Annotated in this window: 54 protein-coding genes (1 of these 54 running past the window's edge); 31 read left to right on the top strand and 23 right to left on the bottom strand. The window is 71.2% G+C overall.

Features of this window, described 5'->3' with window-relative positions; translation table 11 throughout:
- Together ASF41_RS10815 and ASF41_RS10810 are read right to left on the bottom strand one after the other, a co-directional pair.
- Positions 1-447: the 5' end (the start) of a PepSY domain-containing protein gene (locus ASF41_RS10815; protein ID WP_244479620.1), read on the bottom strand. 804 nt of this gene lie to the left of the window's left edge; 447 of the gene's 1251 nt are visible here — the first part of the coding sequence; the start codon lies at positions 445-447; its stop codon lies off the left edge, out of view.
- A complete protein-coding gene (locus tag ASF41_RS10810) occupies positions 444-2624 on the bottom strand; it encodes a TonB-dependent siderophore receptor (protein ID WP_056493120.1) in 2181 nt (726 codons plus the stop codon). Before ASF41_RS10810 ends, ASF41_RS10815 begins: the two co-directional genes overlap by 4 nt.
- 229 nt (positions 2625-2853) lie before the next feature.
- Here ASF41_RS10810 and ASF41_RS10805 point away from each other — a divergent pair, with 229 nt between their 5' ends.
- The gene (locus tag ASF41_RS10805) at positions 2854-4119 is read left to right on the top strand and encodes an adenosylmethionine--8-amino-7-oxononanoate transaminase (RefSeq protein ID WP_056493117.1); all 1266 of its coding nucleotides are present in this window, start codon (positions 2854-2856) and stop codon (positions 4117-4119) included.
- Positions 4120-4297: 178 nt separating this feature from the next.
- On the top strand, positions 4298-4684 hold the full coding sequence (locus ASF41_RS10800; protein WP_244472675.1) for a response regulator: 387 nt from the start codon (positions 4298-4300) through the stop codon (positions 4682-4684).
- 12 nt (positions 4685-4696) lie between these two features.
- Here ASF41_RS10800 and ASF41_RS10795 read toward each other — a convergent pair whose 3' ends face one another.
- Genes ASF41_RS10795 through rfbF form a run of 5 tightly spaced genes read right to left on the bottom strand, consistent with a single transcriptional unit; the run spans position 4697 to position 9283 of the window.
- Entirely contained in the window at positions 4697-5602 is a 906-nt protein-coding gene (locus ASF41_RS10795; RefSeq protein WP_056493115.1) for an NAD(P)-dependent oxidoreductase, read from the bottom strand.
- Entirely contained in the window at positions 5599-6129 is a 531-nt protein-coding gene (locus ASF41_RS10790) for a dTDP-4-dehydrorhamnose 3,5-epimerase family protein (protein WP_056218335.1), read from the bottom strand. The genes ASF41_RS10795 and ASF41_RS10790 overlap by 4 nt, the downstream gene beginning before the upstream one ends.
- 4 nt (positions 6130-6133) lie before the next feature.
- Positions 6134-7381 carry a class I SAM-dependent methyltransferase gene (locus ASF41_RS10785; protein WP_056493112.1) on the bottom strand — a complete coding sequence of 416 codons (1248 nt, stop codon included), beginning with the start codon at positions 7379-7381 and terminating at the stop codon, positions 6134-6136.
- Positions 7378-8484 carry a CDP-glucose 4,6-dehydratase gene (rfbG, locus tag ASF41_RS10780; protein ID WP_244472674.1) on the bottom strand — a complete coding sequence of 369 codons (1107 nt, stop codon included), beginning with the start codon at positions 8482-8484 and terminating at the stop codon, positions 7378-7380. Before rfbG ends, ASF41_RS10785 begins: the two co-directional genes overlap by 4 nt.
- A 31-nt stretch (positions 8485-8515) precedes the next feature.
- Positions 8516-9283, bottom strand: coding sequence for a glucose-1-phosphate cytidylyltransferase (rfbF, locus tag ASF41_RS10775; protein ID WP_056218330.1), 768 nt, complete (start codon positions 9281-9283; stop codon positions 8516-8518).
- 300 nt (positions 9284-9583) lie between these two features.
- Here rfbF and ASF41_RS10770 point away from each other — a divergent pair, with 300 nt between their 5' ends.
- Positions 9584-10228, top strand: a complete 645-nt coding sequence (locus tag ASF41_RS10770; protein WP_407067273.1) for a MarR family winged helix-turn-helix transcriptional regulator — start codon at positions 9584-9586, stop codon at positions 10226-10228.
- A gap of 41 nt (positions 10229-10269) precedes the next feature.
- On the opposite strand, the gene ASF41_RS10765 is transcribed toward ASF41_RS10770, so the two are convergent.
- Positions 10270-10539, bottom strand: coding sequence for a hypothetical protein (locus tag ASF41_RS10765; protein WP_056218327.1), 270 nt, complete (start codon positions 10537-10539; stop codon positions 10270-10272).
- Positions 10540-10866: 327 nt separating this feature from the next.
- Between ASF41_RS10765 and ASF41_RS10760 the strand changes: the two genes are divergently transcribed.
- Positions 10867-11763, top strand: a complete 897-nt coding sequence (locus ASF41_RS10760) for a DMT family transporter (RefSeq protein ID WP_082504271.1) — start codon at positions 10867-10869, stop codon at positions 11761-11763.
- Here the strand turns inward: ASF41_RS10760 and ASF41_RS10755 are convergent.
- Positions 11754-12020, bottom strand: coding sequence for a hypothetical protein (locus ASF41_RS10755; RefSeq protein WP_056493109.1), 267 nt, complete (start codon positions 12018-12020; stop codon positions 11754-11756). The two genes, ASF41_RS10760 and ASF41_RS10755, sit on opposite strands and share 10 nt — an antisense overlap.
- Positions 12021-12425: 405 nt before the next feature.
- On the opposite strand from ASF41_RS10755, the gene ileS reads away from it, so the two are divergent.
- From ileS to bioD, 9 genes are all read left to right on the top strand, one after another.
- Entirely contained in the window at positions 12426-15407 is a 2982-nt protein-coding gene (ileS, locus tag ASF41_RS10750) for an isoleucine--tRNA ligase (protein ID WP_056493106.1), read from the top strand.
- Between the two features lie 87 nt (positions 15408-15494).
- Positions 15495-15983 (top strand): signal peptidase II, encoded by a 489-nt coding sequence (lspA, locus tag ASF41_RS10745; protein WP_056218313.1) that lies wholly within the window; start codon positions 15495-15497, stop codon positions 15981-15983.
- 208 nt (positions 15984-16191) lie between these two features.
- Entirely contained in the window at positions 16192-16827 is a 636-nt protein-coding gene (locus ASF41_RS10740; protein ID WP_056218309.1) for a hypothetical protein, read from the top strand.
- 154 nt (positions 16828-16981) lie between these two features.
- Positions 16982-18361, top strand: coding sequence for a pitrilysin family protein (locus tag ASF41_RS10735; RefSeq protein ID WP_056493103.1), 1380 nt, complete (start codon positions 16982-16984; stop codon positions 18359-18361).
- A gap of 86 nt (positions 18362-18447) precedes the next feature.
- On the top strand, positions 18448-19746 hold the full coding sequence (locus ASF41_RS10730; protein WP_056276504.1) for a pitrilysin family protein: 1299 nt from the start codon (positions 18448-18450) through the stop codon (positions 19744-19746).
- 162 nt (positions 19747-19908) lie between these two features.
- Complete coding sequence (locus tag ASF41_RS10725) at positions 19909-20514, top strand: HupE/UreJ family protein (protein ID WP_056493101.1); 606 nt, start codon at positions 19909-19911, stop codon at positions 20512-20514.
- 103 nt (positions 20515-20617) lie between these two features.
- On the top strand, positions 20618-21553 hold the full coding sequence (locus ASF41_RS10720; RefSeq protein WP_056381758.1) for a ring-cleaving dioxygenase: 936 nt from the start codon (positions 20618-20620) through the stop codon (positions 21551-21553).
- Positions 21554-21699: 146 nt separating this feature from the next.
- Positions 21700-22473, top strand: coding sequence for a ferredoxin--NADP reductase (locus ASF41_RS10715; protein ID WP_056176712.1), 774 nt, complete (start codon positions 21700-21702; stop codon positions 22471-22473).
- Positions 22470-23168 carry a dethiobiotin synthase gene (bioD, locus tag ASF41_RS10710; RefSeq protein ID WP_056493099.1) on the top strand — a complete coding sequence of 233 codons (699 nt, stop codon included), beginning with the start codon at positions 22470-22472 and terminating at the stop codon, positions 23166-23168. Before ASF41_RS10715 ends, bioD begins: the two co-directional genes overlap by 4 nt.
- A gap of 27 nt (positions 23169-23195) precedes the next feature.
- Here the strand turns inward: bioD and ASF41_RS10705 are convergent, their stop codons facing one another.
- The 5 genes from ASF41_RS10705 to ASF41_RS10685 all read right to left on the bottom strand — a co-directional run bounded on the left by ASF41_RS10705 (position 23196) and on the right by ASF41_RS10685 (position 30426).
- Positions 23196-24050, bottom strand: coding sequence for a hypothetical protein (locus tag ASF41_RS10705; protein WP_056276515.1), 855 nt, complete (start codon positions 24048-24050; stop codon positions 23196-23198).
- Positions 24047-26101 carry a glycosyltransferase gene (locus ASF41_RS10700; protein ID WP_056493097.1) on the bottom strand — a complete coding sequence of 685 codons (2055 nt, stop codon included), beginning with the start codon at positions 26099-26101 and terminating at the stop codon, positions 24047-24049. The genes ASF41_RS10705 and ASF41_RS10700 overlap by 4 nt, the downstream gene beginning before the upstream one ends.
- Complete coding sequence (locus ASF41_RS10695) at positions 26098-28002, bottom strand: glycosyltransferase (protein WP_056493095.1); 1905 nt, start codon at positions 28000-28002, stop codon at positions 26098-26100. Before ASF41_RS10695 ends, ASF41_RS10700 begins: the two co-directional genes overlap by 4 nt.
- Complete coding sequence (locus ASF41_RS10690; protein WP_056218286.1) at positions 27999-28706, bottom strand: hypothetical protein; 708 nt, start codon at positions 28704-28706, stop codon at positions 27999-28001. The genes ASF41_RS10695 and ASF41_RS10690 overlap by 4 nt, the downstream gene beginning before the upstream one ends.
- A 325-nt stretch (positions 28707-29031) precedes the next feature.
- The gene (locus ASF41_RS10685; RefSeq protein ID WP_056276526.1) at positions 29032-30426 is read right to left on the bottom strand and encodes a M20/M25/M40 family metallo-hydrolase; all 1395 of its coding nucleotides are present in this window, start codon (positions 30424-30426) and stop codon (positions 29032-29034) included.
- A 326-nt stretch (positions 30427-30752) separates the two neighbouring features.
- Here ASF41_RS10685 and ASF41_RS10680 point away from each other — a divergent pair, with 326 nt between their 5' ends.
- The 3 genes from ASF41_RS10680 to ASF41_RS10670 are packed head-to-tail and all read left to right on the top strand — an operon-like array spanning position 30753 to position 34532.
- Positions 30753-31259 carry a (2Fe-2S)-binding protein gene (locus tag ASF41_RS10680; RefSeq protein WP_056218281.1) on the top strand — a complete coding sequence of 169 codons (507 nt, stop codon included), beginning with the start codon at positions 30753-30755 and terminating at the stop codon, positions 31257-31259.
- A complete protein-coding gene (locus ASF41_RS10675) occupies positions 31256-32269 on the top strand; it encodes a xanthine dehydrogenase family protein subunit M (protein ID WP_056493093.1) in 1014 nt (337 codons plus the stop codon). The genes ASF41_RS10680 and ASF41_RS10675 overlap by 4 nt, the downstream gene beginning before the upstream one ends.
- Positions 32270-32279: 10 nt before the next feature.
- Positions 32280-34532: a xanthine dehydrogenase family protein molybdopterin-binding subunit gene (locus tag ASF41_RS10670; protein WP_056276529.1), complete on the top strand. Its 2253-nt coding sequence runs from the start codon at positions 32280-32282 to the stop codon at positions 34530-34532.
- Positions 34533-34592: 60 nt separating this feature from the next.
- On the opposite strand, the gene ASF41_RS10665 is transcribed toward ASF41_RS10670, so the two are convergent.
- Positions 34593-35690 carry a DUF2778 domain-containing protein gene (locus ASF41_RS10665; RefSeq protein WP_056493134.1) on the bottom strand — a complete coding sequence of 366 codons (1098 nt, stop codon included), beginning with the start codon at positions 35688-35690 and terminating at the stop codon, positions 34593-34595.
- 402 nt (positions 35691-36092) lie between these two features.
- Here ASF41_RS10665 and crcB point away from each other — a divergent pair, with 402 nt between their 5' ends.
- The 9 genes from crcB to ASF41_RS10625 all read left to right on the top strand — a co-directional run bounded on the left by crcB (position 36093) and on the right by ASF41_RS10625 (position 41194).
- Positions 36093-36461 (top strand): fluoride efflux transporter CrcB, encoded by a 369-nt coding sequence (gene crcB, locus ASF41_RS10660; protein ID WP_056218272.1) that lies wholly within the window; start codon positions 36093-36095, stop codon positions 36459-36461.
- Between the two features lie 22 nt (positions 36462-36483).
- Positions 36484-36921, top strand: a complete 438-nt coding sequence (locus ASF41_RS10655) for an EamA family transporter (RefSeq protein ID WP_056219378.1) — start codon at positions 36484-36486, stop codon at positions 36919-36921.
- Positions 36922-37131: 210 nt separating this feature from the next.
- Positions 37132-37326 carry a hypothetical protein gene (locus ASF41_RS10650; protein ID WP_056218269.1) on the top strand — a complete coding sequence of 65 codons (195 nt, stop codon included), beginning with the start codon at positions 37132-37134 and terminating at the stop codon, positions 37324-37326.
- Positions 37323-37670: a hypothetical protein gene (locus ASF41_RS10645; RefSeq protein ID WP_082514032.1), complete on the top strand. Its 348-nt coding sequence runs from the start codon at positions 37323-37325 to the stop codon at positions 37668-37670. Before ASF41_RS10650 ends, ASF41_RS10645 begins: the two co-directional genes overlap by 4 nt.
- A gap of 217 nt (positions 37671-37887) precedes the next feature.
- On the top strand, positions 37888-38046 hold the full coding sequence (locus ASF41_RS25595; protein WP_200917574.1) for a hypothetical protein: 159 nt from the start codon (positions 37888-37890) through the stop codon (positions 38044-38046).
- Positions 38047-38223: 177 nt separating this feature from the next.
- Positions 38224-38508 (top strand): hypothetical protein, encoded by a 285-nt coding sequence (locus ASF41_RS10640; protein WP_244472726.1) that lies wholly within the window; start codon positions 38224-38226, stop codon positions 38506-38508.
- A 213-nt stretch (positions 38509-38721) separates the two neighbouring features.
- A complete protein-coding gene (locus ASF41_RS10635) occupies positions 38722-39252 on the top strand; it encodes a hypothetical protein (RefSeq protein WP_156653262.1) in 531 nt (176 codons plus the stop codon).
- Between the two features lie 100 nt (positions 39253-39352).
- The gene (locus ASF41_RS10630; RefSeq protein ID WP_056276536.1) at positions 39353-40249 is read left to right on the top strand and encodes a diguanylate cyclase domain-containing protein; all 897 of its coding nucleotides are present in this window, start codon (positions 39353-39355) and stop codon (positions 40247-40249) included.
- Between the two features lie 261 nt (positions 40250-40510).
- A complete protein-coding gene (locus ASF41_RS10625; RefSeq protein WP_056493089.1) occupies positions 40511-41194 on the top strand; it encodes a response regulator transcription factor in 684 nt (227 codons plus the stop codon).
- 58 nt (positions 41195-41252) lie between these two features.
- On the opposite strand, the gene ASF41_RS10620 is transcribed toward ASF41_RS10625, so the two are convergent.
- From ASF41_RS10620 to ASF41_RS10610, 3 genes are all read right to left on the bottom strand, one after another.
- Entirely contained in the window at positions 41253-42662 is a 1410-nt protein-coding gene (locus ASF41_RS10620; protein ID WP_056493086.1) for a cytochrome ubiquinol oxidase subunit I, read from the bottom strand.
- Positions 42663-42793: 131 nt separating this feature from the next.
- Positions 42794-43801 carry an SDR family oxidoreductase gene (locus ASF41_RS10615; RefSeq protein ID WP_056493084.1) on the bottom strand — a complete coding sequence of 336 codons (1008 nt, stop codon included), beginning with the start codon at positions 43799-43801 and terminating at the stop codon, positions 42794-42796.
- 285 nt (positions 43802-44086) lie between these two features.
- Complete coding sequence (locus ASF41_RS10610) at positions 44087-45253, bottom strand: DNA topoisomerase IB (protein WP_056493082.1); 1167 nt, start codon at positions 45251-45253, stop codon at positions 44087-44089.
- A 135-nt stretch (positions 45254-45388) separates the two neighbouring features.
- Between ASF41_RS10610 and ASF41_RS10605 the strand changes: the two genes are divergently transcribed.
- Both ASF41_RS10605 and ASF41_RS10600 read left to right on the top strand, forming a co-directional pair.
- On the top strand, positions 45389-45991 hold the full coding sequence (locus ASF41_RS10605; RefSeq protein ID WP_056276544.1) for a hypothetical protein: 603 nt from the start codon (positions 45389-45391) through the stop codon (positions 45989-45991).
- Between the two features lie 37 nt (positions 45992-46028).
- Positions 46029-46688: a methyltransferase gene (locus ASF41_RS10600; protein WP_056493080.1), complete on the top strand. Its 660-nt coding sequence runs from the start codon at positions 46029-46031 to the stop codon at positions 46686-46688.
- Between the two features lie 7 nt (positions 46689-46695).
- Here the strand turns inward: ASF41_RS10600 and ASF41_RS10595 are convergent, their stop codons facing one another.
- Both ASF41_RS10595 and ASF41_RS10590 read right to left on the bottom strand, forming a co-directional pair.
- Entirely contained in the window at positions 46696-47103 is a 408-nt protein-coding gene (locus tag ASF41_RS10595; RefSeq protein ID WP_056218242.1) for a DoxX family protein, read from the bottom strand.
- Positions 47104-47238: 135 nt separating this feature from the next.
- Positions 47239-47541, bottom strand: coding sequence for a DUF3572 domain-containing protein (locus ASF41_RS10590; protein WP_056493078.1), 303 nt, complete (start codon positions 47539-47541; stop codon positions 47239-47241).
- A 75-nt stretch (positions 47542-47616) separates the two neighbouring features.
- Between ASF41_RS10590 and ASF41_RS10585 the strand changes: the two genes are divergently transcribed.
- Entirely contained in the window at positions 47617-47997 is a 381-nt protein-coding gene (locus tag ASF41_RS10585; RefSeq protein ID WP_055946254.1) for a response regulator, read from the top strand.
- A gap of 60 nt (positions 47998-48057) precedes the next feature.
- Entirely contained in the window at positions 48058-49431 is a 1374-nt protein-coding gene (locus tag ASF41_RS10580) for a PleD family two-component system response regulator (RefSeq protein WP_056218237.1), read from the top strand.
- 36 nt (positions 49432-49467) lie between these two features.
- Here the strand turns inward: ASF41_RS10580 and ASF41_RS10575 are convergent, their stop codons facing one another.
- The 3 genes from ASF41_RS10575 to ASF41_RS10565 all read right to left on the bottom strand — a co-directional run bounded on the left by ASF41_RS10575 (position 49468) and on the right by ASF41_RS10565 (position 51523).
- Positions 49468-50058 carry a DUF2059 domain-containing protein gene (locus ASF41_RS10575; protein WP_056218234.1) on the bottom strand — a complete coding sequence of 197 codons (591 nt, stop codon included), beginning with the start codon at positions 50056-50058 and terminating at the stop codon, positions 49468-49470.
- A 68-nt stretch (positions 50059-50126) separates the two neighbouring features.
- Complete coding sequence (rpiA, locus tag ASF41_RS10570; protein ID WP_056493071.1) at positions 50127-50834, bottom strand: ribose-5-phosphate isomerase RpiA; 708 nt, start codon at positions 50832-50834, stop codon at positions 50127-50129.
- A gap of 188 nt (positions 50835-51022) precedes the next feature.
- Positions 51023-51523 carry a hypothetical protein gene (locus tag ASF41_RS10565; RefSeq protein WP_407067272.1) on the bottom strand — a complete coding sequence of 167 codons (501 nt, stop codon included), beginning with the start codon at positions 51521-51523 and terminating at the stop codon, positions 51023-51025.
- A 237-nt stretch (positions 51524-51760) separates the two neighbouring features.
- Between ASF41_RS10565 and ASF41_RS10560 the strand changes: the two genes are divergently transcribed.
- Positions 51761-54550 carry a [protein-PII] uridylyltransferase gene (locus ASF41_RS10560; RefSeq protein ID WP_056219367.1) on the top strand — a complete coding sequence of 930 codons (2790 nt, stop codon included), beginning with the start codon at positions 51761-51763 and terminating at the stop codon, positions 54548-54550.
- 92 nt (positions 54551-54642) lie between these two features.
- Complete coding sequence (grpE, locus tag ASF41_RS10555; RefSeq protein ID WP_056493069.1) at positions 54643-55260, top strand: nucleotide exchange factor GrpE; 618 nt, start codon at positions 54643-54645, stop codon at positions 55258-55260.
- Positions 55261-55286 lie beyond the last annotated feature (26 nt).

The raw sequence follows: 55286 nt of genomic DNA, 5'->3' as shown, positions 1-55286 counted from the left end.
GCCGGTCAGGGTCCGGCCCCAGCCCTTGCCGTCGCCGGGCAGGAGCAGCCAGCGATGCAGGCGCCGGATGGTCGCGAAGGCCTCCTCCGTCCGCGCCGCGCCGCGCACCGTGCCGTCATAGGGGTCGAGATAGAGGGAGGGCGGCCGCAGGCCGGTGGCGGGATCGCGCCCGAGCCGAACCATCGCGGCGGTGGCAGCCTCGGCCGAGAACGTCAGGTTCGCCACCGTGTCGGACCGCTTGGCATGGAAGCGGGCCAGGAGGGCATCCGGGGCGAGCGGATCCTCCGCCCGGCGGGCGACCCGGATCAGGTCCGCGTCGAAGGCCTCGCCGATGGCGTCCTCGTAGCTGAGGAGCGCACCGGTGAAGCCCGCCACGGTCAGGATCAGCCCGGCCCCCAGCCCCAGCAGCCAGTGCAGCTGGAACAGGACGGCGCGCAGGTGCCTCACCACGCCACCCGCGCGGTGACGAGGGCCTGGAAGGGCTCGCCCACCGCCACCAGCAGGTTGCTGCCCCCCGACGAGGGATAATAGGTGCGGTCGAACAGGTTCTTGAGGTTGAGCTGGAGCGTGGTCGCCAAGCCGTTCACCTCGGTGCTGTAGGCGAGGAACGCGTCGCAGACGACGTAGTCGGGCAGGGCGAAGCTGTTGGCGGCGTCCCCCGGCCGGGCGCCGACGTAGCGCGCCCCGAAACCGGCTTCCAGGAAGCCGGCGCCCAGCCGCGTCGCGCCGAACTCCTTGGCCTCGGCGATGGCACCGAACTGATGCGTGAGGAAGGCCGAGGCAGTGACCCGCGGGGTGTTGAGGAGCTGCTTGCCCACCAGCACCGGGTCCTGGGTCACCTCCGCCTGGGTGAAACCGTAGCTGGCGATCACCGCCCAGTCGGGCAGGATCTGGCCGGCGACGTCGAGCTCGAACCCGCGCGAGCGCACCTTGCCGGCGGTGGTCGCCACGGTGAGGCCCTGGCCGTTGACCTGCGTCACCAGCACGTTCGCCTTGTCGATGTCGAACATCGCCCCCGTCACGGTCAGCCCGGCGGCGAGGTCCGCCTTCACCCCGACTTCGATGGAGTCTCCCTCCTCGGGCGGCAGGGCGCCGACGATGTTGGCCAGCGAGGTGTTGGGTTTGAAGGACTGCGAATAGCTCCCGTAGAGCGAGAGGGTGGGGGCGAGCTTGTAGACGAGGCCGACCCGCGGCAGGACGCGCACCCCGTCGATGTCGGTGTAGGCCACCGCCGGCGTCCCCTTGGCGCCGAACTGGTCGAAGATCTGCGTGCTGACCCCGGCGACCAGAATCCACTGGTCGCTGAGGTGCAGGGAGTCCTGCAAATACACGCTGGTATTCACTAAGCGTTCGCGCAGGTTGCTGTCGGCGGGCGAGATCACCGGCACCGCCGCGAGGGTGCCGTAGACCGGCCGGAACGGGTCGAACCCCGCCCGGTTCGGACCCCGGATGATGTCGGGCCGGCCGTAATCGATGTTCTCGTAAGTGACGCCGGCCAGGAGGTCGTGGCGCAGACCGGCGGTGTCGAAGCTGCCGGTCAGGTCGAGGCGGGCGACATGCGCATTGAAGTCCGCGTTGCGGGTGCCGTCGGCCCGGCGGGTGAGGAGGCCTCTGGCCGGAAGATAGGTGACCGGCCGGATCTGGTCCTCGTCGTAGCCGAGATGGGAGTAGGTGTAGCCGAAATGCAACGTCCAGGCGTTGTCGAAGCGGTGGTCGACATCGAGGGTGGCGAGATGGCTGGTGGCCTCGTGCTGGCTCGAGCGCTCGTCGAAGCGCCGGTCGCGCGGCACCCGCAGGGGCCGCCCGGTGGTGGGATCGAAGATCGTGCCGCGGTCGTAGGGCACGCGGTAGTGCCCGAATTCATACCCCACCGTCACGGTGGTGTCGTCGCCCTTCCAGGTGAGGGAGGGGGCCACGACCTGGCGGCTGAGATGGCCGAAGTTGCGCCAGTAGGCGTAGCTCTGGATGTCGGCCACCATCCGGTAGGCGAGGTTGGTGCCCGCGATGGGGCCGGTGAGGTCGCCCTGGACCAAGCCGCCGTCGAAGCTCGTCCCCGTGAGGTTGAGGGAGCCGTGCTGCGTGAAGTCCGGCCGCTTCGAGACGAGGTTGATCAGCCCGCCCGGGTCGGTGATGCCGTAGAGGAGCGAGGCCGGGCCCTTGAGCACCTCCACCCGCTCGATGGCGTAGCTGAAGTTCTGCTGCAGCACGGTGCGCCGGCCATCCCGCAGGATCGAGTCGTCGCGGAAGGTGCCGAAGCCGCGCCGGACCACGGCCTCCTGCGTGCCGCCGACGCTGTTGGTCTGGGCGATGCCGCTGACGTTGCGCAGGGCCTCGTCGAGGGAGATCACGCGCTGGTCGCGCAGCACCGCGGCGGAGACCACGGCGATGTTGGCCGGCGTGTCGAGGAGGGCGGTGTCGGACCCCGCCCCGAAGGTCGAGCGTTTGGGCTGGTAGCCGACGGTCGCGAGTCCGTTGCCGAGGCCGGCGACGCTGAGTTCCTCGAGGGTGGCGGTGGATGGCGCCTCCTGCGCCGAACTCGCACCGGCGGACAGCAGCCAGAGGGCGCCCCCGGCCAACCGGCGGTGCCGGGACGGATGGCGGGAGGTTCGGGCGGCGCGCGGCATATCGGATCTCGGACGAAGCAGAAGCTTCGCCGTAGTGCGCTGCAACATCATTTGCAAGATGTCGTTTAAAGATTAGAACCTCTAAAAGGAATGCATATGCATAGCTTAGAAAGTATATACGTGGTCGATCATAAGAAGAAGGTTCATGTGTTCAGTCTCGTCGCGGGGGCGATCGGCAGCGAAGGGCCTGCTTGACCCGGCGGTCCCGCGCTCACATCCCTGTCCGATCATGACGAGCCCGCGCGAATCCCCCGGACGGCATCATCTCTGGCGCCCCTACACGCAGATGCGGGGGGCGGCCCCGCCGCTGGAAGCCGTGCGCACGCACGGGTCGCGCATCGTCCTCGCCGACGGGCGCGAGCTGATCGACGGCATCGCCTCCTGGTGGACGGCGGCCCATGGCTACAACCATCCCCACATCCGGGCGGCCGTGGCCGCGCAGCTCGAGACGATGCCGCACGTGATGTTCGGGGGGCTCACCCACGCCCCGGCGGAGCGGCTGGCGGCGCGCCTCGCGGCCCTGCTGCCCGGCGACCTCGACCACGTCTTCTTCACCGATTCCGGCTCGGTGGCCGTGGAGGTCGCCCTGAAGATGGCGGTGCAGATGTGGATCAACCGGGGGGTGGTCGGGCGCACACGCATCCTGGCCTTCCGCGAGGGCTATCACGGCGACACCCTCGGGGCGATGTCGGTCTGCGACCCCGACGAGGGCATGCACCGGCGCTTCGGCGCCTACCTGCCGACCCAGGTCTTCTGCGACCTGCCCCGGACGGCGGCGCAGGTCGCCGCCCTCGACGCGACCCTGGCGGCCGCGCGCGAGACCCTGGCGGCGGTGATCGTCGAGCCCCTGGTCCAGGGGGCCGGCGGCATGCGCATGCACCCCCCCGAGGTGCTGGCGACCGTCGCGCGGCTCGCGCGGCGCCACGGGCTGCCGCTCATCGCCGACGAGATCTTCACCGGGTTCGGGCGCACCGGCACCCTGTTCGCCTGCACGCAGGCCGGCATCGTGCCGGACATCCTGTGCCTGTCGAAGGCCCTCACCGGGGGCACGATGGCGCTGGCCGCCACGGTGGCCACGGGGGCCGTGTTCGAGAGCTTCCTCGCCGACGATCCCGCCGCCGCCCTCATGCACGGGCCGACCTTCATGGCCAACCCGCTCGCCTGCGCGGCGGCCAATGCCAGCCTCGACCTGTTCGACCGCGAACCGCGCCTCGATCAGGTCGCGGCGCTCGCGGGGGCCCTGACGGACGGGCTCGAACCCCTTCGCGGGCTGCCGCACGTCGCCGACATCCGGGTCTTGGGGGCGATCGGGGTGGTGCAGTTCCGCCGGCCCCCCGATCTGGCCGATTTGAAGCGCCGCTTCCTGGCGCGGGGCACCTGGGTCCGCCCCTTCGGCGACATCGTCTACCTGACGCCGGCCCTCACCGTCCCGCCGCAGGATCTGGCCGAGCTTCTCGACGCCATGCGGACGGTGGTGCCGGCGGTCGCCCCCTGACGGCGAGGACCCTGCGTCCGGTGCAACCCACGCCCCCGTCGCTCGTTGGGATGACGTTGCGCTGGCCCCATGTCCAGGATCTCCGGTGTCCCGGATCGCGCCGTGCGGGCCCCCGGGCTTCACGCGAGGATCCCGGTCCCGGGCGGGGCCCGCGGCCAGACAGGCTGGAGGGTGCATCGTGGTGGACGAGGCGAAGGCGAACGACGACCGGCCGGTGATCCTGCTGGTGGAGGACGAGGCCCTGACGATCATGGACCTCGGCGACGTTCTCGAGAATGGCGGCTACGAGACCGTGCAATGCGCCTCGGCCGAACGGGCGCTCGGCATCATCCAGGACCGCCCCGACATCAGCGGCCTGATCACGGACGTCGAATTGTCCGGCAAGACCAACGGCTTCGAGCTTGCCACCGCGGTGTCCGAGGCCCGGCCGCAATTGCCCATCGTCATCGTCTCGGGGCGCGCGGCCCCCGATCCCGAACGGATGCCGAAAGGCGCCAAGTTCATCGCCCGGCCCTGCACCGGCGAGGACATCCTGTCCCAGCTCAAGGGCCTGCTGCCCTGCTGAAGGTCTGAGCGGTCAGCCCGGAGCCTTCCCCCGGGCCCGCCACCACGCGACGGTGTCGTCGAGCCCCCGCGCTACGTCGAAGCGCGGCCGGAACCCCACGGTCTCCGTCAGGATGCGGGTCCCGGCCTCGATGACCTGCGGCTCCGTCGGGCTCAAGGGACGGGCCCCGAAATCCAGGTGCTCGGCGCCCCCGATCCGGGCGGCGAGCCCTTCGAGGAGCGCGCGCACCGGGATCGCCGCCCCGGAGCCGATGTTCACCGGCCCGGGTACGTCCCCCGCCACCAGGGCGGCCAGGGCCGCGGCGGCATCCGCGACGTGCAGGAAGTCGCGGCGCTGGTGCCCGTGCGAGGTCGGGAACGCCGTGCCGGCCGTTAGGGCCCGGATCGCGTCCGACACGAGCCGCCCGCGGCGCTCGCCGGGGCCGTAGAGATAGAACAGCCGCCCCCAGGCGACGCTGAGCGTCTGCGTGGCGGCATAGGCCTCCAGGATGCGCCGCGTGCCGTCCTTGGCGGCGCCGTAGAGCGTCGCGGGCCGGCAGGGCGTCGTCGCCTCCTCGAAGCGGGCCGCGCCCCATTCGTACTCGGCGCAGGTGCCGGCCCCGACGAACCGGCGGCCCCCCGCCGCCGCGAAGGCCTGGGCGAGATCCAGGGTGGCCGCGACCCAGTCGAGGTTGCGCGCCGAGGTCCAGTAGCGGCCGGGCTCCGCATCCCAGGCGAGGTGGAGGCAATGGCTCGGCCGGATCTTCGCGATCAGCGCGTGCCGTTCCGCGGGCACGAGCAGGTCGGCCGCGTGCCAGGTCGCCTCCGCCGAGGGGCTGCGACCGACGCCGTGAACCTCGAATCCGCGCGCCCGCAGGGCCGGCACGGCGTGGCGGCCGACGAAGCCGGCCGCCCCCGTGACGAGGACGCGCTCCCTCACCGCACCCAGTCGGGGTAGGCGAGATCGCGCGCGGCGATCACCGTGACGGGCTCCGGCCAGGCGACGTCGAGGCTCGGATCGTTCCAGCGCAGGCCCCGGGCGCTGCCGGCCACGTAGGGGCGGTCGATCATGTAGAGCACTTCCGCGTCGTCGCTGAGCGCCTGGAAGCCGTGGCCGAAGCCCACGGGAATGTAGAGGGCGTGGCGGTTCCCGGCGCTGAGTTCGGTCCCGTAGGCCTGGAGGTAGGTGGCCGAATCCGGCCGCAGGTCGACGAGGACGTCGTGGATCGCGCCGGCCGTGCAGCGCACGAGCTTGGTTTCCGCGTGGGGCTCGGCGGCGAAGTGCAGGCCCCGCACGGTGCCGCGCCGGGCATTGTAGGAGATGCTGGACTGCGCGAAGGCGCCGATGAGGCCCCGCGCGGCGAAGTCCTCCGCGCAGGCGGTGCGGGCGAAGAAGCCGCGCGCATCGGCCTGGGGGTCCGGGACGACCCGGTACGCGCCGGCGAGCGGCAGGGCCTCGAAGCGCATGGGCTCAGAACACCGAGAGCCGTGGGATCGCCGTGACGAAGCGCCCGCCCCAGTCCCGGATGGCGGCCATCTCGCCGGCGATCTCGTCCTTCAGGTTCCAGGGCAGGATCAGGACGTAGTCCGGCCGCTGTGCCAGCAGGGCCTCCGGGGAGACCACCGGGATGCGGCTGCCTGGCAGGAGGGTGCCCTGCTTGTGCGGCGAGCGGTCCGCCACGACCCGCACCAGCTCGGGGCCGATGCCGCAGTAATTGAGGAAGGTGTTGCCCTTGGCCGCCGCCCCGTAGGCGCAGACGGTTTTTCCCGTCAGCCGCAGGTCCGCCAGGAAGGCGAGGGTGGCGCACTTGATGCGCACCACGTCCTCCGCGAAGGCGGCGTAGCCGCTCGCGTCGAACAGGCCGCCGGCGCGCTCCTCCGTGCGCACCCGGTCCACGGCGGGACCCTGCCGGTGCGCGGCCGCCGCGTGGCAGGCGAAGACCCGGAGGGAGCCGCCATGGGTCGGCCATGCCTCCACGTCGAAGACCCGCAGGCCGTGCGCCTCCAGGATCCCCGAGACGACCCCGAGGGAGAGGTAGGAGAAGTGTTCGTGGTAGATGGTGTCGAACTGGCGCTCCGCGATCATCCGCAGGAGGTGCGGGAACTCGAAGGTGGCGACGCCCTCGGGCTTCAGGAGAATTCGGAAGCCCTCCACGAAGTCGTGGATGTCGGGCACGTGGGCCAGCACGTTGTTGGCCGCCATCAGGTCGGCGGCGTGGCCCTCCGCCCGCAGGCGCCGGGCGGTCTCCGCCCCGAAGAACGCCACCTCGGTGGGGATGCCGCGCTCGCGCGCCACCGCGGCCACGTTGGCGGCCGGTTCGATCCCGAGGGCCGGGATGCCGCGGGCCACGACGGCGCGCAGCAGGTAGCCGTCGTTGCTCGCCACCTCCACGACCCGGCTGTCCGGCCCGAGACCGAAGCGGGCCTGCATGGCCGCGACGTAGGCCTCCGCATGGGCGAGCCAGCCGGCGGAGAAGCCGGAGAAATAGGCGTAGTCCGAGAAGATCGCCTCCGGCGTCTCGAAGGCCTCGAGCTGCACCAGCCAGCAGGCCTCGCAGACGAAGGCGTGGAGGGGATGGACCATCTCCCCCCGACCGGCGCGCTCGACCGGCACGTAGGCGTTGGCCAGGGGCGACAGGCCGAGATCGGCCACGCTCCGGTGCAGGGGCGCCCCGCAGGCGCGGCAGCTTCGGGTCGGAGTCGTTGTCGGAGTCGTCATGCGGCGAGCGCCTCGTAGGCGCCGATCTGCGCCAGGGTCAGGTCGCGGGCGCACGCCCCGCCGGCCTGCGCCCGGTGCCAGGCCGCGGTCCAGGCGAGCGCCGCGTCGAGGCGCAGGCGCCGGTCCCAGCCGAGATGGGCGCGGGCCTTGGCCGAATCGACCTTGAGGAAGGTCGCCTCGTGCGGATGGATCGCCGCCGAGAGGTGCCACAGGGCCTCGGAGCCCCAGGCCTGGGCGAGTTCGTCGACGAGATGGGCCACCGGCCGGCAATCCTCGTCGGCCGGGCCGAAGTTCCAGGCCTCGGCGTAGCGCGGCCCGTCCGCCCCCGACAGGCATTCGGCGAGGCGGAGATAGCCGCTCAGGGGCTCGAGCACGTGCTGCCAGGGCCGCGTCGCGTGGGGCGCGCGGATCTCCACCGACTCGCCCCGCGCGAAGGCGCGGACGATATCGGGCACGAGGCGGTCCTCCGACCAGTCGCCACCGCCGATGACGTTGCCCGCCCGGGCGGTGGCGACCCGGCAATCCCGTTCCCTGAGGAACGAGGCCCGGTAGGCCGCCGCCACCAGCTCGGTGCAGCCCTTGGAGCTGCTGTAGGGGTCGTGGCCGCCCAGCGCCTCCGTCTCGCGGTAGCCCCAGGCCCATTCACGGTTCGCGTAGGCCTTGTCGCTCGTCACCACCACCACGGCCCGGACGGAGGGCGTCGCCCGCACCGCCTCCAGCACGTGGGCGGTGCCCATCACGTTGGTGGCGTAGGTGGCCAGCGGATCGCGGTAGGCGGCGCGCACCAGGGCCTGGGCGGCCATGTGGATGACGATCTCGGGGGCGGTGGCGGCCAGGCACGCCCGGACTGCCGCCGCGTCGCGGATGTCGGCGAGGTGCGAGTCGAGGCCGCGGCCGATGCCGGCCGTGGCGAACAGGCTCGGGGTGGTCTCGGGGGCCAGCGCCAGCCCGCTCACCCGGGCGCCCAGGCGTTCCAGCCACAGGCAGAGCCAGCCGCCCTTGAAGCCGGTATGGCCCGTAACGAGCACCCGTCGCCCGGCCCAGAAGGCGGGATCGGGATTCGGGTCGCGCGTGCGCGGCAGGGGGAAGGGCGAGGGCTGCACGCTCTGAAACGATCTCCGGTGGGGCGCCAGACTACCAGCACTTCCAGGGCGGCGCGTCCCCCGCCCACAGGGCTTCGAGGTGGTTCTTGTCGCGCAGGGTGTCCATGGCCTGCCAGAAGCCCGCATGGACGTAGGCCGCGAGCTGCCCGTCGGCGGCGAGGCCCTCCAGGGGCTCCGCCTCCCAGACGGTGGCGTCGCCCGCGATCCGGTCGAGCACCCGCGGCGAGAGCACGAAGAAGCCGCCGTTGATCGTCGCTCCGTCCCCGGCGGGCTTCTCCCGGAAGCGCCGCACCGTGCCGTCCTCCAGCTCCAGCGCCCCGAAGCGGCCCGGCGGCGTCACCGCCGTGAGGGTGGCGAGCTTGCCGTGGGCCCGGTGGAAGGCCGCCAGGGCCGTCAGGTCCACGTCGGCGACGCCGTCGCCGTAGGTCATGAAGAAGTCGTCGTCGCCCAGATAGTCCCGCACCCGCTTCAGGCGCCCGCCCGTCATCGTGGTCTCGCCGGTCTCGATCAGCGAGACGCGCCAGTCCTCGGCGGTGCTGCGGTGGAAGTCCACGTGGCCGCGCCCGATGTCCACGGTCACGTCGGACAGGTGCAGCCGGTAGTTCAGGAAGAACTCCTTGATGACGTAGCCCTTGTAGCCGAGGCAGATCACGAATTCGCGCACCCCGTGGGCGGCGAAGATCTGCATGATGTGCCAGAGGATCGGCCGGCCGCCGATCTCCAGCATGGGCTTGGGGCGGATCACCGTCTCCTCCGAGAGGCGCGTGCCGAGACCGCCTGCGAGGATGACTGCCTTCATGGATTCCTGAGCGGTCTTCGGAAGGTCCTGGTGCGGGAACGGCCGCGCTGCGGGTGCGTGCGCCCCGTCGCGCAACGCTTAATCGAGGGGTCGCCCTTCGTCCAGGCGCGGGGACGGATGGGCCGTTTAGCCGACTTTTCCCGCTCGCTCGGGCTCCCGGGCGGGGCGCTGTCATCGCAGCTTCATACGGCCCGGTCATGCCCCGGGACGGAGGGACGTTCCCGGTTGGCGGTGGATGTGCCCGGATTGACCAGCGCGGGCCCATCGTTCGCGGGGTATGAGAGCTGAAGGGCGCGAGCGATGCGGGCGGCTGACGAGCGCGGGAGGGTCGAACCCCACGGGGACCTGACCCGCGCGGTGATGGCGTCGCTCCCCGGGGCGAGCGGTGACAGGGATGGCGAGCGGAGCATGAGCAAGTCCGACAAGCGCCTGCGGCCCCCGGGCGCGAAGAGCGTGGGCTGGGCCCTGGTCCAGGCCGCGCGCCTGCACCGCTCCCGCGTGGGCGACCGGCTAACCAGCCTCGACCTCTTCGCCGGACAGGAGCAGGTCGTCCAGGCGCTCGCCGCGGCCGGAACCATGACGATGGGCGACCTCGCCGCGACCCTGCGGGTGCGTCCGCCGACCGCCTCCAAGACCATTTCGCGGCTGGCGGCCCTCGGCTTCGTCGAGCGCCGCGCCGAGGCCGGCGACGGCCGCATCGTCCGCGTGCGCCTCACCGAGACGGGCCTCGCCAAGGCCGCCGCCATCGAGCGCCTGTGGGACGAGGTCGAGGCCGAGCTCCTCGACGGGTTCGACGGCAAGGAGAAGCGCCGCCTGCGCAAGCTCCTGCGCAAGGCCGCCCGCAACCTCGCGGAGGTCTCGGGCGTCACCGGCCACGAGGTCGAGGGCGATTCCGAGATGGACGAGGACGAGGCGGACGGCCTGGCCGTCCCGGGCGCGCTGTAGCGCCGGCAGCCTCCGGATCCGGCGTCCCCCGCATCGATCTCCTAGAGCGGTCCGGCCTTCGGGGCCTTCGCCTTGCGCATCATGCCGGAGCCCGCATGCACGGCCCGCCGACGCCGGAACAGGCGCTCGCCGGTCCGCTCCAGGACGAGGGCCAGGCGGGTGGCGGCCCGGTCGAACAGCCAGACCGCCGCGCAGATCACGATGGTGATCGCGCAGCCGAGGCCGATCATGAGGCCCAGGATTCCCGGAGCGGGGAGAACCATCAGGCAGACCAGCCCAAATGTGGCCAGCAACGGTATGGTCCGCGTCATGGATGGCCCTCCGCCAAAGACGTTCGGCCGCGAGGATGGACGGACATCGATAAGAATTCGTGCAGGCGACGCGACTCGCCGGCGCGGCCGCAACCGACGGTCGCCATCCGGTTCCGAACCGGGCGGTGCCGCGTCGGCCAGCGATGCTTCAACGCCGTGGCGAACCCGATCCCCACGCAGGTGTGCTCTGCCCCCCACCTGCATTAAGGCTTGCCCGTCGCGCCGTTCATACCAGGCGAAACGCCGTCGCGGATCGGGATCACGTCGTTGAGGTCACCACCAGAGGGCGGCGCGCCCACGAACCGGCGCCTGGCCGGCATCGCACTGATGTGCGGCACGCTGGCGTTCTTCGCCTGCCTCGACGCCTCGGCCAAGACCCTGGCGGGCCTGGGCGTCGATCCACTGCTCTCGACCTTCATGCGCTACGCGGTGAACGTCGCGCTGGTGCTGGTGGTCCTCAATCCGGTCCGGACGCCCGGGGTGGCGCGGACGAACCGGCTCGCGCTCCAGGTCCTGCGCTCGCTGCTGCTGTTCGGGTCGACGGCCCTCAACTTCCTGGCCCTGCGCCAGCTCCAGCTCGCCGAGACCCTGTCGATCCAGTTCGCGACGCCCCTGATGGTGGCGCTGCTCGCGGGGCCGGTGCTGGGCGAATGGTCGTCGCCGCGCCGCCTGGTGGCGGTGGCGATCGGCTTCCTCGGCGTCCTCGTCATCGTGCGTCCGGGCGTCGGCGCCTTCCAGCCCGCCGTGCTCCTGAGCATCGGCAACATGCTGTGCTACGCGTTCTACGTGCTGACCACTCGCAAGCTCGCGAGCGTCGATTCGACGGCCACGACGGTGTTCTATTCGGGACTGGCCGGACTCGCGCTGATGAGCCCGCTCCTGCCCTGGATCTGGACCACGCCGACGGCGTGGAGCACCTGGGCGCTGCTGATCGGGGTCGGGCTGTTCGGCACCCTCGGGCATTGGCTGCTGGTCCTGGCCCATGCCCGGGCGCCGGCCAACGTGCTGGCCCCCTTCATCTACACCCAGCTGCTCTGGTCGTTGATGCTGGGCTACCTGATCTTCGGCGACGTGCCGAACCGATGGACGCTGATCGGCGCGTCCATCGTGATCGGGTCCGGGCTCTATCTCCTGGCCCAGGAGTCCAAGGCCTTGGAATCCCGGGGGCGGCGCCGGCCGGACGGCGCGTGCGCCCCGCGGGATCCCGCATCGCCTCAGCGGTGACGGCGGTGATGGGAGTGGCGGCGGGACTTCATGCGGGTGCGGTAGGCGCGACGGCCCGGATCGATGCCGAGCGCCCCGTTCACGGTTCCCACCGCGCCGCCGACGGCGCCGCCGACGATGCCGCCCACCGGACCGGCGACCCGGTCGCCCTCGGCTGCGCCACGGCGGATGCCGCCCGGCAGGCCCTGCGCTTCGGCCGCGCTCGACAGGGCGAAGGCGGACAGGACGAGGCTGGCGGCGAGCAGAGCTTTTCTCATGGTCGTGTCTCCCAATGACGCCGCGTCTCGGTCACCCCTCGGATCTGGTCCCCGGCCGAAGCCGGACGGCGCCCGAACGCGTGAGGGACAACGGCCGAGCTTGAAAGAAGGTCCCCACGAAAGTTGGTCCGGCATGCCGGCGTCGGAAAGCTCGCTGGTCTCGCGCCTGTACCGCTGCTAGAAGCCGCCGAATGTGCGTTGATGGTGATCCACGCGGGCGGCGCGGCGTGCCGAGCGCCCCCCGGCCTCGAATTATGAGCCCGGCCTGCGCCTGAGGGCCGCTGCGGCGGTCCGATGCGAAGGCCGGGAGGGCGACGCCTCGCCTCCAGTCCGCCGGCCCCGGGGGCAGTTCTGCCCACCGACCGCCTCAACGCCGATCCGCGCCGAAGACCTCACAGACAGCCCATGAGCGACCAGACCTCTCCCGCTGCGGCCCCCGCCCGCGACTACTCGAAGACCCTGTTCCTGCCCCAGACCGACTTCCCGATGCGGGCCGGCCTGCCGGTGCGCGAGCCCCTGCTGCTGGAGCGCTGGGCCGCCACCGACCTCTACGGGCAGATCCGCGCGCAGGCGGCCGGCCGGCCGAAATTCGTGCTGCATGACGGCCCCCCCTACGCCAACGGCAACATCCACATCGGCACGGCGCTGAACAAGATCCTGAAGGACGTCATCGTCCGCGCGCAGGGCACCCTCGGCTACGACGCCAACTACGTGCCGGGCTGGGACTGCCACGGCCTGCCCATCGAGTGGAAGATCGAGGAGCAGTACCGCGCCAAGGGCCGCAACAAGGACGACGTGCCGGTCATCGAGTTCCGCCAGGAATGCCGGACCTTCGCCGCCCATTGGCTCGACGTGCAGCGCGGGGAGTTCAAGCGCCTCGGCGTCACCGGCGACTGGGACCACCCCTACGTCACCATGTCGTTCCCGGCCGAGGCCGCGATCGCCCGCGAGCTCATGACCTTCGCCATGACGGGCCAGCTCTATCGCGGCTCGAAGCCGGTGATGTGGTCGGTGGTGGAGAAGACCGCCCTGGCCGAGGCCGAGGTCGAGTACGAGGACCACGTCAGCGACACGATCTTCGCCGCGTTCCGGCCCATTGCGGGCGCGGGCCCGGATCTCGCCGAGGCCCGGGTGGTGATCTGGACCACGACGCCCTGGACCATGCCGGGCAACCGCGCCGTCGCCTATTCGCGCAAGGTCGCCTACGGTCTCTACCGGGTCACGGCGGCGGCCGACGACAACTGGGCGAAGGTCGGCGATCGCTACGTCCTCGCCGATGCCCTGACCGCCTCGGTCTTCGCCAGCGCCAGGGTCGAGGCCTTCGAGCGCCTGCGCGACGTCGCCCCGGACGAACTCGCCGCCCTGACCCTGAGCCATCCGCTGGCCGGCCACATGCCCGGCTACGACTTCGCCGTCCCGCTCCTCGAGGGCGAGCACGTCACCGACGAGGCGGGCACCGGCTTCGTCCACACGGCGCCGGGCCATGGCCGCGAGGATTTCGAGGTCTGGATGGCCAACGGCCGGGCGCTCGCCCAGCGCGGCATCGAGACCCGCATCCCCTACACGGTGGACGCCGACGGGGCGCTCACCGAGGAGGCCCCCGGTTTCACGGGAAAACTCGTTCTTAACCACAAGGGCGAGAAGGGCGACGCCAACAAGGCGGTCATCGCCGCCCTGCTGGAGGCCGGCACCCTGGTGGCGCGCGGCACGCTCAAGCACAGCTACCCGCATTCCTGGCGCTCGAAGAAACCGGTCATCTTCCGCAATACGCCGCAATGGTTCATCGCGATGGACAAGCCGGTCGGGTCCTTGGACGGCCGCACCCTGCGCGATGTCGCCCTGCGATCCATCGAAGAGACCCAGTGGGTACCGCCACAGGGCAAGAACCGGATCAACGGCATGGTCGGCAGCCGGCCCGACTGGGTGGTGTCACGCCAGCGCGCCTGGGGCGTCCCGATCACGGTTTTCGCCAAGCGCGGCACCCACGAGGTGCTTCGCGACGCGGCGGTGAATGCCCGCATCGCGGCGGCCTTCCAGGCGGAGGGCGCGGATGCCTGGTTCACCGATGCGGACGGCGCCCGCTTCCTCGCCCCCGACCACGATCCGGCGGACTACGAAAAGGTCACGGACGTGCTCGACGTCTGGTTCGATTCCGGCTCGACCCACGCCTTCGTGCTCGACGATCCCGAGCAGTTCCCGGGCCTGTCCGGCGTCAAGCGCAAGCGCGACGGCGGCGCCGACACGGTGATGTACCTGGAAGGATCGGACCAGCATCGCGGCTGGTTCCAGTCGTCCCTGCTCGAATCCGCCGGCACGCGCGGTCGCGCCCCCTACGACATCGTCCTGACCCACGGGTTCGTCCTCGACCCGAAGGGCCTGAAGATGTCGAAGTCGAAGGGCAACGTCGTCGCGCCGCAGAACGTCATCAAGGATTCCGGCGCCGACATCCTGCGCCTGTGGGTGGCGGCCTCCGATTACGCGGACGACCTGCGCATCGGCCCGGAGATCATCAAGACCTTCGCGGAGACCTACCGCAAGCTGCGCAACTCGGTCCGCTGGATGCTCGGGTCGCTAGCGCATTTCGAGCCCGGCACCGAGATCGCCCACGCCGAACTGCCCGAGCTCGAGCGCCTGATCCGGCACCGGCTGTCCGAGCTCGACGGTGAGATCCGCGAGGCCTACGCCGCCTTCGACACCAAGCGGGTCGTGGCGCTCCTCAACGGCTTCATGACCGGCGACCTCTCGGCCTTCTACTTCGACGTGCGCAAGGACGTGCTCTACTGCGACCCGGCCTCCTCGCCCGTGCGCCGCGCCGCCCTCCAGGTCATCGACGAGACCTTTCGCCGGGTCACGATCTGGCTCGCGCCGGTGCTGGCCTTCACGGCGGAGGAAGCCTGGCTCGACCGCTACCCGTCGGAGGCCGGCTCCGTCCACCTGCAGACGCTGCCGGAGACGCCGGCCGCCTGGCGGGACGAAGCCCTCGCGGCCCGTTGGCAGGCGATCCGCCGGGTGCGCCGGGTCGTCACCGGCGCCCTGGAGATCGAGCGGACGGCCAAGCGCATCGGGGCGAGCCTGGAGGCGGCCCCCACCGTCCATATCGCGGATGCGGAGCTGCGGACGGTGGTGGAGGGCGTCGACTTCGCCGATGTCTGCATCACCTCCGCCCTCCGCATCGCGGCGGGCGAAGGCCCGGCCGAGGCGTTCCGCCTCGACGACGTTCGGGGCGTCGCCGTGGTGCCGGCCCTGGCCGAGGGCCGCAAATGCGCCCGCTCCTGGCGGGTCGCGCCCGAGGTCGGCAGCGACCCGGACTATCCCGACGTGACGCCCCGCGACGCCCGCGCCCTGCGCGAGTGGGATGCGGCGCATGCCGGCACGAACGCCGCGTGACGCGGATGCCGCCCCTCGCCGTCCCCCATCCCGGGGGGAGGCCCCGTCTTCCCGCGTGACGTCCTCCCCGATGACCCCCTCTCCCCCATGACCCCCTTCCGCCTGGGCCTCGTCGCGCTGCTCGTCACCCTGGTCGTCGACCAGGCCTCGAAGCTCTGGCTCTATCTCGGTACCGACCTGGTGCTGACGCAGCCCTGGCGGATCGCGCCCTTCGCCGAGTTCCTCGTGGTGTGGAACCGGGGCGTCTCCTACGGGATGTTCCAGCAGGAGGGCGGCCTCGGCCGCTGGGTGCTGGTGGGCGTGTCCTGCCTCGCGGCGCTGGGCCTGTCGCTCTGGATGCGGCGGGCGGAATCGCGCCTGCTGGCGGTGGCCCTCGGGCTCGTCGCGGGCGGCGCCCTCGGCAACGCCATCGACCGCGCGGCCTACGGCGCGGTGTTCGACTTCGTGCACCTGCACTGGCGCAGCTGGTCCTGGTACGTCTTCAACATCGCCGATGCGGCCATCGTCGCCGGCGTCGTCGGCCTCATCCTCGACAGCCTGCGGCCGGCCCCCCGGAGCACCGGGTCCGAGCTCTGAGGCTCCGCCGTCATTTCCGCCCGACCTGTGATCCGTAAACCACAGCCGGGATCGTTGTGCCGGCGAGGCTGGTGCACTGCGGTCAAGGCGCCATACGATCGCCTGAAACCGGGATCAGGCCGAGAAGGTCGGATCAGGATCGTGGCACAAGGCGATCATCCGGGCTCGGGGAACCGGGACCCACAACCGGGCGGAGAGCGGGGATAGCATGATCGGACATCGGGCTTTGCTGGTGGTGGCGGGCATTCTGACCGCCGGGAGCGCGCAGGCGCAGCAGGGCGTGTTCATGCGCGACACGCTCAGCAGCATCGGCCTGATCGAGCCCGAGAAGCCCGCGATCACCTACCGCGAGCGGGCCCCCCTGGTGATGCCGCCCAAGCTCGACGGCAAGTCCCTGCCGCCGCCGCGCCAGCCGGAAGCCTCGGCCCAGTGGCCGAAGGATCCCGAGGTCGTCCAGCGCGAGCGCGAGCGCGAGGAGGCCCGGAAGCCGATCGTCCGCGGCGCCCAGGGCCGGATGAACGACAACAACATGACGCTCTCCATCGACGAGATGCGCGGCGGACGCCGTGCGGGCGCCCAGGCGCGCACCGAGCCGGGCCGGCCCGAGGGCGAGAACGACGATCGCAACTCCTTCTGGTCGAACCCCTTCGGCCTGCGCTCCGCCGAGGTCGCGGAGCCTTCGCAGGTCGAGCCGGACCGCGACGTCCTCACCGATCCGCCCACCGGCTACCGCAAGCCGCCCCGCAAGGTCGCCAAGACCAACGGCGACCCCGTGAACAACCCGTATCGCGAGCGTGAGGAGTCCGATCCGGGCGCCTACGTGCGCGCGCGCTCCGCGAACTGAACCCCGGGTCCGGCCCGGTGCCGCAGGCGCGGCGGGTCACCGCACGAGGACCCGTTTCCTGCCCCTCCGACGCACCCCCGTGGCGCGGAGTCGGCGCAACGCCAACATGACGGATGGCCCTCGCAAGCGGCCGACCGCGGAAGGAAGAGCTTCGATGCACCTGTTCAGGAAGGACATGCCCCTCTTCGGACCCTCGCGCGGCCATGCCAGCGCGGGCCGGGCCGAAGCCGCGCCCTTCGGGCGCTCCGAGGCGGGCGGCCCCGAGGTCAGTGCCTTCGCCCTCGACAACGGCCTCGACGTCGTGGTCGTGCCCGATCACCGCGCCCCGGTCGTCACCCACATGGTGTGGTACCGCAACGGCTCGGCCGATGATCCGCTCGGCCAGTCGGGCATCGCCCACTTCCTCGAGCACCTGATGTTCAAGGGCACGGAGCGGCACCCGATCGGCGCCTTCTCGAAGGCCGTCTCGGGCCTCGGCGGCCAGGAGAACGCCTTCACCTCCTACGACTACACCGCCTATTTCCAGCGCGTCGCCCGCGATCACCTCCAGACCATGATGGAGTTCGAGGCCGACCGCATGACCGGCCTCGTCCTCGACGACGCCGTGGTGGCGCCCGAGCGCGACGTGGTGCTGGAAGAGCGCCGCATGCGGGTCGAGACCGACCCCTCGGCACAGCTCTCCGAGGCGATGGCCGCCTCCCTGTTCGTGCATCACCCCTACGGCACGCCGATCATTGGCTGGATGCACGAGATCGAGGAGCTGAACCGCACCCACGCCCTCGACTACTACAAGCGCTTCTACACGCCGGAGAACGCCATCCTGGTGGTGGCGGGCGACGTGACCCCGGACGACGTCCGCCGCATGGCCGACGACACCTACGGCCGCGTCACCCCGCAGGGCGCCCGGCCCGTGCGCATCCGCGCCAAGGAGCCGGAGCCCCGGGCGCTCCGCCGCCTCGCCGTGGCCGACCCCAAGGTCGAGCAGCCGACCCTGCAGCGGCTCTACCTCGCTCCCTCCTGCATCACCGCGCGGGACGGCGAGTGCCACGCCCTCGAACTGCTGGCCGAAGTCATGGGCGGCGGCTCCACCTCCTACCTCTACCGCAAGCTGGTGATGGAGCTTGGTGTCGCCGTGAATGCCGGCGCCTGGTACATGGGCTCGGCCATCGACGACACCCGCTTCTCCGTCTACGCGATCCCCGCCGAGGGCGTCAGTCTGGAGAAGCTGGAGGAGGAGGTCGACCGCGTCCTGCGCCGCGTCCCCTCCGAGGCCCTGGAGCCCGAGGCGATCGAGCGGGCCAAGACCCGCCTCGTGGCCGAGACGGTCTATTCCTCCGACAGCCAGTCTTCCCTCGCCCGCATCTACGGCTCGGCGCTGGCCATCGGCGAGAGCATCGAGGAGGTCCGTCGCTGGCCCTCCGACATCGAGGGGGTGACGAAGGCGCGGCTCGTGGCCGTGGCCGAGCGCTACCTGACCCCCTCCCGCTCCGTCACCGGCTACCTGACCAAGGCCCGCGAGGCCGACGCGGCCTGACGGCCGATCCCGGCCCCCGGCCGGGCCACACCATTCGGGAGGCCGCGGCGCCCGCCGCCGCGCCCCGCACACAGCATGAGGTTCCCATGAACGTGGCCACCACCGACCTGCTCGACTCCGCCACCCGCTCCGCGACCTCGCCGACCCAGGCGGTTCCTGTCGCGGCGGCCCCCGGAATCGAGGCGTGGCACGTCGAATCCCCGGTGGTGCCGCTGATCGCCCTCGCCTTCACCTTCGAGGGCGGCGCGGCGCAGGATCCCGAGGGCAAGGCCGGCGTGGCCCAGATGCTCGCCCGCCTCCTCGACGAGGGGGCCGGCGACCTTTCCTCCGACGCGTTCCAGGAGCGCCTCGCGGCCCGGGCCATCGAGCTCTCCTTCCATGCCGGCTCCGACGCGCTGGGCGGCTCCCTCAAGATGCTGGTCAAGCACGCCGACGAGGCGATCGACCTCCTGGCCCTGGCCCTGGCCAAGCCCCGCCTCGATCCCGACGCCATCGAGCGGGTCCGGGCCCAGACCCTGGCCGGCCTGCGCTATCAGCAGAACGATCCGGGCGTGATGGCCTCGCGCCGCTTCTTCGCCGAGGCCTATGCCGGGCATCCCTATGCCCGTCCGTCCTCCGGCACGCCCGAGAGCATCGCGGCGATCACCCGCGACGATCTCGTGACGATGCATCGCCAGATCATCGGCCGCGGGGCCGTCAAGGTCGCCGCGGTGGGCGCCATCGACGCCGCGCGCCTGGCGGAGAGCCTTGACCGGGCGTTCGGCCGGCTCGAGATGGCTGCCCCTCTCAAGGCGGTGCCCCAGACCCGCATGCAGAACATCGGCGCGCGCCACGTAGTCGATCTCGACGTGCCGCAATCCGTGATCCGCTTCGGCATGAACGGCGTGCCGTGGTGCGATCCCGACTTCATCCCGGCCTATGTCCTGAATCACATCCTGGGCGGCGGCTCCTTCACCTCCCGCCTGTTCCAGGAGGTGCGCGAGAAGCGCGGCCTCGCCTATTCGGTGGGCACGTCCCTCGTCAGCCACCGCGCCGCCTCGATGACCTGGGGCTACACCGCCACCAAGAACGAGCGCGTCGGTGAGGCCCTGTCGGTGATCGGCGAGGAGATCGGCCGCCTCATCACGGACGGCCCCTCGGACGAGGAGCTGCAGAAGGCCAAGGACTACCTGACCGGCTCCTACGCGCTGGGCTTCGACACCTCGACCAAGATCGCGCACCAGCTCGTGCAGATTGCCTTCGAGGGCCTGGGCATGGACTACATCGCCCGTCGCAACGATCTCGTGGCCAACGTGACCCAGGCCGACATCCGCCGCGCCGGGGCCCGTACCTTCGCGGACGGGAAGATGCTGGTGGTCGCCGCCGGCCGTCCCACGGACTTCTGACGGATCACGAACGTTCGGGGCGTCCGGGTTTCCGGGGCCCGTGGACGAACCGCCGCGCCCGGCTGCGGTCGCTAGGGACTGTACGCGGGCACGGCGGTTGCTAGTTTCGGCCAAGGCGGCGACGATGCTGCACCGCTGGTTTTCAAGCTCGGGACAGTCCGGATGACATCACGCCTCGCCTCCCTGCCGGCCCGCCTCGCCCTTGTGACGGCGATGGGCCTCGCCGCGACGCCGGCCCTGGCCCATCCCGGCCACGAGCCCGCCGCCGGCTTGACGCAGGGCTTCCTCCATCCCCTCAGCGGCCTCGACCACGTCCTCGCCATGGTGGCGGTGGGTCTGATCGCGGCCCGCATCGGCGGACGCGCCCGCGTCCTCGTCCCCCTGTCCTTCCTCGGCATGATGGCCGTCGGCGGCGCCCTCGGGGTCGCCAGCATCGGGCTGCCCTTCGTCGAGATCGGGATCGCCCTCTCGGTGGTGGTGCTCGGCGCCGCCCTGGCCCTGCGCCCGGCCCTGCCGCTCGCCGCCGCCATGGCCCTCGTGGGCGCCTTCGCGGTGTTCCATGGCCATGCCCACGGCGCCGAGATGCCGGAGACCGGCTCGGGCCTCGCCTACGGTCTCGGCTTCCTCGGGGCGACCGCCCTCTTGCACGCGGTGGGCCTCGGTCTCGGCCTCTCGGCCGGACGGCTCGTGCAGAGTCTCACCGCCCTGCGGGTGACCGGTGCGGCCCTCGCGGTTGCGGGCCTCGGCCTTCTCGCCGGCGCCGTCTGAGCGCCCTCTCCGACGTCGTCGAACGGCCCCCTCCCGGGGGCCGTTTCGTTTTCGGGTCGGTCGCCCCATCCGACAGGTCAGCCCGCCGCTCAGGGATCCGCCGATGCAACTCACTGGAATCCACCATCTCACCGCCATCACCGCGCAGGCGGCCGACAATCTCGCCTTCTACACACGGGTCCTCGGCCTCCGATTGGTGAAGAAGACGGTGAACCAGGACGACGTCTCGGCCTATCACCTGTTCTATGCCGACGGCCGCGCCTCGCCCGGCACCGACATCACGTTCTTCGACTGGCCTGCGCCGCCGGAGCGACGCGGCACCGACAGCATCAGCCGCACCGGCCTGCGCGTCTCCGGCGCAGACGCGATCGGGTGGTGGCGCGAGCATCTCGCCCGGCAGGGCGTGAACCACGCCGTGCCGGTGGAGCGCGACGGGCGCCTGACCCTCGATTTCGAGGATGGCGAGGGCCAGCGCCTGATGCTGGTGGATGACGGCGGCGTCGGCGAGGCCCATCCCTGGGCGCGGAGTCCCGTGCCAGGCGAGCACCAGATTCGCGGCCTCGGGCCGATCCGGCTCAGCGTGGCGCAGATCGAGCGGACCGAGGCCGTGCTCACCGAGATCCTCGGCCTGAATCACGACCGTAACTATGAGCTTCCCGAGGGCGAGGTCCGCGTCTATCGCATGGGCGCGGGTGGCCCCGCCGCCGAACTCCATCTCGTGGCCGAGCCGAACCTCCCCTCTGCGCGTCAGGGCGCCGGGGCCGTCCACCACGTCGCCTTCCGCATCCCGGACACCGACTACGCCGCCTGGGCCGACCGGCTCAAACAGCGCCGCATGCCCTCCAGTGGCCCGGTGGACCGCTACTATTTCCGCAGCCTGTACTTCCGCGAACCCAACGGAATCCTGTTCGAGATCGCCACCGACGGGCCGGGCTTCGCCACCGACGAGCCCATGGAGACCCTGGGCGAGCGCCTCGCCCTGCCGCCCTTCCTCGAACCCCGCCGCGTCGAGATCGAGGCCGGCCTGAAGCCGCTCTGACGCGCCGCGGCAGAATTAAGAACGATTCCAAGCCACTGTGCCGACGTGCGACTGCGTAAGCGCGCCGCCTTGACGGGCCTACCGCAGGTGCGAGAAGACGCCACGCAAAGCTTCGAGATTCGAGCGAAATTCGAGACGGACCGTCGATGAGCAAGTTCAACGAGGAGCGTGTGCTGAGCGTCCACCACTGGACCGACACGCTGTTCTCCTTCCGCACCACCCGCGATCCCGCTTTCCGCTTTCGCAACGGCGAGTTCGTGATGATGGGCCTCGAGGTCGAGGGCCGGCCGCTCCTGCGCGCCTACAGCGTCGTCTCGGCCAATTACGAGGAGGAGCTGGAATTCTTCTCGATCAAGGTCCCGAACGGCCCGCTCACCTCGAAGCTGCAGCACCTCAAGGTCGGCGACCCGATCATCGTCGGCAAGAAGCCCACCGGCACCCTGGTGCTCGACAATTTGATGCCGGGCAAGAACCTCTACCTCCTCGGCACCGGCACGGGCCTTGCGCCCTTCATGTCGATCATCAAGGACCCGGAGACCTACGAGCGTTTCGAGAAGGTCGTCCTCGTCCATGGCTGCCGGCAGGTGCAGGAGCTCGCCTACGGCGAGACCATCACCCAGGACCTGCCGAACCACGAGTTCCTCGGCGAGGTGATCAGCGCCGGGCTGATCTACTACCCGACCGTGACCCGCGAGCCTTTCCGCAACCGTGGCCGCATCACCGACCTGATGACCTCGGGCAAGCTGTTCGAGGATATCGGCCTGCCGCCGATGTCGGTGGAGAACGACCGCTTCATGCTCTGCGGCTCGCCCGACATGATCCGGGACACTCGCCAGCTGCTGACCGATGGCGGCTACGAGGAGGGCAACCACGGCGAGGCCGGGCACTACGTCATCGAGAAGGCCTTCGTCGAGAAGTGAGCGGCACGCGCGCCGTCTTCATCGCCGGCGCCGGGACAGAGATCGGCAAGACCTACGTCACCGCCGCCCTGACGCGGCGGCTGCGCGCCCTGGGCCGCGACGTGCGGACCCTCAAGCCCCTGGCGAGCGGGGTCCCGCCCCTCGATGCCGCGGACTTCGCGCGGAGCGACACCGGGCGGCTTCTCGCGGCGCAGGGCCTGGCCGTGACGCCGGAGACGGTCGCCGCCTGCTCGCCCTGGCGCTTCGTCGCCCCCCTGAGCCCCGATCTCGCCGCCGCCCGCGAGGGCCGGACCCTGGCCCTCGACGACCTCGTCGGCTGGTGCCGGGCCGCGATCGCCGCGACGCCGCCCGGCGGCACCCTGCTGATCGAGGGGGTCGGCGGCGTCATGAGCCCGGTGACGGGGGAGGCGACCGGCCTCGACTGGCTCACGGCGCTCCGACTGCCGGCGCTCCTCGTCTCCGGCTCCTATCTCGGGGCGATCAGCCATGCCCTTACGGCGGCCGAGACCCTGCACGCGCACGGCGTCCCCCTGATCGGGATCGTCGTCTGCGCCAGCCCGGACGCGCCGACTCCGCCCGAGGTCGTGGCGGCGGCGATCGCCCGGCACCAGTCCCTCCCGGTGATCGTCATCGCCCGCGACGGGGACTGCCCGGTTGACCTCGCCGATCTGGTGCGCCCGGTCTCCGCCGCCTGAACGCCCGTCCCGCGCACCGGGGGCGCCTCACAGCACCCGAAGCGCGAGCGCGCCGGCCGGGCAGAGCCGCAGCACGTGCGGGCGCTCCAGCAGCACGTCCCAGATCCGCGCCTCCGCGTAGCGCAGCAGCACCGCGCCCCCGGGGCCCGGCCCGTGGAAGCACTGTTCCAGGGCGAGGACCAGGGTGGGGCGGGGCGGATGGGGGCGCAGGGTGGTATCGACCGCGAGGGTGAGCGCGTCGGCGGCCGAGCCCGGGAAGGCGTCGAAGCTCTGGACCAGGCCGTCGATCTCGCTTCCGTCGAGGGTCAGCACGAGGCAGAGCCGGGGCAGGAAGCTGGGGCAGGCCGAGACCGGCACGTCACGCCGCAGGGTCAGGGCGAAGCGGGGCGAGGCTTGGGCCGGATAGGTCCAGCGATGGGCCTCGCGGACCCCCTGGAAGGGCACCCATTCCTCCGGCTGCGAGGCGGACGGGGCGGTGACGCGGCCCTCCGCCCGCCCGTCCTGGCGGTAATGCACCAGGGGGTTGACCCCGGCCAGCCCGACATCGGGGTAGCGGGCCACGTACATCAGGGTGCTGAAGGCGGGATTCGGGTCGAGGCCGGCCTTCGCCCCCGCCCGCAGGTAGTGCCGCACCGGGTCGAGGCGCGTCGGGCCGCTCTGGCGCTTGTAGAAAGCGGTGTCGAAATCGGCGCTGGGATCGCGGTCCTGAGCGGCGCCGCGCCAGACGTAGTGCAGGAATGGGTCGATGCCGGAGCGGGCCACGTCCGGGTTGGTCGCCCGGTAATAGGCCGCATCGAACAGGCGGGGCACGCGGCCGAGGATCACCCGGCGGATCAGGGGCGTGGCGAGGCGGACGGCGTGGAACGTCGGGCTGCGTGTCATGGGAAGGTCGGCGCCTCGCACACCTGGCGCAGGACGGCGCGGTAGGCCGCGGGGTCCTCGTCGCGGCCGACCTGGGCGAGGCCGGCGCACTGCACCTGCGTCCACGCCGCCGCGTCCGCGTGGAGATGCGCCAGCGTCTCGGCGAAGCCCCGGGGATCGTGCCAGTCGTGGACCTGGTATCCGATGCCGTCGGGCCAGCCCATCTGCCCGGCCAGGACGGGGGTGACGACGCTCGGCAGGCCGCGCGCTACGGTCTCCAGCACCTTGTGCGGAAGGCCGGCGGCGAAGCGCGCCGGCGCGAGGGCGACGCGGGCGGCATCCAGGGCCGGGCCGATCTCGTCGAGGCGGCCGAGCACGGTGACGCCGGGCCGGGTCAGCCGCTCGGCGATGGAGGGCGCGACCGCACCGATGATGGTGACGTGGGCGTCCGGCAGGAGCGCCCGCAGGAAGTCCCAGGCCTGCCCGAAGAACCAGTCGAGCGAATCGATGTTCGGCTCCCCCTCGCGGGCGAGGGACCCGATGAAGACGAAACCCCGGCGGGCGGCGAATCCGGGCGGGTTCGGATGGGGCGCCTGGACGTGGCCGAGGACCACCGGATCGGCGACCCCGGCCCGGCGCAGAAGGCGCGCGTCGGCCGGGGAGACGCAGACCACCCGGTCGGCCGCCGCGATCGTCCGGAGCTCCAGGGCGGTCGCCCGGGCAAGGGACGGCCCCGGCGACGGCCGGCCTTTGAGGGCGTCGACGACGAACTCGCGCAGGGCGTAGAGGGATTCGGAATCGAACACCACGCGGGCGCGGCCCACATCCCGCGGGCTCAGGCCCAGATCCGCCAGGACCTCGCACACCATGCGGATGTGCGGCGGCCGGCTGACCCAGAGCACGTCGTAGGCACCGGCCCGCTCGGTGACGAGGCGGCGGAAGCCCTCCCGCCCGCAGGGCTCGATGACTTCGATCCGGTCCGAGAGATCCCGATAGGTCGTCGCCGGCTCCTCGCGCTCGCCGTAGACCGAGCACACCGTCACGGCGTAGCCGAGATCCGCCATCGCGTTGACGATGGTGTTGGCCCGCGGCAGCCCGGCCCCGAGATTCTGATGGGGGGCGCGGTCGTCGACGTAGAGGACGCGCAGGGCGAAGGGCGCGTCGTCGCGGGGCCCGAAGCCCGTGCGCCGCGGCCCCTGCCCGAAGAGCCAGGCACCGTGCCGCTCGCGGAAGCGGACCCGGTTGCGGTCGAGGAGCGCCTCGACGTCGGCGCGCCGGACGCTGGTGCCGCTCTCCACGTGGATCGCGATCGCACGCGGCTGGTAGACGACCCGCCGCCCCGCCTGCTGGCAGCGGGCGCAGAGGTCGGTGTCCTCGAAATAGGCCGGTGCGAACAGGTCGTCGAAGCCGCCGAGCTCGGTGAACAGCCGGGCCTCGATCATCAGCAGGGCTCCGGAGACGTAGCCCGCGTCGCGGACGTAGGAGGCCTCCGGCGCGAAGGGATCGAGGCCGCCGCGGCCGGCCGGATGGGTGAGCTGCGGGTCGTCCTGGAAGCCGGCCCCGGCCTCCTGCAGGATACCCCCGGGGAAGACCAGCCGCCCGCCGACGATGCCGACGTCGTCGGCCTCCGCGAAGGTGCGGACCATGGCCGCCAGGGCGCCGGGCATCAGGTCGATGTCGGGATTCAGGAACAGCACGTAGCGGCCGCGGGCCTCGGCGGCCCCCTGGTTGCAGGCGGGGCCGAAGCCGGCGTTCTCCGAATTGAGCAGGATCCGGGCGCCGTCGACCCGGTCGAAGAGCGTCCGGGTCTCGGCATCGGAGGCGTTGTCGACCAGGATCACCTCGAAGGCGGGGCCGGCGAAGGCCTGGTGCCCGGCGAGCTTCGCCAGGGTCCAGGCCAGCAGGTGCCGGGCCCCGCGCGAGACGATCACGACCGAGATCACGGGCGCGGCTTCCGGCCGGAACGCGATGCGGATGTCGTTGAGAAACAACGCATTCCAGATCAGGGCGGCCTCGACCAGGGCCGCCTTTCGGCCCGCCGGAGCGTCGAGGATGTCGGGGGCCGCCATCATGGAAGGGGCTCCGGGCTCGGGACGGGGTCGGGCAGGACCGTGATGCGGCCGATGAGGTCGTCGTGCAGGAACAGGATCGTGGAGGCCTCCGGGCCTGCTCCCAGCCCCGCGAAGGTCACGGCCGCCGGCGCGCCCGGGAGGTCCGCGCGGGCGCTGGTATACGCGCTGATATACGCACTGGAATACATCGGAATCCGGCTGGTATTCAGAGGGGTGACACGTCCGAGCGTGATCTCGCGCGTCGGCGTGCCGATCCGGAAGGCGGCGTGGGGATGCGTGCCGAATGCGAGGTGACGCGGCAGCGTCAGGGCCAGGGTCGTCCCGTCTCCGGCGGTGCCGACGCGGACCGCCTGGGCTTCCCAGTCCGCCGCGACATCCGCCAGCTGCACCGCGAGGTCCGCCCGGAGGGGAGGGGGCAGGCGCCGGTCGCGGACCCATTCCGGCGAGAGGGCGAGCCGGAGCCCGGCCAAACCGGCGTCCGGTGATCCGGCCTCGTCCTGTCTGCGCTCGGTCTTGCCCTCCTCCGCCCTGGCGAACCAGCGCCGGCGGGCGGGGGTGTAGGGATCGGCGCCGGGCGGGGCGACGCGCTCGGTGGCGACCAGGAGGCCGCGTTCGGGATCGTCGCGCAGGTCGGACCGAAGGGAGGTCTCGCGGTTGAGACGTCCGCCCTCGAGGAACGTGACCACCCGATCGGAATCGTTCGCGGTGGCGGGGGCGACCGATGCGGCAGCCTCAGATGGTTTCCCATCGGAAACAGAGAGCATTGCCAGCAAAGCAGTTTCGGCCTGCTCGGCGCGGGCGTTGTAGCCGGCAAAGAGATCCGCGCAGGCGCGGGTGAGGGCGGCGAGGCCTGCCGCGTCGTCGGCTAGCGCGAGCACCTCGGCCTTCACCGCCTCGGCGGTGGGCAGGCGGTGGGCCGGCGCCACGGGGTCGAAGCCCTCGAAGCCGAGGGCGGTGCCGATGACGGGCTTGCCGAAGGACAGGGCCTCGGCGACCTTCATCTTCAGGCCGCTGCCCATGAGGATCGGCGCCACCACGAGGTCGACGCCGTCGTAGAAGTCCTCCAGCTCGGGCAGGTAGCCAGCGAGCCGCACGCCGGGCCCTGCGGTCGGGCCGAGGCTGTTGCTGATCTCGCCCGCGATGACGAGTTCGGGACGGGCCGGGGTCCAGTCCTCGCTCCAGGCCGCGGCGAAGCGCCGGATCGAGACCAGGTTCGGATCGTTGCCGTGGCCGAGGAAGCCGATCCGCTTGACCCGGGCCGGGGCCGCGAAGGGCCGGCGGGTGGCAAAGCGCGGCGGCAGCAGGTGAACCCGGCGATCGGTGATCGTCCGGAAATAGGCCGCTTCCTCGGACTGGATCGCCAGCACGATGTCGGCCCGGGCGAGGCCCGCCGCCTCGCCCGCCCGGTCGGTGTAGAAGAAGTTCGGCTCGGCCCGGAACGGACGGTATTGCTGCTGCCGGTCGGCGAAGCGGTCGTGGGTGTCGATGAGCCTGAGCACGCCCGGCGGCGCCGCCTCCAGCGCCCGCGACAGGAACACGTAGTTCATCAGGATCGCACGGGTCTCAGGGTAGGCCCGTCCGTACCAGGCGACGAAGGCGCCGACCGCCTCGGGGCACCAGTCGTCGATGGCGAAGCACCGCGACCGGGTGGTGAGCGGGATGGTCGCCGGCGGCTCGATCCGGAAGATGTGCCGGAACAGGCCCGCCGCCGCGGCCTCGTCGGTGGGCGGGTGCTGCCCGAAGCGGCGATAGATCTGGTCCTCGTGGGCGTAATAGGCGAGGTCGACCGCGTAGCCGCCGCGCTGCAGGGCGGCGCAGGTGGTGAGCAGCCGGCGCCGGTTGCCGGCGCTGGTCGGAAACGCTGGCATCGGCGCCACCACGAGGATCGCGGGGCCGCTCATCGTCCGGCCTCGCGGCGGAGGCGGGCGGGCGTGACGGTGCCGGGGCCGAGGAGGAACGCGGTCTCGACGGTCGCCCCGCGGGGGTTGCCCCAGGCCGGCGCCAGGGTGAGGTCGATCGCGGGGGCCGGGCCGAAGCGGAGCTCGGCCGTCGCCACCCGGGCGCAGCTCCAGGTGCTGCCGGCCCGCAGCAGCAGGTAGTTCGGCACCGTGGAGCCCGAGAGCGTGGCCCGGCGCGCATCGTCGCCCGCGAGGGCGAGGCGGGGCGCCGTCTCGGGCATCGGACCCTCCGCGACGGCGGGGGCCAGCAGCGGAAACAGCGTCGCCAGGGCATCGAGGGTGTCCGGCATCACGGCCGCCAGCACCGCCTCCCCGAGGGCGGCGCGCTCGGGCCGTTCCAGCTCCGCCACGGGCCGGGGTTTCGGACAGGCGATCGCCGCATCGCGAAAATGCGTCTCCAGGGTCAGGGTGCCGCCCTCCGTCAGGGCCGCCTGCCCGTCATGCAGGACGAGGAGCCCGGCGGGATCGGGCTCGGGGCCGCCGAAGCCGGTGAAGGCCCAGGTGAGCAGGCCGAGACCGGCCGGCGCCAGGACCGCGAGGGGGATCGGCAGGTCGGTGGCGACCGGGTAGCGGCAGACGAGCACGCCCTGGCCCGCCGCGAACAGGCGAGCCGCGCTGGGACTGGGAGGGGCAGGGGTGGCGGTCATGCGGCCTGGGGATTCGAGCGGAGCGTGCGTCCGCGGATTTCGAACGGTCGACGGTCACCCGATCCTCCCCGCCCGGCCAGGGCTCGCCGGCCGGCCAGGGGCGTGGGCTGCGCGGGTCCCCACGCCGGTCGGGAGAGGGACAGGGGGAGGTGGGTGCGCAGTCCGGAAAGGGCACACACCTCACCCCAACCCGCTCCTTCCCGGCGAGGGAGCCGCCTCGCGTCTCGCCCCGGTCGTCGATGGCTCGGCGTCACGCGCGTCCCCACGAGGATCGACCCGAGCTCCGGGGTGCGAGGCCGCGCGCCACGGGCGACGACGGGGCCGCTCAGCCGGCCCGCTGCCCGCCGAAGGCCGCCAGGATGCGGGCCCAGGAGCGGGTGCCCTTGTGGAAGCTGGTCAGGTCGTACTTCTCGTTGGGCGAGTGGATGCGGTCGTCGTCGAGGCCGAAGCCGATCAGCAGCGTGTTGCGGTCGAGGAGGCGCTTGAAGTCGCCCACGATCGGGATCGAGCCGCCGGCGCCGATGGTCACGGCGGGCACGCCCCATTCCTCGGCCAGGGCCGCGCGGGCGGTCTCGAGTTCGGGCATGTCGAAGGGCAGGCTGATGGCGCGGCTGCCCTTGTAGCAGATCACCTCCACCGAGCAGTCGGCCGGGATGCGTTCGCGCACGAAGGCCTCGAAGGTGCGGGCGAGCTGCTCCGGGTCCTGGTCGTCGACGAGGCGGAACGAGACCTTGGCGCTGGCCTGGCCGGCGATCACGGTCTTGGTGCCCTCGCCGGTATAGCCGCCGATGATGCCGTTGACGTCGCAGGCCGGGCGGGACTGGACCAGCTCGATCAGCATGCGGCCGCGCTCGCCGGCCGGCTCCGACAGGCCGATGGGCCCGAGGAACGTGTCCGCCGTGAAGTCGAGGCCGCGCCACTGGTCGAGCACCGCCTGCGGCGTCTCGCGCACGCCCTCGTAGAAGCCCGGCAGCGCCACCTTTCCGTCGGCGTCGTGCAGGTCGGCGATGATCCTGGACAAGACGTGGATCGGGTTGCGCGCGGCGCCGCCGAAGAAGCCCGAATGCAGGTCGCGGTCGGCGCAGGTCACCTTGACCTCGAAATAGGCCAGCCCGCGCAGGGAGGTGGTGATGGCCGGGGTGGTCGGATTCCACATGCTGGTGTCGCAGACGAGCACGATGTCGGCGCCGAGCTTGTCGCGGTTGGCCGCGACCCATTCGGGCAACCCTTGAGAGCCGTTCTCCTCGGCGCCCTCGACCAGGATGGTGACGCCGCAGGGGAGCTCGCCCGCCATCGCCAGATGGGCCCGGCAGGCCTCCACGAAGGTCATCACCTGGCCCTTGTCGTCCGAGGCGCCGCGCCCGACGATCGTCCGCTTCCCGGCGGCGTCGGTGGCGAGGCGCGGCTCGAAGGGGGGCGTCTCCCAGAGGGTCAGGGGGTCCACCGGCTGCACGTCGTAATGCCCGTAGAACAGCACGTGCGGGAAGCCGGGCTTCGGCTTATGGGCCAGCACCACCGGGTGCAGGGCGGTCTCGTGGATGCCGGTCTCGAAGCCCAGGGCCGTCAGGGTGCCGGCGAGCCAGGTCGCGGCCTCGCGGCACTGGGGGGCGAAGGCCGGATCGGTGGAGATCGAGGGGATGCGCAGGAAGGCGAAGAGCCGCTCCAGGGCGCTGTCGAGGTCGCGGTCGATGTCGTTGAGAACGGGGGCGAGCGCGATCATCGGGCGTCCTTGAGCGAAGGCGGGCGGCGGCTCCCGGGTTAGCCCATGGCGCCTGGGCCAAGCAACCTCGACCGAGCAACCTCGACCGAGCGACGGCCCCCGCCATCGGACGGCAGACGTCTTCGGCTGAAACCGACCGGCGCAGTGGTGCTCTCGTCAAACGTGAACCCGGCGCAAGGATCCCCGGCGGGAACACCAGCTTTTTGGAACTGTTATCGAGTGGACCGGGACGGGGCGGATGTTTTTTCCCCGCCGCCGCCCCTGCGAGTTTCCTCGAACACCAGCGGCGTCGCGCCTTACGCGCCGCGCAAGCCACGGATACCGCCATGCTCATCGAAAGCGGCTCCTCCCATGCTGCGAACACCATCGGCATCACCCTGACAATCAACGGCGAGAGCCGGACGCTTCAGGTCGCCCCCTGGACCACCCTCCTCGACCTCCTGCGCGAGGACCTCGACCTCACCGGCACCAAGAAGGGCTGCGACCACGGCCAGTGCGGCGCCTGCACGGTGCTGGTGAACGGCACGCGCATCAATTCCTGCCTGACGCTGGCGGTGATGAAGGACGGGGCCAGCATCACCACGGTCGAGGGCCTGGCCGGCGCCGAGGGCCTGCACCCGCTCCAGGCGGCCTTCGTCGAGCACGATGCCTTCCAGTGCGGCTACTGCACGCCCGGCCAGCTCTGCTCGGCCGTGGGCATGCTCTCCGAGGGGCACGCCCAGTCGCGGGACGAGATCCGGGAGGCGATGAGCGGCAACATCTGCCGCTGCGGCGCCTACACCAACATCGTCGACGCCATCGAGGACGTGATGCACGCGGGAGCCGCGAAATGAACCGCTTCGATTACGTCCGCCCGACCACCGTCGACGAGGCGGTGCGCGCCATCGCCTCCGGCGCCCAGGCCCGCTTCATCGCCGGCGGGACCAACCTCGTCGACCTGATGAAGTACAATGTCGAGCGGCCCGAGCGCCTCGTCGACATCACCCGGCTGCCCCTCGACCGGATCGAGGAGCGCGACGGGGGCCTCAGCCTCGGCGCCCTGGTGACGAACGCGACCGTGGCCTACGACGACCGGGTCAAGGCGCGCTATCCGCTGCTGTCGAGCGCGATCCTGGCCGGCGCCTCGGGTCAGCTGCGCAACGCCGCCACCACCGGCGGCAACCTCCTGCAGCGCACCCGCTGCTATTATTTCTACGACGACGCCACGCCCTGCAACAAGCGCGAGCCCGGCACCGGCTGCGCCGCCATCGGCGGGGTCAACCGCATCCACGCCATCTTCGGGACGAGCCCGTCCTGCATCGCCACCCACCCCTCCGACATGTGCGTGGCCCTCGCCGCCCTGGAGGCCAAGGTCCGGGTCGCCGGCCCGGGGGGCGAGCGCACGATCCCCTTCGCCGACTTCCACCGCCTGCCGGGCGACACGCCCGAGCGGGACACCACCCTCGCGGCCGACGAGATCGTGCTCTCGGTCGACCTGCCCGACGAGGAATTCGGGGCCCACCACACCTACCTGAAGCTGCGCGACCGGCTCTCCTACGCCTTCGCCCTCGTCTCGGTGGCGGCGGTGATCAAGCTCGACGGCGACACCATCCAGACCGCGCGCTTCGCCCTGGGCGGCGTCGCGCACAAGCCCTGGCGCGACGCGCAGGCGGAAGCCTTCCTGGTCGGCAAGCCGGCCACCCACGAGACCTTCGCCGCCGCCGCCAATATCGTGGTCGCCGCGGCGCACCCCCAATCCGAGAACGGCTTCAAGATCGAACTCGCGCGGCGCGCCCTCATCCGCGGCCTGACCCAGGCCGCCGCCGGCACGCCCCAGTCTCAGTCCGACAAGCGCATCGCCTGAAGGAACCCCCATGGCCCACAGCATCAGCACCTCCGGCACCGACACCTATGTCGGCACCGCGCAGAGCCGCGTCGACGGCCCGGCCAAGGTCACCGGCCAGGCGAAATACGCCGGCGAGTTCGCCGCCCCCGACCTGACCCACGGCTACGTGGTGTCGAGCGGCATCGCCCGCGGCCGGATCCTGTCCATCGACACGGCGGCCGCCGAGGCGGTGCCAGGGGTCCTCAAGGTCTTCACCCACGAGAACCGGCCGCGCACCGCCTGGCTCGACTACAATTACCAGGATCAGGTCGCGCCTCCCGGCTCGCCCTTCCGGCCGCTCTACGACGACAAGGTCCATTACAGCGGCCAGCCCGTGGCCCTGGTGGTGGCGGAGGATTTCGGCACGGCGCGCTACGCCGCCTCGCTGGTGAAGCTCGCCTACGAGGCCGATGCGCCGACCACCGACCTGCGGACCCTGGAGGACGCGGCCTACGTGCCGCCCAAGAAGCGCTCCGGCATCAAGCCGCCGCCGGCGCCCTGGGGCGATGCGGACGGCGCCTACAAGGCCGCCCCGGTCCAGCTCACTAACCACTACCACATGGCCGTGGAGCACCATAACCCGATGGAGCCCCACGCCTCGACCGTGGTCTGGGAGGGCGACGGCAAGCTCACGGTCTACGACAAGATCCAGGGCGTCTCGAACAGCCTGGGCTACATCACCGGCGTGTTCGGGATGAAGAAGGACGACGTCCACGTCCTCAATCCCTATCTCGGCGGCGGCTTCGGCTCGGGCCTGCGCCCGCAATACCAGCTCTTCCTCGCCGTCATGGCGGCGCGGGAGCTGGAGCGCTCGGTGCGGGTGACCCTGACCCGCGACCAGATGTTCACCTTCGGCTACCGGCCCGACGTGCGCCAGACCATCGCCCTCGGGGCCGAGGCCGACGGCGCGCTGACCTCCCTCCGGCACGAGGCGATCTCCGGCACCTCCGGCTTCGAGGATTACCAGGAGGTCGTCGTGAACTGGTCGGGCATCCTCTACGACTGCCCGAACGTCGCCCTCGACTACCGGCTCGCCAAGATCGACACCTACACCCCCTCCGACATGCGGGCACCCGGCGCCGTGACGGGCGTGTTCGCCCTCGAGATCGCGATGGACGAGCTCGCCCACGAGACGGGGCAGGACCCGATCGACCTGCGCCTGCGGAACTACGCCGAGAAGGACCGCACCCAGGACAAGCCGTTCAGCTCGAAATCCCTGCGGGCCGCCTACGCGGAGGGAGCCGAGCGTTTCGGCTGGTCGGCCCGCAACCCCGAGCCGCGCTCCATGAAGGACGGGCGCGAGCTCGTCGGCTGGGGCATGGCCACCGGCATCTGGGAGTCGATGATGCAGCAGTCGAGCGCCCAGGCCACGCTGACGGCCGACGGCAAGCTCGTGGTCGGCAACCAGACCGGCGACATCGGCACGGGCACCTACACGATCCTGACCCAGATCGCCGCCGATGCGCTGGGTTTGCGGATGACGGACGTGACGACGAAGCTCGGCGACTCGAAGCTCGCCGACGCGCCGATCGCCGGCGGCTCCTGGACGGCGGCCTCCTCCGGCACGGCGGTGATGAAGGCCTGTCGCGAGATCGCCGCCCAGGTCTTCACCCTGGCCCGCGGCCTCGACGATTCGCCCCTGGCCAACGTCGACTTCGATCGCGCGGTGTTCAAGGACGGGCGCATCTCGGTGGCGGGCGATCCGTCCCGCAGCATCGCCATCACGGAGGTGATGGCGAAGGCGGGGATGGACCAGATCGAGGCCACCGGCTCGGCCGGCCCGGATTCCAACCATTCCCAGGAATTCGCCGGCTACACGCACTCGGCCATCTTCGCCGAGGTGAAGGTCGACGAGGATCTCGGCGTGGTGCGCGTCACCCGGATCGTCTCGGCGATCGCGGCGGGCAAGATCCTGAACACCAAGACCGCCCGCAGCCAGATCCTCGGCGGCGTGGTCATGGGCATCGGTTCGGCGCTGGAGGAGGAATCCATGCTCGACCACACCATCGGCCGTTTCATGAACCACAACCTCGGCGAGTACCACGTGCCGGTACATGCCGACATCCACGAGATCGACGTGATCTTCGTGGACGAGGAGGACAAGGCCAACCCGATGGGCGTGAAGGGCCTGGGCGAGATCGGCATCGTCGGCACGGCGGCGGCGGTGGCCAACGCGGTGTTCCACGCCACCGGCAAGCGCATCCGCGAGCTGCCGATCACCATCGACAAGATCATCGGCTGATCCTGCGCCGCGGGTCCTGACGTCTTGAGAGCCGCGCACCCCGGGTGCGCGGCTCTTTTCTCAGCGCGTGGCGCGGCCGAACAGGCGCTCGGCGAAGGTCGGGCCGGCATCGCCGCGTCCGGCGACCACGACGAGGCGGCGGACCTCGCCGCGCAGGAAGGCCTGGAGGAAGCGGTTGTAGTCCCTGAACGAGACGCAGCCGTTCGAGGCGCCGCTGGGGCCCAGCATGTAGGTGTGGGCCAGGATGCCGTCGCGGCCGTGGATCGCCGCGCTGCCGCCCACCGGGTTGAGGCGGATCGCCCGCACGCCGTGGAACAGCGCCTCGCGCTCGGTAAGGTCGTAGGTGCCCGGCGGGGTCGAGCCGCGCATCCGGCGGTGGACATGGCGCGGGTTGTCCATGCTCTCGCCGAGGCCGGAATGGGCCTCGAGCCGCTCGCCGCTCGGCAGGGTCACGGTGCGGGCGGTGATGTCGTAGACGGCCGTGCCGGCGCCGACCACCGGGCTGCTCTCGATCACCCGGCGCGGACCGGGATCGACGCTCGGGTCTACCGCCGCGTAGGCCAGGGTGGTCCGCGGCGCCGCCTCGGGCTCCGGCGCGGAGCGCGTCCCGAACACCGTGTCGAAGAACGAGCGCTCGGCCGCGGCCTCGGCGCTGGCACGGGCGACCTGGGTCCGGCGGGTGGCCAGCGCGCGCAGGGCGGGGGCCGAGCGGAGCGCCAGGCGGGCCGGCTCGGCCTGGGCCACCAGGCCGGCCGGGCGGGGCACCGGCAGCGGGATGGTCTGGGGCAGCGCCTGCGCGGTCCGGGCCGGGCTGGCGGCCGGGGCGGGCGCGGGGCGCGGCGCCGCCATCGCCAGCGTCGTCCGGGCCGCACCCGCGGGGGGCACCAGGGCGGCGCTGAGCGGGGCCGCCTGGGCCAGACCCCGGGCTGCGGGGCCGAGGGCCGGCGTCGGATCGAGCATCCAGGCAGAGGCGCTCGGCGTCGATGCGGTCGCCAACACCGGCCGTCCCGGACCGGCCGGGACGGGCGCGTCCGGCGCGGTCAGGTGCGGGAAGGCGGCGCAGAGGAGCGCCACGGCGGAGGTCCGCAGGAGCATCGGCCCGTGGGGCCGGCGACGACGGCGGAGGCGGCGGCCGGACGGGTACACAGCGTCGTTCATGCGGGCGAACTCGGATACGCAGTTCCCGAACTGGCACAGCCCCATCTCTGCAGACCTCAAGAAAAGGTTAAGCGAAGAGGAGGGTCGTGAAAGGTGCCTGTTAGGAAAACATCAACCTTAACTAGCCCTATTCAGCCGCAACTTGGTTAATCGCAGATAAACCGCGACGCATTGTGTGGAGAAATCTTCCGCCTCGCTGTTCGGCACCCTGCCGGGAACCTCCGTCCCCGCTCTTCGGCGAGCGGGCATGCGATGGGCCGGCCCGACCCCGCGACGAAATCCGGTCCGGACCCTGTGGACCTCGGGGGCAAGCCGGGCCGGGACAGCGAACCACGCGAATTTTCTGCGTATCCTCAGCGTGGGGCCGGGCCGGCGGCCGGCTGCAGGGGGATCGTACCCGCCATGGGGTTTCTCATCGTCTTTCTCGGGGCCGGCCTCGGCGGCATGGCCCGCCACGGCGTCGGGCTGGCCGCCCTGCGCTTCGGCACGGCTTTTCCCTACGGCACGATGGGCATCAACATCCTGGGCTCGATCCTGATGGGGGTGCTGGCGGGCTGGTACGCCATGCGCAGCGGCAGCCAGCCGATGCGGCTGTTCCTCGCCACCGGCGTCCTCGGGGGCTTCACCACCTTCTCGTCCTATGCCCTCGAAGGCATCCTCCTGTTGGAGCGCGGCGAGATGGCGGCGGCCATCATCTACATCCTGGGCTCGGTGGTCCTCGGGCTCGCCGGCCTGCTCCTCGGCCTGATGGTCATGCGGATGATCCTGTGAGACCGGCCGGGCCGTCGCGATGCTGAGCGCGCTGCTGCTCTCCTGGCGGTTCTGGGCCCTGCTCTCGGCCGTCTTCGCCGCGCTGACCGCCATCCTGGCGAAGGTCGGCGTCACCGGCGTCCCTCCCGACGTGGCGACCTTCGTGCGGACCGTGGTGATCCTCGCCCTCACCGGCGCGATCCTGTTCGCCACCGGGCAGGTGCCGGGCCTCGCGGCGATCCCGGGCCGCAGCGTCGGCTTCCTCGTGGCCTCGGGCCTCGCCACGGGCGCCTCCTGGCTCTGCTACTTCCGCGCCCTCGCCCTCGGGGATGCGGCGCGGGTGGCGCCCCTCGACAAGCTCAGCGTCGTGCTCGTCGCGATCCTCGGGGTGATTCTCCTCGGCGAGAGCCTCACCCTGCCGAACTGGATCGGCGTCGTCCTGATCGCGGCCGGGGCCATTCTGGTGGCCTACCGGGGCTGAGAACCGCCCGGCCCCGCGCTGTCGCAGGATCAAGCCCCGGCCAGGGCGCTGCTTTTCCCGACGTATGGAATTCTTCCAAATCGAAGACAGTAGATCCTCCGCCGAGCGCAAGATTCAACCTATTCCAATGTTTCGAGAATTGCTTGCCAAGCGGAGACTCAGCTTTCAAACCTCTCTCCAGAACGCGGATCGCGAGAGGAGAGCGGAATCATGGAACGCACGCTGGACTGGCTGCGCGGCACCGTGCGGATCGCCTGGTGGGACGGCTCGGCCCTCGACCTGCGGCTGCATCGCTTCGCCGACCTCATCGACGCCCTGGCGGGCGCTCCGGAAACGGATCCCGCCCTGGTGCCGGCCCACTGGCGGGAACGCCTGTCCGATCGGACCTCGGGAGCCCGGGCATGAGCGGGCAGGACGAGCGGATGGATGCCCCACCGCACCCCGCGCCGGCCTGTGCTGAGCCCGCGTCGCCCGAGGCCCATCTCGACGAGGCCCTGCGCCGCGCCTTCTGGCAGAGCCTGAACCGGGCGCCCCTGCCGGCCCTGTCGGCGCTGGAGGTGGCGGCCCGCGTCGTCGGTGCCCTCTATCGGCAGGTGGCCCAGGCCCATGAGGGGCCGCAGGGCTGCCGCTGCGGCTGGGAGCCGGATCCCGATTGCGACCTCATCGTGCTGGAGGCCAACCTCGCGGCGGCCCTGATGCAGCCGCCCGAGCCCGATCTCGCCCGCATGATCCCCCTCGGGCGCGCCTGATACGGGCTCCGCTCGATCAACGTGGAGCCCGTATCCGGCAAGCCCTCGCGGCGTTTGAGCGAAGTCCAAATCCGCCATTCGGAAGGGATCAACCGGCCAGCCCTCAGGTCCAGGATCCGGTATGAGCCGGGATGGTTACGATTCCCTCATACTCCCGGGCCGACCATGGTGGTGCGAGCCCGATCTCGGCCTCGCGTCGGCGCACCGGGAGTGTGGGATGGACGGGTTCTATCGCGGCATCGAGACGAGCCTCCTGGCCTTCAGTCTCGTCCTCGGGCTCGGTGCCCTGGTCCTCTCGCACCGTGCCCTGCCGCGCCCGACCGTGGCCCAGCTCGCGGTCAGCCTGCCGATGATCTCGGTCTCGGCGCTGCCCTGAGCATTCATCCGGGCCGTACACCGAATCCCGCTCAAGGATTCATGATCGGCCGGTCCTCGCGACTGCAACCCTTCCGGCCCCTCGCGACTTAACAGTTCAAGAGGCAACGCACGCCGTTGCACGATCCTGACACGTTGAGGGCACATCCCCCGAGGGATGTGCGAGCGAGACTTTTCGATGGTAGCGAATCGACTGCGCGTATCCGCCATCGCGGGTACTCTTGTCTTGGCCGGGACATTCCTGACGGGTGCCGGTTTCTCGGGTGCTTTCGTCTCCGGCGCCCTTGCGGCTCCGGTCGCCGACCAGGGTCCGGGCAAGGCCTCCGTGGTTGCACCCACCGTCACCCCCGTGGCGGCTGTGACCGAATCGGAAGACGAGTCGGTCAATTGCAGCCGCTCGCGCAAGCGCCTCTGGGTCGAGGGCGAGGGCTGGATCGTTCGTCGCGTCACCACCTGCCGCTAGCGCGAGACCGGGAGCGCCGCGGCGAACCCGACCCTGCCGCGAGGCAGGGTTTTTCGTATCGTGAGCCTCGTCGCCTGCCTGCCGAGGCTGCTCCGTCCCGCTCGGGGGCCCGCCTAAGCACTCTTCGACGCTGAAGGCCGCCGGGATTTCGGGAACGACGGAGGCGTCCACCGGTTCTCGTTCGAATCGGCCAGCGTGGGAGTCCGGCGTCGCATGACCACTCGTTCGAAGATCCTGCCGCGCACGGGAATCTCCCTAGGCATGGCCGGCCTCGCCGGTGCTCTGGTGCTCTCCGGCCTGGCCGGCACGGCGCAGGGCCAGGACCTCGCCTACGGCAGCTATCCCTATGCCGGCTACGAGAACGGCTATGGCGGGCCGCTGATCCATGGCGATTATGTCGGTGCGCCGCTCACCCGTTTCCCCCGCCCGAGCGAACTCGTGCCCAGCGCCTGGGGCTACGGGACCTACGGCATCCCCACGGTGGCGGGGATCCGCAGTGCCTCGGTCGGCACGCCGACGGTCTACGTCATCGAGGGGCAGCCCTCCGCTTCCCGCGCCGCAGCCCCCGGCCGCTCCCGGGTTCTGACGCGCAGCCGACAGGGGCGCTGGTCGGACGCTGCCGGGCCCACGCGAGCCCGGGGCCCCGGCGGCCCGTTCCAGACTGCCGCCCCGGTTGCCGAGACGAGCGGAGGGGCCCGCGTCATTCCCGTCCGGGTTCCGCCGGCCCAGATCACGCAGCGTTAGGGCGCAGCGCCGGAAGAAGACTCCGCGCCGACTTTCGCAAGCGGTTAATCTGTTCGTGCCACCTTCTGGTCAAGAACCGTGAAGGTGGTCAGGCCGCGCCATGCATATCGTCCTCGTCGACACCAGTCGGGTCGTCCTCAAGATGATCGCGGCGCTGCTCGAGCCCAACGGTCACACCGTTTCGGCCTTCACCGATTCCGCCGAGGCCCTCAACTTCGTGGAGAATACCGGCTCGGTCCGGGTGCTGATTACCAGCCTCGAGGTCCGGCCGCTGGGCGGCCTCGAACTGTGCTGGTCCGCCCGCCTGCTTGCCGAGGCCAATCGCCCCCTCTACGTCATCACCATGTCCTCGGCCCGGAACGCCCGGAACCTGGCCGAGGCCCTCGATAGCGGCGCCGACGACTTCATCGAGAAGCCGCCGGGACCGGAGGAGCTGCATGCCCGCCTGCGGGCCGCCGAGCGCCTCACCACGATGCAGAGCGAACTGATCCGCCTCGCCGACACGGACTCGCTGACGGGCCTGCTCAACCGGCGCGCCTTCCTGCAGAAATCGCGGGATGCCGCGGAGCGCGTGGGGGATCACGGCAGGATGTCGGCCATTCTCCTCGACATCGACCACTTCAAGGGCATCAACGACGAGTACGGCCATGACGTCGGCGATGCGGCGATCCAGGCCGTGTGCCGGGAACTCGCCCTCGATGGCATCGTCGGCCGACTCGGCGGCGAGGAGTTCGGCATCATCCTGCCCCACCGCTCCGGCACGGAGGCCGAGGGTGTGGCGACTCGCCTGCGCCGCTCGATGGAGGCCCTGCGCATCCGCGGCGGCCGGGTCCCGATCCGCCTTACCTGCAGCTTCGGCGTCAGCGAGTGGTCGGAGGGCGACACCATCGAGGGTCTGCTCAAGCGGGCCGACATCGCCCTCTACGAGGCCAAGACGACGGGACGCAACCGCGTCGTGAGCGCCGCCTCCGACCTCGTGCTGGCCCGCGCCGGCTGAGCCGGAACCTGTCTCGAATCGAGGGGGAACCCGGCAGCTCCCTTGTGCCGTTGCGAAACGCCCGCATTCCCGACCCGGTCGCGCGATGCGGCCGTTTACCAAAGTACCGCCGGATTTCCCGTGGGTTTTGGTCAATGTTCGGGGAATTGCACCAGAATCCAGATCGAGCCTTGGCCAGTAAAACCCTGGAACGAAACTTGATCTGAACCTCCCAGGGAACGCCGCGGTGTGTCGCGGTGGGACAATGGGGAGGGTAGCGGCATGAATGACGCCGTGGGAGTTTTGATCGTCGGCGAGCCCCTCGGGCTCGAGCCCGCGTTTCGCGCCGTCATCGAGCATGAGCCGCGCCTGCAGACCTTGAGCGAAGGGGAACTCTCGCCCGGGTCGGACGGACCGTCACGCAAGGTCGCTCTGCTGTTCGTCGGGGCGGAGCCCGAGCCGGGCCTTGCCGGCCGGATCGCGGCGCTCAAGGGCCGGGCGCCGGGCCTCGCCGTCCTCGTCGGCTTCGAGGTATTGCGGGCGGGCCTCCTGACCCGGCTGGTGGAGGCGGGCGCCGATGCCTTCATCGCCCGCTCGGCGACGCCGCGCGACATCTGCCGGGCCCTCCTCACCCTTGCCGCCAGCCCGACCGAATCGTCCCGGGACGAGGCGGCACCGGTGGCCCCGGCCGATGGCCTGACGCCGCGCGAAGCCGAGATCCTGCGCTTCCTCAGTGCCGGCTTCAGCAACAAGGAGGTGGCTCGCCGCCTGAACCTGAGCGTGCGCACGGTGGAGACCCACCGCCTCAACCTGCGCCGCAAGACCCAGACCGGGCGCCTCAAGGACCTCGTCGCCCTGGCCCGCCACCTCGGCCTCACGCCGGTGGTCGATGCGGCGCCGGTCCGTTCGACGGGCGGCGACCGCCCCCGGGGCCTGCACGCGAGCGAGTCCGTGGCCCGGCTCTGAGCCGGGCCGCGACGCCCCTCAGGCGGGCAAGACGTTTCTCAGGCGAGCAAGACGTTTCTCAGGCAGGAGTCAGACTTTCGTTGACCGCGGAGAGGGGACGCTTGGGCTTCTGGGCCACGTCGCCGCCGCGCATGGCCTCCTCCAGCGGCTCCGGACCCTTGCGCAGGAGCTTGGCCAGATAGTAGCTGCCGAACCCGAAGATGAAGGCGTAGGCGATCAGGAAGGCGATCAGGGAGGTCGTCACGGCGTTGACCGTCAGGGGCGAGTGGGCGTCCGCCGTGCGCAGCTGCCCGTAGACGATGTAGGGCTGGCGCCCGATCTCGGCGGTGAACCAGCCGAACAGGACCGCGCCGAAGCCGGACGGGGTCATCAGCATCGCCGCGTTGAGGAACCAGCGGTTCGAGAAGAGCGTGCCCTTCCAGCGTAGGTAGAGGCTCCACAGGCTCAGGCCCAGCATCGCCATGCCGATCGCGACCATGATGCGGAACGAATAGAACACCGGCCAGACCGGCGGACGCTGGTCGCGCGGCACGTCCTTCAGGCCCGGCACCACGCCCGAGAAGTCGTGGGTGAGGATGAAGCTGCCCAGCCGCGGGATGCCGATCTCGAAGTCGTTCTTCTCCGCCTCCATGTTGGGGATCGCGAAGAGCAGCAGGGGCATGTTGTCCTGCCGGTCCCAGTTCGCCTCGATCGCCGCGAGCTTGGTCGGCTGCAGCTTGAGCACGGCCAGCCCATGGGTGTCGCCGACGAAGATCTGGATCGGCGTGAAGATCACCGCGAACCAGAGCGCCATGGAGAGCGAGAGCCGGGCGCCCGCCACCTTCTCGGCCGGCTCCTTGCGCGCCCGTAGGATCATCCAGGCCGACATGCCCGCCACCGCGAAGGCCGTGGTGAGGAAGCAGCCCAGGACCATGTGGGCGTAGCGGATCGGGAAGGAGGGGTTGAAGATCACCTTCCACCAGTCGGTGGCGATGGCCCGGCCGTTCTCGACGACGAAGCCGTCGGGGGTCTGCATCCAGGAATTGGCGGACAGGATCCAGAAGGCCGAGATCAGGGTGCCGATCGCCACCATGCAGGTGGAGACGAAGTGCAGCCGGTCGCCGACCCGGTCCCAGCCGAACAGCATGATCCCGAGAAAGCCGGCCTCCAGGAAGAAGGCGGTGATCACCTCGTACTGGATCAGCGGCCCGAGCACGTTGCCGGTGAAGTCGGAGTAGCGCGACCAGTTGGTGCCGAGCTGGTAGCTCATCACGATGCCGGAGACGACGCCGAGGCCGAACGAGACCGCGAAGACCTTCACCCAGAACCGGTAGAGGTTCCGGTACATCGGGTTGCCGGTCCAGAGCCACTGCGCCTCCAGGCGGGCGAGGAAGCTCGCCAGCCCGATGGTGAAGGCCGGGAAGATGATGTGGAAGGCCATGGTGAAGCCGAACTGGATGCGCGAAAGCAGGAGCGCGTCGACGTCCATGGCAAACCCTCATGCGATGTGGGGCCCCCGATGGGAGGGGACCCTAGAACAGCTATAGCGTGAAGACGCCGAAGCTGCATCCGGTTCGCGGCGGGCGACCGGGTCGCAGGGTTGTGCGGCCTCGGGGCGGCTCAGCGCCGCGGCAGCAGGCGGCGCGGCGCGCGGGCCAGGGTCGCGACCCCGAACAGCCCGAGAGCCACCACGCCCGTCAGGCCGGCGACGAGGAGATCGCGGTCGCGGCTCGTCCAATAGGCGCTGCGCGTCGTCTTGGTCCGGTCCGAGAAGCGCCCGTCGATGCCCACAGGGCCGGGCACCGGGGCGAACAGGTTGCCGGCCTTGTCGGGGGCCGGTTCGTCGGTGAGCTGGGCCGACCACATCGTGGCGGCCTTCGCATCCGCGTAGCCCGGCATCAGCGCCTGGGCGGCGGCCATCATCACCGTGCTGTGGCCGACCCAGACCTCCCGGCTCGGGTTGTCGGCCGTGGCGACGATGGCCTCGGCGCAGAGGCGCGGATCGTAGACCGGATCGGGGGCGTACTGGCCGTGGCCGGTGCGGTTGCGGGCCCAGTTGAACTGCGGGGTGTTGACGGCGGGCAGGTAGACCACGCTGAGGGAGACCTTCACGCGATCGTGGATCAATTCGGAGCGGAGGGCGTCGGTGAAGCCCGAGACCGCGAACTTCGCCGCGCAGTAGGGCGCCTGGAGCGGCGCGGCGCGGATGCCGAGGCCCGACGAGACCTGGATGATGGCGCCGCGGTCGCGCGGCTTCATGTGGCGCAGGGCCGCCAGCGTCCCGTAGACCTGGCTCAGGTAGGTCGTCTCGGTGACGCGCCGGTACTCCGCGGGCGTGATCCGGTCGGCCGGGTTCACGATGGTCGCCATCGCGTTGTTGACCCAGGCCCGGATCGGGCCGAACTCCCGCTCGATCCGCTCGGCGGCGGCATCGATCGCCTCCGCGTCCGCCACGTCGGCCGAGATCCCCAGGACGGGGCGGCCGTAGGCGGACAGGTCGGCCTCCGCGTCGCGCAGGCGGTCGGCATCGCGGGCGATGACAGCCACGGCCCAGCCCCGCCGGGCGAAGAGATGGGCGGTGGCGAGCCCGATTCCGGCGGTTCCCCCAGTGACGACCGCGACCTTCATGATGTTTCATCCTTGGTGAGCGCGTGGCGCCAACGGGTTCGGGGGCGACCTGGTGCCGGCGGGGATGCGTGCCCAAACGACACGGGGGAAGCGGGGTCGTCATGGCTGATGCCTTCCGCGACTCTCCCTCTCCCCTCTGCGGGAGAGGGTGGCCCGCGAAGCGGGTCGGGTGAGGGGAGCGCCTTATTCGGAGAGGTCGCCCCCTCTCCCGCCTGCTCCGCAGGCACCCTCCCCCGCAGAGGGGGGAGGGGATGCGTCGAGGCCAAGCTGTCTTCGAGCGTCGACTCAGGCGGCTTGACCCTGTGGGGATTCCGATGCCGTCGCCCGCCGCTTCCCGGCCGGCGCGCCCGAGAGATCCCGGCCCTTGCCGTCCTTCACCTCGGCGAGGCGTGCCTGGAGCAGGCCGAGCACGGCCGCCTCCTCGGGCTTCAGCCCGGCGAGGTCCTCGCGCAGCTCGTCCTCCACCGCGTCCTTGATCTGCAGGAGGAGGGCGCCCTCGAGGTAGCAGTCGAGCACCTGGGGATGGATGTAGCACTTGCGGCAGATGGTCGGCGTGTTGCCGAGCCGGGCGGCGACGCCCTCGATGGCGGCGCGCAGGTTCTTCTTGGCCTTGGCCTCGCTGTCGAAGGCCTCGAATTCCTGCAGCGCCAGGGCGGCCAGGACGGTCCCGGCCCAGGTCCGGAAATCCTTGGCGGTGATGTCCTGGCCCGTGATCTCGCGCAGGTAGGCGTTCACGTCCGCCGAGGTCACGTCGCGCACGGTGCCGTCGGCGTCGCGATATTGGAACAGCTCCTGGCCGGGCAGGTCCTGGCAGGCCTTGACGATGCGGGCGACCCGCCGGTCCTTGAGGCCGAGGTCCCAGGTCTTGCCGCTCTTGCCCTTGAACCGGAAGGTCAGCGCCGAACCCTCGATCCGGGCGTGCCGGTCGCGCAGGGTGGTCAGGCCGAAGCTCTTGTTGGTGCGGGCGTAATCGTCGTTGCCGACACGGATCAGCGTGGTCTCCAGGAGGTGGACCACGGTGGCCAGCACCTTTTCACGGGGGAGGTCGCGCCGGCCCATGTCGGCATCCACCCGGGCGCGGATGGCCGGGAGCGCGTCGGCGAAGGCCATGACGTGCTCGAACTTGGTGAGGTCGCGGGCGGAGCGGAAATCCGGGTGGTAGCGGTACTGCTTGCGCCCCTTGGCGTCGCGGCCGGTCGCCTGGATATGGCCGTTGGCCCGCGGGCAGATCCAGACGTCGGTATAGGCCGGCGGGATCGCCAGGGCGCGGATGCGCGCCAGGGTCTTCGCGTCCTGCACCGGCTGGCCCCGGGCGTCGCGATAGGCGAAGCCCGTCCCGCTCTTCCGGCGCGTCAGCCCCGGCATCGTGTCCTCGACGTAGCGCAGGCCCGCCTCCTCGGCGGCGTCGCGCGGGTCGGCGACCGTGCCCTCTTCGTCGCGCGCCGTGGCCATGCTCCGGTTCCGTCCCTCACGGTGTCTCGTTGGCCGTCAACGGGGCCGCGCCATCCCCTGTTCCGCCATCCCCTGTTCCGCCATCCCCTGTTCCGCCATGGGCTGTTCCGGCGGGGGCGTGCTACAGCGCGTCCGATGGATCATCCCGCTTCCGGCACCAGGCCCCGGCGCCTCGTCCTCCTCGCCCCCGACGATGCCGGGTTCGCCGCCCGCGACCTCCCCCTGGTCGCGGCGGCCCGGGCCGCCGGGCTGTCCGCGACGGTGGTGACGCGGGTGGACGCCCATCGTGGGGCGATCGAGGCGGCGGGCGCCCGGGTGGTGCCCTTCGCGCTGGGGACCTCGCGCATCAACCCGATGGCGGCGGGCTACGAGGCGGGCCAGCTCGCCGGGATCCTGAAGGCCCTGGAAGCCGACCTCCTCCACGCCATCGGCCTCCGGGCGATCGTGGTCGGCGGCACGGCCGCGGCCATGTCGGGGATCGCGGCGCGGATCTACCAGCCCGACGACCTCGCGGCCCTGAACGCCCGCACGGATGCCGCCGGGCGCCTGACGCGCTTCGCCCTGCGCCAGGCGCTGCGGGGCCCCCTCGCCACCCGGACCACCCGATACCTCTGCGCGACCGCGGCCGAGGCCGCCGCCCTGGGGCTCGATCCGGCCGATACGGCGCTGGCACTGGCGGGCGCGGACCGGCTCTCGGCCGCCGCCGGCACCCTCTACGGCGAGTTCGCCCGGGCATGAAATGCCAGGAGGAGCGCGCCAGCATGAGCACGCCAGCATGACGCCGTCGGCCGATCCCCTCGCCTTCATCCGGGCCAACACCCGGCTGCGCCCGGTGCCGCACGCACCCGAGATCGTCCTGCACGTGGCCGACGAGGCCACCGAGCTGTGGCAGAAGACCGAGGACGAACTGGAGGCGATCGGCCTGCCGCCGCCGTTCTGGGCCTTCGCCTGGGCCGGCGGGCAGGCGCTCGCCCGCTACATCCTCGACAATCCCGGCCTCGTGGCGGGCCGCCGGGTGCTCGATTTCGCCTCGGGCTCGGGCCTCGTCGCCATCGCGGCGGCGCGGTCCGGCGCGGATCATGTCACGGCCAGCGACCTCGACCCCTTCGCGATTCCGGCCATCGGCCTCAACGCGGCGGCCAACGGCGTGGCGGGGCAAATCGAGGCGGTGTCGCGGGACCTCATCGGCACCGATCCGGGCTCCGCCGTCGTGCTCGCCGCCGACATCTTCTACGAGCGGGATCTCGCGGCCCGGGTCACGGCCTGGCTGTCCGGCCTGCACGCGGGCGGCGCCATCGTGCTGGTGGGCGATCCCGGCCGCTCCTACCTGCCGCGCGACCGGCTCACCGAACTCGCCACCTACACGGTGCCGGTGAGCCGCTCCCTGGAGGATGCCGAGCTCAAGCGCAGCAGCGTCTGGCGCTTCAGCGCCTGAACCGCCTTCAGAACCGGCCGCGGCGCTGCGCGTCGAGGCTCCAGGGGCCGGCGCCGGCGGCGGCGAGGTAGAGGAAGACGAAGCAGAACAGGATCGCGGCATCGCCCCCGTTGAGCGCCGGGAACGGGCTCTTGGGGTGGTGGGCGATGAAGTACGCGAAGGCCATCTGGCCCGAAAGCAGGAACGCCACCGGCCGCGTGAACAGGCCCAGGATGATGAGCGCGCCGCCCAGGGTTTCGAGGATGGCGGCGAACCACAGCAGCGACATCATCGCGGGGGCCGCTCCGCCCCCCATCCGCACGGGAAAGCCGAACAGCTTCTGCGTGCCGTGCTCCAGGAAGAGCAGGCCTGCCACGATGCGCAGGATGCTGAGGAGGCGCGGGGCCCAGGTCGTCGAGAGGCTGGCGAGGGACATGGGCGAGGGGTCTCCGGCGATGGGCCCGCCGCGCGGACGGCGCCCGCGCGAAGCCGTCGAGCCATAGCGCTCGGCAGGGGACGGGGCGAGCCTCGGAGGGCAATCCCGCGGGGATATCCGGCTGGGTGGCCCTGCCTACAGGCTGTCGTCGAAGTCCGGCGGGCCGAGGCGGCGCCAGGCGGCGGCGATGCGCTCGGGCTTGGTGTCGAGGGCCTCGGCGCAGGCGAGGAGCGTCGCCTCGTCACCCATGATATGATCGAGGATGCCCGCCAGGAAGCCGGGATCCTGTGCACTGGCCCGCAGGGTCTCGGGCGTCGCCCCGGTGGCATTGAGGAAGGCGAACAGGCGCTCGTCGTCGGTGGCCATCCAGGCGAGGGCCGCCAGGGCCACGCCCTCGGCGGAGTCGTCTCCGCCATTGGGTTTGCGTTTCGTCAACATGTATCCGCTAAATCTCCTGAGGCGGGGCATGCGTCGAACGACAATGGGCCGTCCACGCACCGGGAACAACGGGCCATGAAGAAGACCGTGCTCATCGTTGAGGACAACGAACTCAATATGAAGCTCTTCAACGACCTGTTGGAGGGCCATGGCTACGCGACGCTCAAGACGGCCAACGGCATCGAGGCGATCGAGCTCGCGCGGGCGCATCGCCCCGACCTGATCCTCATGGACATCCAGCTGCCCGAGGTCTCCGGCCTCGAAGTCACGAAGTGGCTCAAGGAGGACGACGACCTCAAGGCCATCCCGGTGATCGCGATCACGGCCTTCGCCATGAAGGGCGACGAAGAGCGCATCCGCGAGGGCGGCTGCGAAGCCTACCTGTCGAAACCGATCTCGGTGGCGAAGTTCCTCGCCACCGTCCGCCAATATCTCGGCGACGCCAGGACCGCCTGACTCGCCCACCTCGCTCATAGCCTTCCCGATGGCCCGTAGTACGACCCTGCGCGAGGACCGATGTCGGCCCGAATCCTGATCGTCGATGATCTCTTTCCGAACGTGAAGCTCCTGGAGACGAAGCTCTCCATGGAATACTTCGACGTTCTGGCGGCGATGAACGGCCCCGACGCCCTGACGATCTGCGAGAAGGGTCTCTGCGACCTCGTCCTCCTCGACGTGATGATGCCCGGCATGGACGGGTTCGAGGTCTGCCGCCGGCTCAAAAGCAACCCCAACACGGCCCACCTGCCCGTCGTGATGGTCACCGCCCTCGACCAGCCCTCCGACCGCCTGCGCGGGCTCGATGCGGGCGCCGACGACTTCCTGACGAAGCCCATCGACGACACGGCCCTGTTCGCCCGCGTGCGCAGCCTCGTGCGCCTCAAGGCGGTGACGGACGAGCTGCGCTCCCGCGCCATGGCCTCGCGGGATTTCGGGATCGGCGACCCCCTGGCCCTCGCCGCCGCCGAGACCGGCCTCAACGCCTCGATCCTCCTCGTGGAGGACCGCCCCGGCTCGGCAGACCGCCTCGCGGCGGCCCTGGGCCAGCACCACACGCTCACGGTCGAGCCCGACCCGCACAAGGCCCTGGTGCTGGCGGCGGAGGGCACGTTCGACTTGACCCTGGTCAGCCTCGACATCCAGGGCTTCGACGGCCTGCGCCTGTGCAGCCAGCTGCGCTCCCTCGACCGCACCCGCCTGATGCCCGTGATGATGATCGCCGAGGAGCACGACCGCGCCCGGGTGATCCGGGGCCTGGAATTCGGCGTGCACGACTACCTGATGCGGCCCGTGGACCGGAACGAGCTCGTGGCCCGGGTGCGCACGCAAGTGCGCCGCCGCCGCTTCTCGGAGGCCCTGCGGGGCGCCGTCCAGGCCTCGATGGAACTCGCGGTCACCGACGGCCTCACGGGCCTGCACAACCGGCGCTACCTCGACAGCCATCTCGGCGCGCTGTTCGGCGAGGCGGCCCTGCGCAACCGTCCGGTGGCGGCGCTGATGCTCGACATCGACCGCTTCAAGTCGATCAACGACACCTACGGCCACGAGGCCGGCGACGAGGTGCTCAAGGCCTTCGCCGAGCGCATCCGCACCCATACGCGCGGCATCGACATCGTGGCCCGCTACGGCGGCGAGGAGATCGTCATCATCCTGCCGGATGCCGAGGCCGAGGGGGCCTACGCCATCGCTGAGCGCATCCGCGAGCGGATCGAGGCGGTGCCGTTCTCCATCCAGCGCGACACCCGCACCGTTCCGGTGACCGTCTCCATCGGCGTGGCCTGGCGCCGGGCGGAGGATGCCGGGCCAGCCGACATGCTCAAGCGGGCCGACCTCGCCCTGTACCGGGCCAAGAGCACCGGCCGGAACCGCGTCGAGGCGGCGGCGGCCTGAAGCCGGGCCGCGCGCCGCCCGAGGCCCTGAAGCCCGCTACTGCAGCTGGTGGCCCTTCTTGGCCATCTCGGCGCGCACCCGGACCATGATGTATTCCGAGACGTCCTGGGTCCAGGTCTGCATCGCCTGGACCATCTCGTCGAGCACCTGCGGCTGGGTCTCGACGTAGCGCTTGCCGGCGGGCGAGCGGAAGAAGGTCGCGATCTCGTTCAGCTCGGCCTCGGACAGGCGCGAGGCGTAGATCCGGGCGGCGGTCTCGATCATCGCCTGCTTCTGCAGCTCCATCTCGGGCTCGAGGGAGGCCAGCACCGTATCGAGGTCCTTGGTGATCTCGGGTCGGGTCACGGCGCCCTGGCGGATGCGGTCGCTGAAGGCCGGGATGATCGAGTCGAACGAGCGGGCGATGCCGGAATTCAGCATGACCTCGCGGGCGAGGGCCAGGTGGTTGGCCGAGTAGGCCGGCGTCTGCGCGGCGGGGGTGCTCGGCGCCGGCGCGGCAGGCGGCTTGGCGCCGGGCTTGGCCGCCGGCGGCTTCTGAGCCGGGGCTTGGGCGTGCACTGGAGCCAGGGCGCCCAGGGGGGCGCTGGCGAGGACGAGGGCGGCCAGGGCGGCGAGGCGGCGGGACATGGCGGACGCTCCGGGAGGGGTTCGGCGAAGGGGAAGACGGAAAGGGAGAGGGATGGGGGCGATCGCCCTCAGACGATTCCGAGCCGGCTCACCACCGCCTGTCCGTCCCGTGCCTCGGCCAGGATGGCTCCGGTGGCGAGGCCGAGGAACAGGCCGTGCTCGACGACGCCCGGCACGGCCCAAAGGGCACCCGACAAGGCCTCGGGGTCCGGGATGCGTCCGAGATGGGCGTCGAGGATGTGGTGGCCGCCATCGGTGACGAAGGGCGCGCCGTCCCGGACCCGCAGGACGAGCTCGCCGGTGCAGCCGCTCGCCTGCAGGGCGGCGGCCACGGCCCGGCGGGTGGCGCCGAGGCCGAAGGCGTTGACCTCGATCGGCAGGGGAAACGCCCCGAGGGTCTCGACGCGCTTGGCGGCATCCGCGATCACCACCAACCGGTGGCTGGCGAAGGCGACGATCTTCTCGCGGAGCAGCGCGCCGCCGCCGCCCTTCACGAGGCGCATCGCTCCGTCGATCTCGTCGGCGCCGTCGATGGTCAGGTCGAGTTCGGGCAGCGCTTCCAGGGTGGCGAGGCGGATGCCGGCGGCCTCGGCCGCGACCCGGGTCGCCTCGGAGGTGGGCACGCCGACGACGTCGAGGCCGGCCCGGACGCGGGCGCCCAGAAGCTCGACGAAGACGTTGGCGGTGGACCCGGTCCCGATCCCCAGCCGCATCCCGGGCGTGACCAACCCGACCGCGACCTCGGCCGCCGCGCGGCGCAGATCCGGCCCGCTCACGCAACGGCTCCGGCGGCTGGGAAGGGGAGGGCGTGCGGCATGGAACGGCTCGGGCGAAGGGCGAATCGGGCGAGGGGCGAATCGAACGGGGCGAGCCACCGGCCGGCGGACGCGCCCGGTGCCCCTAGCACGCCGGGCCGGAGGGTCCAACGCGGCGTGTCGGGGGCGGCGATCGGGTCAGGGCGCGGTCAGGGACGGGCGCTCTGGGGCGGCGTGGCGCTCGGGCCCACCCGGCCCGGGGCGGCGCCGGTGGCGGGGGCCTCGTCGGCCCCCGGGCTCGCCGGGTTCGCCTGCGCGGTGCAGACCACCGCTTCCTTCTGCAGCTGCACGTAGCAGATGCTCATCTCACCGGTGCGGTAATTGACCCGGAACACCCCCGCCTCGCGGGTGTGGCGGGAGGCGACCAGGCCGTATTCCGACGGGGCCTGGGCGCTCGCGCCCTCGCCGGCGCCGTAGCAGACGGTGACGCCGACGCTGCCCACCGCGCCCTCGCGCAGGCCGTACTGGCAGGAGGTCACCTCGCCCGTGACCTTGTCGACGCGATAGACCCGGTTGAGGTCGATCTGGGGGGCCGGCACGAACTCGAAGGAGGCCGCCCAGGCCGGCGCGGCGAGGGCCGGGAGCAGGCCGGCCGTGACGACGAGGGCCCGGGCGGGGCGGGCGGACATCGGACGCAGGATCGAACGCATCGGGAGCCTTCGTGAATGCTGAGGTGCGCGGAGCGGTGGGGGTCGGGCGGGAAACGACGCGACGCTAGCGCCGGCTTACGGCGCAACCGTGGCCCGACGGATCGCCGCGCGCGGGAACGCAGGACGCCGCGACGGCGCGGGAAGCAGATCGAAACTGCGCCGCGATCCCGCAGCCGTGCGGTGCCCGCGCGGTGATGCCGCTGGCGTCATTCCGCCAACATGCTAACGGGGTTGGCCATGTTTGACGCCGTCGCCGCCCTCCACGACATCCTCGAAAACCTGGACCGCGACGCCCGCGAGGCGACGCGCCTGCGGGCGGTCCTCGTGCCGGAGCTGCGCCGGGTGATCGAGCTCGGGCGCGCCGATGCCGAGGCGCGGCTCCTGGAAGAGCGCGACGGCATCGCCTGCGCCCAGCGCCTGAGCCGGCTCACCGACGCGGTGATCCGCACCATCCACGACGCGGTGGTGTGGCGGCTCTATCCGAACGACAATCCCTCCACCGGGGAGCAGCTCGCCGTGGTGGCCACCGGCGGCTACGGCCGGGGCACCATGGCCCCGGGCTCGGACATCGATCTCCTGTTCCTGCTGCCCTACAAGCAGACGGCCTGGTCCGAGAGCGTCGTCGAGGCGATGCTCTACGTGCTGTGGGACCTCAAGCTGAAGGTCGGCCACGCCACCCGCTCGGTGGAGGAGTGCCTGCGCGAGGGCCGGGCCGACATGACCATCCGGACCTCGCTCCTCGAGGCGCGCTACCTGTTCGGCACCCGCGCCCTGTTCGAGGAGCTCGTCACCCGCTTCGACACCGAGCTGGTGATGTGGACCGCACCGGAATTCGTCGAGGCGAAGCTGCGCGAACGCGACGCGCGGGTCTCGAAGGCGGGCGCCTCGCGCTACCTCGTCGAGCCCAACGTGAAGGACGGCAAGGGAGGCCTGCGCGACCTCAACACCCTGTTCTGGATCGCCAAGTACACCTACCGGGTCCGCGACCAGAGCGAGCTCGTGGCCGCCGGCCTCTTCACGCCGGAGGAGTACCGGGTGTTCGAGCGCTGCGACGAGCTCCTGTGGCGGGTGCGCTGCCACATGCACTTCGTCACCGGCCGGGCCGAGGAACGCCTGTCCTTCGGCCTGCAGCCGAAGATCGCCGAGCGCTTCGGCTACGAGCCGCGCGGCGGGCTCTCCGGCGTCGAGCGCTTCATGAAAGCGTATTTCCTAATCGCCAAGGAGGTCGGGGACCTCACCGCCATCGTCTGCGCGGCGCTGGAGGCGCGCCACGCCAAGCGCACCCCGGTGCTCGACCGCTGGATCGGCCGGTTCCGCGACCGCTTCCGCGCCACCGCCATCGAGGCGGAGGACTTCGTCGACGATCACGGCCGCATCAACCTGCGCGACCCGGACGCCTTCAGCCGAGACCCCGTGAACCTGATCCGGCTGTTCTGGCTCGCCGACCGGCACAACCTGCCGATCCACCCCGACGCCACCCGGGCGGCCAACCGCTCCCTGCGCCTGATCGGCCATTCCCTGCGGGCGGACGAGGAGGCCAACCGGCTCTTCCTCGACATCCTGACCTCGAAGAACTCGCCCGAGACCATCCTGCGGCTGATGAACGAGGCCGGCGTGCTCGGCCGCTTCATCCCGGATTTCGGCCGCATCGTCGCGATGATGCAGTTCAACATGTACCATCACTTCACGGTGGACGAGCACCTGCTGCGCGCCATCGGGGTGCTCTCGGCCATCGAGTCCGGGCGCACCGAGGAGGAGCATCCCCTCGCCACCCGCCTGATCAACACGATCAGCAACCGGCGCGCCCTCTACGTCACGGTACTGCTGCACGACATCGCCAAGGGCCGGCCGGAGGACCATTCCATCGCGGGCGCCGCCATCGCGGAGAAGCTCGGGCCGCGCTTCGGCCTGACGCCGGCCGAGACCGAACTGATGGCCTGGCTGGTGGAGCATCACCTGCTGATGTCGATGACCGCCCAGAGCCGCGACCTCTCGGACCCGAAGACCATCGAGAAGTTCGCCGGCGTGGTGCAGACCCTGGAGCGCCTGAAGCTCCTCACCATCCTGACGGTGGCCGACATCAAGGCCGTGGGGCCCGGCGTCTGGACCGCCTGGAAGGGCACCCTGATCCGCACCCTCTACGACGAGACCGAGGTGGTGCTGTCCGGCGGCCATTCCGAGATCGCGCGCACCGACCGGGTGCGCCTGATCCAGATGGCCCTGCGCGAGCAGCTCAGCGACTGGCAGGCCGAGCTGTTCGACGCCTACGCGGCGCGGCACAACCAGGCCTACTGGCTGAAGGTCGACACCACCCGCCAGTACAAGCACGCGGGCTTCGTCAAGGCGCTGACGGCCGAGGGGCGGACGGTGGCCACCGCCACGGAGACCGACCCGGTCCGCGGCGTCACCGAGCTGACGATCTACTCGCCAGATCATCCGCGCCTGCTCGCCATCGTCACCGGGGCCTGCGCGGCCTCGGGGGGCAACATCGTCGACGCGCAGATCTTCACCACCACGGACGGCTTCGCCCTCGATTCGATCTTCATCTCGCGCGCCTTCGAGCGGGACGAGGACGAGCTGCGCCGGGCCGGCCGCATCACCGCCGCGATCGAGAAGGCGTTGCGCGGCGAGATCCGCATCGCCGACCTCGTGGCCGACAAGCACCCGCCGAGCGAGCGGGCGCGGACCTTCCTGGTGCCGCCCGACATGGCGATCGACAATGCCCTGTCGAGCCGCGAGACCGTGATCGAGATCACCGGCCTCGATCGCCCGGGCCTGCTCTACGAGCTGACCACGGCGCTCAGCCGGCTCAGCCTCAACATCACCTCGGCCCACGTGGCGACCTTCGGCGAGCGGGCGGTGGACGTGTTCTACGTCACCGACCTTACCGGCACCCGGGTGACCCAGCCCGACCGCCAGGTGGCGATTCGAACGGCCGTGATGGAAGTCTTCGCCAGCGACGTGGCCGCCCTCCGGGCCGAGGGACTCGATGCGCTGATCGACTCGCCGCCTCCGCGCGAGGCTTGAGTGGGGCCGGACGGCGCCGCGCGCTTGATTTCAGCGCGTCACCGCCTGATATCAGCGCCAACCCCGACACCGATAGTCTTTGACGAAACCACATGATGGCGAACGACATGCACGATGAGCGGCGCGACCCGGCCCAGGCGGTCGAGGAGACCCCAGGGGCCGCGCAGGCCGAGTCCGCCGGATCCGGCGAGGCGATGCAGGCCGATGCGCTGGCCTCCCTCGTGGCCGAGCGCGACGAGCTGAAGGACCGGGTGCTGCGCACCCTGGCCGAGATGGAGAACCTGCGTCGGCGCACCGAGCGCGAGGTTGCCGATGCCCGCGCCTACGCGGTGACCAACTTCGCCCGCGATCTCCTGAATTCCGCCGACAACATCCGGCGGGCCCTCGAGAGCATTCCCGAAGGGGACCGAGCGAGCGCCGACGGCGCCTTCAAGGCCCTGATCGACGGGATCGAGCTCACCGAGCGCGATCTCGCCAAGACCCTGGAGCGGCACGGCGTCAAGCTGATCGAGCCGAAGGGCCAGCGCTTCGACCCCAACCGCCACCAGGCCATGTTCGAGGTGCCCGACCCGGAGGTTCCCGCCGGCACGGTCGTGCAGGTCATGCAGGCCGGCTACATCATCGGCGACCGCGTCCTGCGCCCGGCGCTGGTGGGGGTGGCCAAGGGCGGCCCGAAGCCGGCCGCCGCCAATCCGGGCGACGCCGCCTGAGCGTGGCGCCTGCGACCCTCCCCCCC

Origin of the sequence: Methylobacterium sp. Leaf111, from assembly GCF_001423285.1 — a bacterium.
In the GTDB taxonomy this organism is placed as follows: domain Bacteria; phylum Pseudomonadota; class Alphaproteobacteria; order Rhizobiales; family Beijerinckiaceae; genus Methylobacterium.
The sequence above is the reverse complement of the archived record's forward strand: the minus strand, read 5'-3'. Positions and strand labels throughout refer to the sequence as shown.

What these genes read in the sequence shown, in the direction of transcription:
- ASF41_RS10810 (WP_056493120.1), bottom strand. Translation starts at nt 2,624, where the DNA reads ATGCCGCGCGCCGCCCGAACCTCCCGCCATCCGTCCCGGCACCGCCGG.
- ASF41_RS10805 (WP_056493117.1), top strand. Translation starts at nt 2,854, where the DNA reads ATGACGAGCCCGCGCGAATCCCCCGGACGGCATCATCTCTGGCGCCCC.
- ASF41_RS10790 (WP_056218335.1), bottom strand. Translation starts at nt 6,129, where the DNA reads ATGCGCTTCGAGGCCCTGCCGCTCGCCGGCGCGTACCGGGTCGTCCCG.
- ASF41_RS10785 (WP_056493112.1), bottom strand. Translation starts at nt 7,381, where the DNA reads ATGACGACTCCGACAACGACTCCGACCCGAAGCTGCCGCGCCTGCGGG.
- rfbF (WP_056218330.1), bottom strand. Translation starts at nt 9,283, where the DNA reads ATGAAGGCAGTCATCCTCGCAGGCGGTCTCGGCACGCGCCTCTCGGAG.
- ASF41_RS10770 (WP_407067273.1), top strand. Translation starts at nt 9,584, where the DNA reads ATGCGGGCGGCTGACGAGCGCGGGAGGGTCGAACCCCACGGGGACCTG.
- ASF41_RS10765 (WP_056218327.1), bottom strand. Translation starts at nt 10,539, where the DNA reads ATGACGCGGACCATACCGTTGCTGGCCACATTTGGGCTGGTCTGCCTG.
- ASF41_RS10760 (WP_082504271.1), top strand. Translation starts at nt 10,867, where the DNA reads ATGTGCGGCACGCTGGCGTTCTTCGCCTGCCTCGACGCCTCGGCCAAG.
- ASF41_RS10755 (WP_056493109.1), bottom strand. Translation starts at nt 12,020, where the DNA reads ATGAGAAAAGCTCTGCTCGCCGCCAGCCTCGTCCTGTCCGCCTTCGCC.
- ileS (WP_056493106.1), top strand. Translation starts at nt 12,426, where the DNA reads ATGAGCGACCAGACCTCTCCCGCTGCGGCCCCCGCCCGCGACTACTCG.
- lspA (WP_056218313.1), top strand. Translation starts at nt 15,495, where the DNA reads ATGACCCCCTTCCGCCTGGGCCTCGTCGCGCTGCTCGTCACCCTGGTC.
- ASF41_RS10740 (WP_056218309.1), top strand. Translation starts at nt 16,192, where the DNA reads ATGATCGGACATCGGGCTTTGCTGGTGGTGGCGGGCATTCTGACCGCC.
- ASF41_RS10735 (WP_056493103.1), top strand. Translation starts at nt 16,982, where the DNA reads ATGCACCTGTTCAGGAAGGACATGCCCCTCTTCGGACCCTCGCGCGGC.
- ASF41_RS10730 (WP_056276504.1), top strand. Translation starts at nt 18,448, where the DNA reads ATGAACGTGGCCACCACCGACCTGCTCGACTCCGCCACCCGCTCCGCG.
- ASF41_RS10725 (WP_056493101.1), top strand. Translation starts at nt 19,909, where the DNA reads ATGACATCACGCCTCGCCTCCCTGCCGGCCCGCCTCGCCCTTGTGACG.
- ASF41_RS10720 (WP_056381758.1), top strand. Translation starts at nt 20,618, where the DNA reads ATGCAACTCACTGGAATCCACCATCTCACCGCCATCACCGCGCAGGCG.
- ASF41_RS10715 (WP_056176712.1), top strand. Translation starts at nt 21,700, where the DNA reads ATGAGCAAGTTCAACGAGGAGCGTGTGCTGAGCGTCCACCACTGGACC.
- ASF41_RS10705 (WP_056276515.1), bottom strand. Translation starts at nt 24,050, where the DNA reads ATGACACGCAGCCCGACGTTCCACGCCGTCCGCCTCGCCACGCCCCTG.
- ASF41_RS10700 (WP_056493097.1), bottom strand. Translation starts at nt 26,101, where the DNA reads ATGATGGCGGCCCCCGACATCCTCGACGCTCCGGCGGGCCGAAAGGCG.
- ASF41_RS10695 (WP_056493095.1), bottom strand. Translation starts at nt 28,002, where the DNA reads ATGAGCGGCCCCGCGATCCTCGTGGTGGCGCCGATGCCAGCGTTTCCG.
- ASF41_RS10690 (WP_056218286.1), bottom strand. Translation starts at nt 28,706, where the DNA reads ATGACCGCCACCCCTGCCCCTCCCAGTCCCAGCGCGGCTCGCCTGTTC.
- ASF41_RS10685 (WP_056276526.1), bottom strand. Translation starts at nt 30,426, where the DNA reads ATGATCGCGCTCGCCCCCGTTCTCAACGACATCGACCGCGACCTCGAC.
- ASF41_RS10680 (WP_056218281.1), top strand. Translation starts at nt 30,753, where the DNA reads ATGCTCATCGAAAGCGGCTCCTCCCATGCTGCGAACACCATCGGCATC.
- ASF41_RS10675 (WP_056493093.1), top strand. Translation starts at nt 31,256, where the DNA reads ATGAACCGCTTCGATTACGTCCGCCCGACCACCGTCGACGAGGCGGTG.
- ASF41_RS10670 (WP_056276529.1), top strand. Translation starts at nt 32,280, where the DNA reads ATGGCCCACAGCATCAGCACCTCCGGCACCGACACCTATGTCGGCACC.
- ASF41_RS10665 (WP_056493134.1), bottom strand. Translation starts at nt 35,690, where the DNA reads ATGAACGACGCTGTGTACCCGTCCGGCCGCCGCCTCCGCCGTCGTCGC.
- crcB (WP_056218272.1), top strand. Translation starts at nt 36,093, where the DNA reads ATGGGGTTTCTCATCGTCTTTCTCGGGGCCGGCCTCGGCGGCATGGCC.
- ASF41_RS10650 (WP_056218269.1), top strand. Translation starts at nt 37,132, where the DNA reads ATGGAACGCACGCTGGACTGGCTGCGCGGCACCGTGCGGATCGCCTGG.
- ASF41_RS10645 (WP_082514032.1), top strand. Translation starts at nt 37,323, where the DNA reads ATGAGCGGGCAGGACGAGCGGATGGATGCCCCACCGCACCCCGCGCCG.
- ASF41_RS25595 (WP_200917574.1), top strand. Translation starts at nt 37,888, where the DNA reads ATGGACGGGTTCTATCGCGGCATCGAGACGAGCCTCCTGGCCTTCAGT.
- ASF41_RS10640 (WP_244472726.1), top strand. Translation starts at nt 38,224, where the DNA reads ATGGTAGCGAATCGACTGCGCGTATCCGCCATCGCGGGTACTCTTGTC.
- ASF41_RS10635 (WP_156653262.1), top strand. Translation starts at nt 38,722, where the DNA reads ATGACCACTCGTTCGAAGATCCTGCCGCGCACGGGAATCTCCCTAGGC.
- ASF41_RS10630 (WP_056276536.1), top strand. Translation starts at nt 39,353, where the DNA reads ATGCATATCGTCCTCGTCGACACCAGTCGGGTCGTCCTCAAGATGATC.
- ASF41_RS10625 (WP_056493089.1), top strand. Translation starts at nt 40,511, where the DNA reads ATGAATGACGCCGTGGGAGTTTTGATCGTCGGCGAGCCCCTCGGGCTC.
- ASF41_RS10620 (WP_056493086.1), bottom strand. Translation starts at nt 42,662, where the DNA reads ATGGACGTCGACGCGCTCCTGCTTTCGCGCATCCAGTTCGGCTTCACC.
- ASF41_RS10615 (WP_056493084.1), bottom strand. Translation starts at nt 43,801, where the DNA reads ATGAAGGTCGCGGTCGTCACTGGGGGAACCGCCGGAATCGGGCTCGCC.
- ASF41_RS10610 (WP_056493082.1), bottom strand. Translation starts at nt 45,253, where the DNA reads ATGGCCACGGCGCGCGACGAAGAGGGCACGGTCGCCGACCCGCGCGAC.
- ASF41_RS10605 (WP_056276544.1), top strand. Translation starts at nt 45,389, where the DNA reads ATGGATCATCCCGCTTCCGGCACCAGGCCCCGGCGCCTCGTCCTCCTC.
- ASF41_RS10600 (WP_056493080.1), top strand. Translation starts at nt 46,029, where the DNA reads ATGACGCCGTCGGCCGATCCCCTCGCCTTCATCCGGGCCAACACCCGG.
- ASF41_RS10595 (WP_056218242.1), bottom strand. Translation starts at nt 47,103, where the DNA reads ATGTCCCTCGCCAGCCTCTCGACGACCTGGGCCCCGCGCCTCCTCAGC.
- ASF41_RS10590 (WP_056493078.1), bottom strand. Translation starts at nt 47,541, where the DNA reads ATGTTGACGAAACGCAAACCCAATGGCGGAGACGACTCCGCCGAGGGC.
- ASF41_RS10585 (WP_055946254.1), top strand. Translation starts at nt 47,617, where the DNA reads ATGAAGAAGACCGTGCTCATCGTTGAGGACAACGAACTCAATATGAAG.
- ASF41_RS10580 (WP_056218237.1), top strand. Translation starts at nt 48,058, where the DNA reads ATGTCGGCCCGAATCCTGATCGTCGATGATCTCTTTCCGAACGTGAAG.
- ASF41_RS10575 (WP_056218234.1), bottom strand. Translation starts at nt 50,058, where the DNA reads ATGTCCCGCCGCCTCGCCGCCCTGGCCGCCCTCGTCCTCGCCAGCGCC.
- ASF41_RS10565 (WP_407067272.1), bottom strand. Translation starts at nt 51,523, where the DNA reads ATGCGTTCGATCCTGCGTCCGATGTCCGCCCGCCCCGCCCGGGCCCTC.
- ASF41_RS10560 (WP_056219367.1), top strand. Translation starts at nt 51,761, where the DNA reads ATGTTTGACGCCGTCGCCGCCCTCCACGACATCCTCGAAAACCTGGAC.
- grpE (WP_056493069.1), top strand. Translation starts at nt 54,643, where the DNA reads ATGATGGCGAACGACATGCACGATGAGCGGCGCGACCCGGCCCAGGCG.